This window comes from Streptomyces sp. NPDC045955 (genome assembly GCF_056430805.1).
The window spans coordinates 1-55,243 of the sequence record NZ_JBWKKY010000024.1; the positions used below are offsets into that span (position 1 = coordinate 1).

The following is a 55,243-nucleotide window of genomic DNA, read 5'->3' on the forward strand; positions in this document are numbered from 1 at the left end:
AAACGCCCGGTTACATTCCGAACCCGGAAGCTAAGCCTTACAGCGCCGATGGTACTGCAGGGGGGACCCTGTGGGAGAGTAGGACGCCGCCGAACTCCTTTTAGAGCTCTGGCTCTTGGGCACTCAGCCCGAGAGCCAGAGCTTTTTTGCGTTGAGGTAAGGTCAGGGGGCATCGTTGGCACGTTTCCCACAGGAGGCCCCCGGGTGGAGGTTCAGGAGACTCGCGTCCAGACGGACCGTGTGCTCACCATCCCGAACATCCTCAGCATGGCGCGCCTCGTCGGCGTGCCCCTCTTCCTGTGGCTGATTCTGCGGCCTGAGTTCGGTGGGCCCAAGAGTGACGGCTGGGCACTTCTGGTGCTGGCTCTGAGCGGCATCAGTGACTACCTGGACGGCAAGCTCGCGCGGCGCTGGAACCAGATCAGCAGCCTCGGCCGGCTCCTCGACCCCGCGGCCGACCGGCTCTACATTCTTTCGACATTGATCGGCCTCACCTGGCGCGAGATTCTGCCCCTCTGGTTGACCGCTGTACTTCTGGCGCGGGAGCTGGTTCTGCTGGTGATGGTGGGCATCCTCCGCCGGCACGGCTATCCGCCGCCCCAGGTGAACTTCCTGGGCAAGGCCGCCACCTTCAACTTGATGTATGCCTTCCCGCTGCTCCTGCTCAGCGACGGAAGTGGTTGGATCTCGTCACTGGCTGCTATTTTCGGATGGGCGTTCGCCGGATGGGGTACAACGCTGTACTGGTGGGCAGGAGTCCTCTACGTAGTACAAGTCCGCCGCCTGGTCCGTGCGGACGCCATGCCCGATTGAACTCGCGGATTGCTCCCACTGAAGCGGTGCGATGGCCCGTGGTGGAAAAGTGCGGGACAATCCTCGCGGGGGAAGTCGGCTAGACCGTCGTCTCTTTGAGGAGGACGCTTCCGACATGAAGGCCGTCGTGATGGCCGGAGGCGAAGGCACGCGCCTTCGCCCCATGACCTCGAGCATGCCCAAGCCGCTCCTACCCGTGGCCAACCGCCCGATCATGGAGCATGTGCTGCGGCTGCTCAAAAGGCATGGGCTCAACGAAACAGTCGTAACTGTCCAGTTCCTGGCCTCGCTCGTCAAGAACTACTTCGGTGACGGCGAAGAGCTCGGTATGGAGCTCACCTATGCCAATGAGGAGAAGCCACTCGGTACCGCCGGAAGCGTCAAGAACGCCGAAGAGGCGTTGAAGGACGATGCCTTCCTCGTCATCTCGGGCGATGCGCTGACGGATTTCGACCTCACCGAGCTCATCAATTTCCACAAGGAGAAGGGTGCGCTGGTCACGGTCTGTCTGACGCGGGTGCCCAATCCGCTGGAATTCGGTATCACCATTGTCGACGAGGAAGGCAAGGTGGAGCGCTTCCTCGAGAAGCCCACCTGGGGCCAGGTCTTCTCCGACACCGTGAACACAGGTATCTACGTGATGGAGCCCGAGGTCTTCGACTACGTCGAGGCCGACGTGCCCGTCGACTGGTCCGGCGATGTCTTCCCGCAGCTGATGAAGGAAGGCAAGCCCATCTACGGCTACGTCGCCGAGGGCTACTGGGAGGACGTCGGCACGCACGAGAGCTATGTGAAGGCCCAGGCCGACGTCCTGGAGGGCAAGGTCGACGTCGACATCGACGGGTTCGAGATCTCCGCCGGGGTGTGGGTCGCCGAAGGGGCCGAGGTCCATCCCGACGCCGTGCTCCGCGGGCCGCTGTACATCGGGGACTACGCCAAGGTCGAAGCCGGCGCCGAAATCCGTGAGCACACCGTCGTGGGCTCCAACGTGGTCGTCAAGAGCGGCGCTTTTCTGCACAAGGCCGTTGTTCACGACAACGTCTACGTGGGGCCCCACAGCAATCTGCGGGGCTGTGTGGTCGGGAAGAACACCGACATCATGCGCGCGGCGCGGATCGAGGACGGCGCGGTCATCGGTGATGAGTGCCTGATCGGTGAAGAATCGATCGTTCAGGGCAATGTGCGGGTCTATCCGTTCAAGACCATCGAGGCCGGTGCCTTCGTCAACACCTCCGTCATCTGGGAATCCAGGGGACAGGCACACCTCTTCGGCGCCCGGGGTGTGTCCGGAATCCTGAACGTGGAGATCACGCCGGAGCTGGCGGTGCGGCTTGCCGGGGCCTATGCGACCACCCTGAAAAAGGGCTCGACCGTCACCACGGCCCGCGACCACTCGCGTGGTGCCCGCGCGCTGAAGCGAGCTGTGATCTCCGCGCTGCAGGCCAGCGCCATCGACGTACGGGACCTGGAGAACGTGCCGCTGCCCGTGGCCCGGCAGCAGACGGCGCGCGGCAGTGCGGGCGGGATCATGATCCGTACGACCCCCGGGGTGCAGGATTCCGTCGACATCATGTTCTTCGACGGGCAGGGCGCCGATCTGTCGCAGGGCAGCCAGCGAAAGCTGGACCGGGTGTTCGCGCGGCAGGAGTACCGGCGTGCGTTCCCCGGGGAGATCGGTGACCTGCACTTCCCGGCGAGTGTCTTCGACTCGTACACAGGGTCGTTGCTGCGGAACGTCGACACCACCGGGATCGCGGACTCGGGCCTGAAGGTCGTCGTGGACGCGTCCAACGGTAGTGCGGGACTCGTCCTGCCGAGTCTGCTGGGGAAGCTCGGTGTCGACTCGCTGACGATCAATCCCGGTCTCGACGAGTCCAGGCCGACGGAGACGGCCGACATGCGGCGGTCGGGAATGGTGCGTCTTGGGGAGATCGTGGCGTCCTCGGGGGCCGCGTTCGGGGTGCGGTTCGATCCCGTCGGTGAGCGGCTGTCCCTCGTCGACGAGAAGGGTCGCATCATCGAGGACGACCGGGCGCTGCTCGTGATGCTCGACCTCATCGCGGCCGAGCGGCGCAGCGGCCGGGTCGCGCTGCCGGTGACCACGACCCGGATCGCCGAGCAGGTGGCGGCGTACCACGGGACCCAGGTCGAGTGGACGACCACGTCTCCCGACGACCTCACGCGCGTGGGCGGTGAGGAAGGGACGATCTTCGGTGGCGACGGCAAGGGCGGGTTCATCGTCCCTGAGTTCAGCAGCGTGTACGACGCCACCGCGGCCTTCGTACGGCTCATCGGGCTCGTGGCGCGGACGCAGCTCACGCTCAGCCAGATCGACGCGCGGATCCCGCGGGCGCACGTCCTGAAGCGGGATCTGGCGACACCGTGGGCCGTCAAGGGACTCGTGATGCGGCGGGTCGTCGAGGCGGCCGGAGACCGGTTCGTGGACACCACGGACGGCGTGCGGGTGGTGGAGACGGACGGCCGCTGGGTGATGGTGCTGCCCGACCCGGCCGAGGCCGTCACCCACCTGTGGGCCGAGGGGCCGGACGACGCCTCCGCGCAGGCCCTGCTGGACGAGTGGTCGGCGGTCGTGGACAGCGCCGGCCGGTAAACGGGCCGCACGCACGCGTGCCGGACAAGTGTCCCCAACGGGGCCTGTCCGGCACGCCGTGGGGCCGTTTCGGAGGTAGTGGCCGCGACGTGCGACGATGTGCGGCATGCCGCAGCAACCCCCCATTCGGAGCACACCGACGCGGCCCCGGCGCCCGGACGCGTCCATGTCGTTGATCACCAATGTCATGGACCACAGCCTCGACGACGGATACGCCGAGGCCGCCGCGCGCAAGAAGGCCGCGGGCGACGGTGGCATGCCGAGGACGCTCAGGGCGAAGCTGGGACTGGCTGCCGGCCTGGTGCTGGCGGCCCTCGTCGTGACCGTGGGAGCGGCCCAGGCGCGCGTCGCCGCTCCGGTCGTCGCCAAGGAGCGGGAGGAACTGGTCGACCGGATCGACCGGGAGACCGAGGCGGCGGACAAGCTGGAGGACTCCGTCGACCGGCTGCGCGAGGACGTGAGCGCGCGCCAGCGGGAGGCGCTGAAGCACAGCGGTGGGAGCGTCGAGTCCGACATCGTGGGCATCTTGTCGGGCGCCACAGCGGTGCACGGCCCCGGAGTGAAGCTCGTGGTGAACGACGCCAAGGAAGCCGGCTCGGGGGGTGACGGCGACCCGCGTGAGACCACCGGGTTCTCCGACACGGGCCGGGTGCGCGACCGGGACATGCAGCGCGTGGTCAACGGGCTGTGGGAGTCGGGCGCCGAGGCCGTCTCGATCAACGGGCAGCGGTTGACGGCCCTGTCCGCGATCAGGGCCGCGGGGGACGCGATACTGGTCGACAACAAGCCGCTGGTGCCGCCGTACACGGTACTCGCGGTGGGGGACGGGCAGCGGCTGAGCACTCGGTTCCAGGACAGCGCGGACGGGCTGTATCTGAACGCGCTCCAGGAGAGTTACGGCATCAGGACAGGCATCTCCGTGGAGGACGACCTGCGGCTGCCTGCCGCGCCGAGTGTGATCGTACGTACAGCACAGCCGAGCATTGAGAAGAGCGAGAAGGGCACATCGTGATCGCCGTACTGGGCCTCGTCGTGGGAGTCGTGGCCGGCCTGTTGGTCCGGCCTGAGGTTCCGGCGGTGGTCGAGCCTTATCTGCCGATCGCTGTCGTGGCGGCGCTCGACGCCGTCTTCGGTGGCCTGCGGGCCATGCTCGACGGCATCTTCGACGACAAGGTCTTCGTGGTGTCGTTCCTGTCGAACGTGGTGGTGGCCGCGTTGATCGTGTTCCTGGGGGACAAGCTGGGCGTGGGTGCCCAGCTGTCCACCGGTGTGGTGGTCGTCCTCGGTATCCGGATCTTCTCCAACGCCGCGGCGATCCGCCGGCACGTGTTCCGGGCGTGAGGCCGATGAGCGAGCACGACGACAAGCGCTCCGAGGAGAACGGCGGCACGCGCGCGGACCAGCGCGACGGGAACGGCGAGTCCGGGAACCGGCTGCGCAGGGAACTGCCCCAGGAGGTGTCCACGCCGGCGCCTGCCGCCCAGGACGCCCATGAACCAAAACCAGAACCAGCACCACAACGGGCATCAGAACCGGAACCGGCGCCCGAACCGCGGACGGCTCCCGGGTCCGGTGCCGGTCCCGAGTCCGAGCCGCGGCTGACCGGTCGGCAGCGGCTGGTGAAGGGGCTGTGGCCGCCACGGGTCTCACGGGCCCAACTCATCGTCGCGCTGCTGCTGTTCGGTCTCGGGTTCGGGCTGGCCGTGCAGGTGGCCTCGCACAGTGACAGTGACAGCGCGCTGCGCGGTGCGCGTCAGGAAGATCTCGTCCGCATCCTCGATGAACTGGACGACCGTACGCAGCGTCTTGAGGACGAGAAGCAGGGCCTCGAGAAGCAGCGCGACGAGCTGGAGAACAGCTCGGACCAGGCCGAGGAGGCCCGGAAGCAGACCGTCGAGAAGGAGAGGCAACTCGGCATCCTGGCCGGCACCGTGGCCGCGCAGGGGCCCGGCATCACCATGACCATCATGGACACCAAGGGCACGGTCGAGGCGGACATGCTGCTCGACGCGGTGCAGGAGCTGCGGGCGGCGGGTGCCGAGGCGATCCAGGTGAACGGCGTGCGGGTTGTCGCGGGCACGTACCTGGCGGACTCCGGTAAGGGCGTGAGCGTCGACGGGAACAAGATCAACGCGCCCTATCGTTTCAAGGTCATCGGCAAGCCGCAGGATCTCGAGCCGGCGCTCAACATCCCCGGAGGCGTGGTGCAGACTCTCGAGAAGGAACAGGCCACGGTCACCATCGAGCGGTCGACCAAGATCGTCGTGGACGCCTTGCGGCAGGTGAAGCGGCCTGACTACGCTCGGTCGTCCTCCCAGTGAACCGGGGGTGCATGGGCGAGGTCGGGCGAGGGCATGAGGTTGCGGGGGGTCGGCGCACCGAATGGGTGGTGCGTGGTGGAAACTGTCTGGTGCAGACGGACGTTGTCAGGATGTCCGGGTCGGCCAGAGTGTTCAGTCAGGGTTCGTCCTGCCCCACGGGCGGGTCTGTTTCGGTCAAGGGGAATCGCCCGTGAAGTTGTTTGCGAAGTTGTTCGGCAAGAGCGCGCGAGAAGGCAGCGACAATGCGACCGCTCGCCATCGCGCACAGCCTGACGCGGAGGGCCAGCGGCCGCTGTTCCGGGACCAGGTCGGTGGCCCGGGCGGTGACATTTCCGGAGGTCAGGGCGCGCCGTCGGTTGACCCCGCGCAGCCCGGCGGCATAGGTTTCGGGCAACCGTCAACCTCAAGTGCGGGTGGAGGGTTTTCCGACCCGTATGCGTCCAATGCCCCCGGTGGGCAGCCGCGGCAGGAGGATCCGATGTCGGCCCTGGTGTGTACGAGGTGCGGTAACCGCAACGCGGAGAACAGCCGCTTCTGCTCCAACTGCGGCGCGCCGCTGCGGGCGGGGGCGGCGGCGGAGCGTCCGTCCGAGACGACCTCCACGATCTCCATCTCCGGTCTTGAGGCCTACGACAGCGAGACCACCGGCCAGACGCCGATGCCGACGCTGTCGCCCGAGGCACAGGCGGCCGTCGACGCGCTGCCGCTGGGCTCCGCGCTCCTGGTCGTGCGCCGCGGGCCGAACTCGGGCAGCCGCTTCCTGCTGGACGGCGATCTGACCACGGCCGGGCGTCATCCGCAGAGCGACATCTTCCTGGACGACGTGACGGTCTCCCGGCGCCATGTGGAGTTCCGCCGAGGTCAGGACGGCTCGTTCACGGTGGCCGACGTGGGCAGCCTGAACGGCACGTACGTGAACCGCGAGCGGATCGACCAGGTCGCCCTGAACAACGGCGACGAGGTGCAGATCGGCAAGTACCGGCTGGTCTTCTACGCCAGCCAGCGGGGCTACTGACCGGATTTCGTCCGGGGAACCCCGCGAAGGTCCGTCCGTCAGGGAAGGTCCATGCTTCAAACACCGAGCGGCGGTGCCGGGCACGGCGCCGCCGCCACGGACAGGCTGATGAGCATCGGCACGGTGCTGAACGTGCTGCGCGACGAGTTCCCCGAGGTCACCATCTCCAAGATCCGTTTCCTGGAGGCGGAGGGGCTCATCGAGCCACAGCGGACCCCGTCGGGGTACCGCAAGTTCAGCGCCCATGACGTCGAGCGCCTCGGCCATGTCCTGAGGATGCAGCGGGACCACTATCTGCCCCTGAAGGTGATCCGTGAGCATCTGGACGCCATGGAGCGCGGTGAGGCCGTCCAGCTTCCGACGCTGGGCCGTCAGCGTGAGGGCGAGAGCGTCCCCGAGCCCCCGGAGGCGCCCACGGCGGCCAGGATCGGGCGTGAGGAGCTCCTCGCCGCCGCCGGCGTCGGCGAGGAGGAGCTCGGGGAGTGGGAGTCGTACGGGCTCGTCACCCCCCTGGAGGACGGGGTGTACGACGCGGAGGCGGTCACGGTGGCGTCGCTGATCGCCGAGCTGGGGCGGTTCGGGATCGAGCCGCGGCACCTGCGCGTGATGAAGGCCGCCGCCGACCGCGAGGCCGGGCTGGTGGACCAGGTGGTGGCCCCGCTGAAGCGGCACCGGAACCCGCAGACCAGGGCTCATGCGGAGGCCCGTGCCAAGGAGCTGGCGGGGCTCACGGTGAGGCTGCACGCCGCGTTGGTGCAGACGGCGCTGGGTGTGCGGCTGCCCTGAGACGGCCGGTCGTGGGCGACCGGAACAGGCGCCCGTTCCCGGCCCGACTACCCAAACATCCCGAGCACGGCCTAGGGTTGCTGTGTGAACGAGCTCGATGTCGTAGGTGTCCGGGTGGAAATGCCCTCCAACCAACCGATCGTGCTGCTGCGTGAAGTGGGAGGCGACCGTTACCTCCCCATCTGGATCGGACCGGGTGAGGCGACGGCGATCGCCTTCGCCCAGCAGGGCATGGCTCCTGCGCGGCCGCTGACCCACGATCTGTTCAAGGACGTGCTGGAGGCCGTCGGTCAGGAGCTCACGGAAGTGCGCATCACGGACCTGCGTGAGGGCGTCTTCTACGCGGAGCTGGTCTTCGCCAGCGGCGTCGAGGTGAGCGCCCGCCCGTCCGACGCCATAGCGTTGGCCCTGCGCACCGGAACGCCGATCTACGGCAGTGACACGGTGCTCGACGACGCCGGTATCGCGATCCCGGACGAGCAGGAGGACGAGGTGGAGAAGTTCCGCGAGTTCCTCGACCAGATCTCCCCGGAGGACTTCGGCAGCAGCAGCCAGTGAGCTCCGGATCCGGTGAGAGCCGGATGGCGGGGAATGCCAGAGGCCAGTGAGGCGTGTGGGCGGCCCGGCGGACGATGTGGTCCGCGGCAGGGTCGCCCGCCGTGTGTGTGACGGGTGAAATGCCCGCATGTGACGGAGGCGAGAGAGCGTCACGCGGCCCGCATCGGGGGCATTCGGCTAGCCTTTCCCCGCGGTGGGGCACGGGAAACCACTCTTAGGGTGATTATCACTCGGCGTGGCGAGTGTGGCGATCGTTGACGCACCCCCGGTGACTGCCTACCGTCGAGAGGGCAGGTCAAGGACGGAGGTCGGCGTGAGAAGCAGCGGCGACGGTACGGCTGGGGGTGGCCCCGAGCGCAGTCTCAGGGCGAGCGGTCCGTACCCTCCCCCGGGCTCACGGCTCCGCCCGAGCGGGGGGTGTCCCCAGCCCGGAGGGATGGCTGATCACGTTCCGCAGCGACCGACGGCTGTGCCGAGCAGCGGAGGGACGACGTCCATGGCGTCCGAGCAGATCGGCTATCGCGGCCCCACGGCCTGCGCGGCCGCCGGTATCACCTACCGGCAGCTGGACTACTGGGCCCGCACCGGCCTCGTCGAGCCGAGTGTGCGCCCCGCCTACGGGTCGGGGACGCAGCGGCTGTACAGCTTCCGGGACGTCGTCGTCCTGAAGATCGTCAAGCGGTTCCTCGACACCGGGGTCTCGCTCCAGAACATCCGCACGGCCGTCCAGCACCTCAGAGAACGCGGTTTCCGCGATCTGGAGCGGATGACGCTGATGAGTGACGGGGCGACGGTCTACGAGTGCACCTCGCCGGACGAGGTCCACGCGCTGCTCCAGGGAGGCCAGGGCGTCTTCGGGATCGCCGTGGGCGTGGTGTGGCGGGATGTCGAGAGCGCGCTGTCCCAGCTGCACGGGGAGCGGATCGACACCGGCGAGACCCTGGTCGGGCCCAACCCGGCGGACGAGCTGGCGCGGCGGCGGAACCGGGCCGTCTGAACCGTCCGGCAGTGCGGTGCCCCCCTGGCCGTTGCAGGCGGGACGTTTCCGCGCCGGGCTGCAAGCGGTTCCTCCCGGGGGTGTCAGGGCGGTTGCGGGGGCGTTGTCAGTGGCGTAGGGCAGCATCGGAGATGTGAGAACCGCGCCCACGATCCTGCACCTCGACATGGATGCCTTCTTCGCCTCGGTGGAGCAGGCGTCCAAGCCGAGCCTGCGCGGGAAGGCCGTCGTCGTGGGTGGGCTCGGGCCCCGGGGCGTGGTGGCCACGGCGTCGTACGAGGCGAGGGCCTTCGGTGTGCATTCGGCGATGCCGATGGGGCAGGCCCGGCGGCTGGCGCCCAACGCCGCCTATCTCGTGCCGCGCTTCGGGTTCTACAAGGCGATCAGCGAGCGGGTGATGGAGTTGCTGCGGGCGCTGTCACCGCTGGTGGAGCCGCTGAGCCTGGACGAGGCGTTCGTGGACCTGGAAGCCGGGGGAGCGGCCTGGGACGAGCAGTCCGCGCGGCTGGTCGGGGGGCAGCTGCGCGCGGACATACGGGCCGCCACCGGACTCACGGGATCGGTGGGGCTCGCCGCCTCCAAGATGCTCGCGAAGATTGCCTCGGAGCAGGCCAAGCCGGACGGGCTGGTGGTGATCGAGCCGGGCACCGAGCGGGCGATGCTCGGGCCGATGTCGGTGCGGACGCTGCCGGGGGTCGGGCCGGCGACGGGCGACCATCTGCGGCGGGCCGGGATCACCACGATCGAGGAGATCGTCGAGGCGGGCGAGGACGAGATGGTCCGGCTGCTGGGAAAGTCGCACGGGCACGGCCTGTACGCCATGGCGCTCGCGCGGGACGACCGGCCCGTGGTGGCGGAGCGGGAGACGAAGTCGGTGTCGGTCGAGGACACGTACGACGTGGACATCCACGACCGGGTGCGGGTCGGTCTCGAGGTGCAGCGACTGGCCGACCGGTGCGTGCGGCGGCTGCGTGGGGCCGGGCTGTCCGGGCGGACGATCGTGCTGAAGGTGCGGCGGTACGACTTCTCGACGCTCACCCGGTCCGAGACGCTGCGCGGGCCGACGGACGATCCCGGGGTGATCCGCGAGGCGGCGGCCCGGCTGCTCGACTCGGTCGACACGACGGGCGGTGTGCGGCTGCTCGGGGTGGGCGTCAGCGGGCTCGCCGACTACACACAGGAGGATCTCTTCGCGCAGGCGGCGGGGGAGCGGCCGGGGGCGGAGGCGCCCCTCGAGGAGGACGCCAAGGTGCCGGCCGAGGAGCAGCCGGCGCTCGCCGAGCGGCGGTGGCCCGCCGGGCACGACGTACGGCACGCCCTGTTCGGGCACGGATGGGTGCAGGGCAGCGGTCTGGGGCGGGTCACTGTGCGGTTCGAGACGCCCGGCTCTCAGCCCGGGCGGGTGCGGACGTTCCGGGTCGACGATCCGGACCTGGAGCCCGCGGATCCGTTGCCGCTGGTGTTAGCGACTCCCGGGGAGAGCGGCGGTGGGCCAGTGGGCGGGGCCGGGACCGTGGGGGTGCGGTCAGCTGTCCCCTAGACGGCCGGCCGGGGCTTCAGGCCGTCTCGTCCCTGCCCGCCAGCTTGCCGAAGTCGTGGTCGGGCAGCGGGGGAGGCGCGGCGACGTGGAGGCCGTAGTGGTGATAGAGCTGGAGTTCCTGTTCGGGGGAGAGATGGCGGCCCACGCCGAAGTCGGGGGCGTCCTTGATCAGGGCGCGGTCGAAGGGCACGTGGAGGGCGCCGTCGATCAGTTCACTGGGTTCGAGGGGGACGAAAGCGTCCCTGCTGAACAGGCCGGTCCGTATGGCCGCCCACTCCGGCTCGCCGGTGGCGTCGTCGAGGTAGACCTCGTCGATCGTGCCGATCCTGGTTCCCTTGCGGTCGAACGCCTTGCGGCCGATCAGATTGCGCGGATCGATATCGGTTCGCACGGGCCCTCCACATGGTCGCAACTCATCCGTAGGCACTACAAAACGGCACAATCGGAGAGGTGGCCACTCGAAGGTTCGTGCGTGGACCGCGCTGGTACGCTGGCAGCGGCTGCTGACCCCGTGCGGGAGAGTCCTCCAGACACCATCGGAGGCGCCGAAGGAGCAAATCCTCCCCGGAATCTCTCAGGCACACGTACCGCACGGACGAGGTCACTCTGGAAAGCAGGGCGGGTGTCGACGGCTTCCGCTCTCACCGACGGTGAAAACCGGAGGCCTTCGGGCGATCCGGTGAAGCTCTCAGGTTGAGATGACAGAGGGGGAGGCCGTTCGGGTACCCGTGCCGTGGTGCCCCCCGAAGGTCGTGTCAGACCAGGAGGCCTCCGCAAATGACCGCCCATCGCATCCCGCTCTCCGAACTCGAAGAGGCAGTTCCGTTCGAGCAGCGTCACATCGGCCCCGACCACGAGGCCCGCGCCAAGATGCTCGCGCAGGTCGGCTACGGCTCGCTGGACGAGCTCACGGCCGCCGCGGTCCCGGCCGTGATCAGGAGCGCCGAGGCGCTGGACCTGCCGGGCGCCCGCAGCGAGGCCGAGGTGATCGCCGAGCTGCGCTCCCTCGCCGACCGCAACCAGGTCCTCGGCTCCATGATCGGACTCGGGTACTACGGCACGTTCACGCCGCCGGTCATCATGCGCAACGTCATGGAGAACCCGGCCTGGTACACGGCCTATACGCCGTACCAGCCGGAGATCTCGCAGGGGCGGCTCGAGGCGCTGCTCAACTTCCAGACCATGGTCGCCGACCTCACCGGACTGCCCACCTCCGGTGCCTCGCTGCTGGACGAGGGCACCGCGGCCGCCGAGGCCATGGCGCTGTCGCGGCGTCTCGGCAAGAACAAGAAGGGTCTCTTCCTGGTCGACGCGGACGCGCTGCCGCAGACCGTCGCCGTGATCCGGACCCGGGCCGAGCCGACCGGCGTCGAGGTCGTCGTCGCCGACCTCGGGGAGGGCATCCCCGCCGAGATCGCCGAGCGCGAGATCAACGGCGTGCTGATCCAGTACCCGGGCGCCTCCGGAGCCGTACGCGACATCAAGCCGGTCATCGACCAGGCCCACGAACTCGGGGCGCTCGTCACCGTCGCCGCCGATCTGCTGGCGCTGACGCTGCTGAAGTCGCCCGGTGAACTCGGCGCGGACATCGCCGTCGGGACGACGCAGCGCTTCGGTGTGCCGATGGGCTTCGGCGGTCCGCACGCCGGTTACATGGCGGTCAAGGACAAGATGGCGCGCAGCCTGCCCGGACGGCTCGTCGGCGTGTCCGTGGACGCCGACGGGAACAAGGCCTACCGGCTGGCACTCCAGACCCGTGAGCAGCACATCCGCCGCGAGAAGGCCACCAGCAACATCTGCACCGCACAGGTCCTGCTCGCCGTCATGGCCGGCATGTACGCCGTCTACCACGGGCCGGAGGGCCTCAAGGGCATCGCGCGGCGCACCCACCGGTACGCCACGGTTCTCGCCGCCGGGCTCGCGAACGGCGGGGTCGAGGTCGTGCACGGCTCCTACTTCGACACCGTGACCGTACGCGTCGCCGGCCGGGCCGCCGAGGTCGTGGCCGCCGCGCGGGAGAACGGCGTCAACCTCCGTCTCGTCGACGCCGACCACGTCTCGATCGCCTGCGACGAGACCACGACCCGGGCCCAGCTGCGTGCCGTGTGGGCCGCCTTCGGGGTCGAGGGGGTCATCGAGGCGCTGGACGCGACCACGGAAGAGGGGCTTCCGGACGCTCTGCTGCGGACCGACGAGTACCTGACGCACCCCGTCTTCCACCAGCACCGCTCCGAGACGGCCATGCTGCGCTACCTGCGCCGGCTGGCCGACCGCGACTACGCGCTGGACCGGGGCATGATCCCGCTGGGCTCCTGCACCATGAAGCTCAACGCGACCACGGAGATGGAGCCGGTCACCTGGCCCGAGTTCGGGCAACTGCACCCCTTCGCGCCCGTCGAGCAGGCCGGGGGTTACCTCACGCTCATCCGTGAGCTGGAGGACCGTCTGGCGGAGGTCACCGGGTACGACAAGGTGTCCCTCCAGCCCAACGCCGGGTCGCAGGGAGAGCTGGCCGGTCTGCTCGCCGTACGCGGGTACCACCGGGCCAACGGGGACGAGCAGCGCACGGTGTGCCTGATCCCGTCGTCCGCGCACGGGACCAACGCCGCGAGCGCGGTGATGGCGGGCATGAAGGTCGTCGTCGTGAAGACCGCCGACGACGGCGAGATCGACGTCGAGGACCTGCGGGCCAAGATCGAGCAGTACCGCGACGAGCTGTCGGTGCTGATGATCACGTACCCGTCCACGCACGGTGTGTTCGAGGAGCACGTCTCCGAGATCTGCGCCCAGGTGCACGAGGCGGGCGGCCAGGTCTACGTCGACGGCGCCAACCTCAACGCGCTCGTGGGACTCGCCAAGCCGGGGCACTTCGGCGGTGACGTCTCGCACCTGAACCTGCACAAGACCTTCTGCATCCCGCACGGCGGCGGCGGCCCGGGCGTCGGTCCGGTGGCGGTGCGTGAGCACCTCGCGCCGTACCTGCCGAACCACCCGCTCCAGCCCGAGGCGGGCCCGGAGACGGGTGTCGGTCCCATCTCCGCGGCGCCGTGGGGTTCCGCCGGCATCCTGCCGATCTCCTGGGCGTACGTCCGGCTCATGGGCGGCGAGGGGCTGAAGCGGGCCACGCAGGTGGCCGTGCTCAGCGCCAACTACATCGCCAAGCGCCTGGAGCCGCACTACCCGGTGCTCTACACCGGCCCCGGCGGGCTCGTCGCGCACGAGTGCATCATCGACCTGCGGCCGCTGACCAAGGCGTCCGGGGTGAGTGTCGACGACGTCGCCAAGCGGCTGATCGACTACGGCTTCCACGCGCCGACGATGTCGTTCCCGGTGGCCGGGACGCTGATGATCGAGCCGACCGAGTCGGAGGACCTGGCCGAGCTGGACCGGTTCTGTGAGGCGATGGTCGCCATCCGCGCGGAGATCGAGAAGGTCGGCTCCGGCGAGTGGCCCGCGGACGACAACCCGCTCCGGGGCGCCCCGCACACGGCCGGGACGCTCGCCGGGGCGTGGGAGCACGCCTACAGCCGTGAGGATGCCGTCTTCCCGGCCGGGGTCTCGGTCGCCGACAAGTACTGGCCGCCGGTGCGCCGCATCGACCAGGCCTTCGGCGACCGGAACCTGGTCTGCTCCTGCCCGCCGCTGGACGCGTACGAGGACTGACCGACCCGGCAGGTCGTGTCGGAGGGGCTCCGCGGTGCGGGGCCCCTCCCGTCATTCGGCGGCCAGGGACACCTCGGTCGACTTGATCAGGGCAACGACGGGGGTTCCGGCCGACAGGGCGAGGTCGTCCGCGGCGTCCCTGGTGATCGCGGCGGTCAGTTCGCCGCCCTCGACCGTGACCCGCACGGACGCCATGGCGTCGCCGGTCGCGATGTCCGTGACCGTGCCGGGGAGGCGGTTGCGGATGGACAGGCCCTCGACGGGGGCGGTGGCCAGCGAGACCTCCGTCGACTTCACCAGGGCTCGCACGGCGGTGCCCGGCGCAAGACCGAGGTCGTCGGCCGCCTCGCGGGTGATCGCCGCGGTGAGGGCCTGACCGCCGGTGAGGCGGACCCTGACCGTCGCCATGGCCTCGCCCGGCGTGACGGCAGTGACGGTGCCGGGAAGCTGGTTGCGGATGCTCACGCTCATGGGGGCACGGTAGCCCGGCGAGTTCCCTATGCCGGGTATGCGTGTGTCTGCGTCGCTTTGACCGTCGCCCAGACCGGGGCGCCGGGGCGCAGGTCGAGTTCGGCCGCGGCGACCGTGGTGAGGTCGGCGGTCAGGGCGAGTTCGCCGGTGAGGTCCGCGCGGATCTGGTCGCCGTGCGTCTCCAGCCCGGCGACCTCGCAGCGCCACAGGTTGCGGGCGCTGGACCCCGTGGGGCGTTCGCGGTACAGGGTGACGGCGCCGGGCGGGAACGCCACGAAGGCCGGGCCGGAGAGCTCTTCCGTGGTCGTGATGGCCGGGCCGGTGCCGAGCCGGACGGTGTGGCCCTCGGCCCGCCCCCGGTAGAGGTTGAGGCCGACGAGCCTGGCGATGTAGTCCGTGCGGGGGTGGCGGGCGATGTGGGAGGGAGTGCCCTCCTGGACGACGTGGCCGTCCTCGACGACCACCAGACGGTCGGCCAGCACCATGGCGTCCAGCGGGTCGTGCGTGACGAGGACGGCCACGGCTTCGAACTCGGCGAGGTGGCGCCGGAGCTGGGCACGCACCTCCAGACGGGTGCGGGCGTCGAGCGCGGCGAGGGGCTCGTCCAGCAGCAGCAGCCGGGGCCGGGTGGCCAGGGCCCGGGCCACGGCCACGCGCTGGGCCTGGCCTCCCGACAGACGGCGGGGCTTGGCGCCGGCGTGGTCGGCCAGGCCCATCCGGTCCAGCCACTCGGCGGCCTGGGCGCGGGCCTCGGCCTTGCTCGCACCCCGGCAGCGCGGCCCGAAGGCGACGTTGTCCAGGGCGGTCAGATGCGGGAAGAGCAGGTAGTCCTGGAAGACGACACCGACCGGGCGGGACTCGGGCGGGGTGGCGTCCAGCGGGGTGCCGTCCAGCCACAGGTGACCCGATGTGAGAGGGGTGAGCCCTGCGAGTGCGCGCAGGGCCGTGGTCTTGCCGGCGCCGTTCGGGCCGAGCAGGGCGACGACGTCCCCGGGGGCGGCGGTGAGTGCGACGTCCAGGCGGAAGGGGCCGCGGTCAACGACGAGGTGGGCGTCGAGGCCTTCGGAGAGGAGGGCGGGTGCCGTGCCATCGCGGTCGGTCGTCTCGGTCATGAGAGCCACGTCCAGGGTGTCAGGGAGCCGGTCCGGGACATCACGGCGCCGTCATCCAGCGGTCGCGCAGGGCCGCCAGGACCGCGATGGACACCGCCAGCAGGACCAGGCTGAGGGCGATCGCCGCCGCCGGGTCGTTCTGCAGGGCCAGGTAGACCGCCAGCGGCATGGTCTGGGTGCGGCCCGGGAAGTTGCCCGCGAACGTGATCGTCGCGCCGAACTCGCCCAGAGCCCGGGCCCAGGCCAGTACGGCACCGGCCGCGATGCCCGGCGCGATCAGCGGCAGGGTGACCCGGCGGAACGCGGTGAAGCGGGAGGCGCCCAGGGTGGTGGCCGCCTCCTCGTAGCGCGGGTCGGCGGCCCGCAGGGTGCCCTCCACGCTGATGACGAGGAACGGCATCGCCACGAACGTCTCGGCGAGGACGACACCCGTCGTGGTGAAGGGCAGGGTGATCCCGAACCAGGAGTCGAGCCACTGCCCGATGACGCCGTTGCGCCCGAAGGCGAGCAGCAGGGCCACACCGCCCACCACCGGCGGCAGCACCAACGGCAGCGTCACCAGGGCCCGTACGAGACCCCGGCCAGGGAACCGGGTGCGGGCCAGCAGCCAGGCCAGGGGCACGCCGACGACCAGACTCAAGGCCGTCGCCGCCGTGGCGCAGACGAGCGACAGCCGCAGTGCCTCCCACACCTCGGGGCTCGTCAGCTGCTCGGGGAGGCTGCGCCAGGGCGCCCGTACCAGCAGGGCGATCAGGGGCAGGAGCAGGAACGCCAGGCCGATCAGGGCGGGCACCAGCAGGGGCACCGGCACCGACCGGTTCCGGCCACGGTGGCGATCGCGGCGGGGTCGGCTTTCCAGCGTGTCGGTCACGGCTTGAGGAACCCGGCCTCGGACAGCACCTTCTCGCCCTCGGGGGACCGCACCAGGGCGACGAACGCCTTCGCCGCCTTTGGGTTGGGTGCGTTCTTGAGCAGGGCGATCGGATAGTCGTTGACGGCCCGCGCCGACTCGGGGAAGCTCACGCCGTCCACCTTGTCACCCGCCGCCCGCACGTCGGTCCGGTAGACGACGGCTGCGTCGGCCTCCTTCAGCTCGACCTTGGTCAGGGCGCTCTTGACGTCCTGTTCGTACGAGACGGGGGTCAGCTTCAGGCCGCCGGTGTCCAGTGCCTTCTGGGCGGCGGCACCGCACGGCACGGTCCTGTCGCACAGGACGACCTTGAGGCCGGGCTCGGTGAGGTCCTTCAGGGAGGAGATCCGGTCGGGATTGCCGGGCGGCGTGGCGATCTCCAGCCGGTTGCGGACGAAGGTGACCGGCGTGCCCACCGCGTCCCGCTTGTCGGTCACGGTCGCCATGGTCTTGGTGCTGGCGGCGGCGAAGACATCGGCCGGGGCGCCGCTGGTGATGCTGGCGGCGAGGGTGTCGCTGCCGCCGAAGTTGAAGGTGACCTTCGTGCCCGGGTGCTGCTTCTCGAACGTCTTGCCCAGGGCCTTGAAGCTCTCCTCCAGGGAGGCGGCGGCGAAGACGGTCACCGTGCCGGAGGGTTTCGCGGAGGAGGTGCCCTGGTCCGAGCCCGTGGCCAAGGAGCAGGCGCTCAGAGTCAGCAGCGCGGCCGCGGACGCACCGGCGACCTGGAGGTTCCGGCGTGTCCGGTGCGCGGAACGGGTCATCTGGGCCACTCCCTCGGTATGCGGCGGAAGAGCCCGCAAGCTCCTCGATACGCCGATCATACTGACGCATCTGCGAGGGGAAAGTCAGCTGTGGCTTCGCATGAGCGAGGGAGAGTGGCCCGCAGGGTGGGTATGTGCGTTTCTACGGGCCTCAGGCCCGGTCGATATGGACGTTCGTCGACTTCACCCGGGCCGTCGCCTCCATGCCGACCTCCAGGCCCAGTTCCTCGACGGCCTCGCGGGTGAGCAGGGAGACGAGGCGGTGCGGGCCGGCCTGGATCTCCACCTGGGCGGCGACGTCACCGAGCTTGATCGCGGTGACGATGCCGGGGAAGGCGTTGCGGGCCGACGTGTACGGGGCGTCCTCCTCGGCGGCGCCGGACCTGGCGAGTTCGACGGAGAACGCGGCCAGGTCCCGTCCCTCGACGAGCCGCCGCCCGGCCTCGTCGCGGTGGGTGGTGATGCGGCCCGCGTCCGCCCAGCGCCGGGCGGTGTCGGGGCTCACGCCGAGCAGTCGTGCTGCCTGGCCGATCGTGTAGGACTGCATGCCGGTCACGATAGGGGCGCCCGGCGGGAACGGCGGATGCGGGGTTGGCCGTTGGGTATAACGCGATATAGCGTTAGTCGTCGAGTGGGCGGGCCCGGTGCCGTGCCCGGGGAGATCGGGGTGATGTGATGGCGGGGGACCTCTCGCGTGCCGGTGGACCACCCGAGGTGAGGGCCTCGCATGCGGACCGGGACCGGGTGGTGGATGTGCTGCGCGTCGCCGCGGGGGACGGCCGGTTGACCTTGGAGGAGCTCGAAGAGCGGCTGGAGGCCGCGCTGTCCGCCCGTACGGTGGGCGAGCTCGCCGTGCTGACCGTGGATCTGCCCGAAGAGACGGGCGGGAGGGGGGCGGAGGCGGAGGAGGTCGACCGGATCGAGCAGGAGGGGTCCTCGACCCGGCGTGGTGACGGCTGGGTGGTGCCGCGGCGGCTGGAGATCCGGTCGGCGTGGGGCGAGGTGACGCTGGACTTCACCGACGCGGTGATCACCCGGGACACGCTGGACATCGAGCTGGACATGCGGGCCGGCGCCCTGAGGCTGCTGACCCGTCCGGGGGTCGTGGTGGACACCGGCGGGCTGGTGACGAACTACTCCCAGATCAAGGCGCGCGCCGCGGCCGACGGGCCGGTCGTGCTGCGTGTGCGGATCACCGGCGAGATCGACTACGGGCAGATCGTGGTGCGTCCGCCCCGCAGGGGCTTCGGTCGGCGCAGACCCAAGGGCTGACTCGCCCTGACTCAGCCCACGTGCACCTTCGGCCGTCGCTTGCGGTCCGGTTCCGCCTCGCGCAGGACCTCGCGGGTCACCGGGGCGACCTCGCCCTGGCCGAACAGGAAGAAACGCAGAAGGTTGGCGAAGGGGCCCCCTTCGGTCCACTCGAAGTAGATGTGCGGGGTGCGGCCGGTCATGTCGCGGACGTACAGCAGGAGCGCGGCCAGGGCATTGGGGACTGAGGAGGACTCCAGGGTCAGAACGCGGTAGCGGCCGTGGAGCACCTCGCCGCGTACGGTCAGGCCCGCCTCGAACTCGGACGGGTCGGTGACCGTCACCTCGACGAAGACGAAGTCGTCCTGTCCCGGTACGTCGTTGTCGTGCCGGATCTGCTCGATCTTGTCGCGGTACTCCGCGATGTCACGCCGGTCCGGCTCGTTGGCGATGAACCGCATCCGCCGGCTGGCCATGTCCCGGACGAAGCGTTCCGCCATGTCGTCCAGCGTCACGCCGGTCACGCGGAGCTCGAACGACCGGGCCAGCCGGGACAGCAGGGAGACCAGGAGGATGCCGGCGATGAAGCAGGCGCCGATCTTCACACCGTCCGGGCGCTCGATGACGTTGGCGACGGTCGTGTAGAGGAACACCGCGGAGATGACCGCGAAGGCGATGGTCCAGTAACGCTGCCGGGCCTTGCGTGCGGCGATGGTCACCGCGATAGCGGCGGAGCTGATCAGGACCAGCACACCGGTGGCGTAGGCGCCGCCCTGCGCGTTGACGTCCGCGTCGAAGATCCAGGTGACCAGGAAGGCGATCAGAGTGAAGACGATGACCATGGGGCGGACCGCCCTGGCCCAGTGCGGGGCCATCCCGTAGCGGGGCAGGTAGCGCGGCATCAGATTGAGCAGGCCGGCCATCGCGGAGGCGCCGGCGAACCACAGGATGGCGATCGTCGAGGCGTCGTAGACGGTACCGAAGGTGTTGCCCAGGTAGTCGTGCGCCAGATAAGCCAGCGCGCGGCCGTTGGCCTGGCCGCCCGGCTCGAACTCCTTCTCGGGGATGAGGAGGGTGGTGATGAAACTGGTGGTGATCAGGAAGCCGCTCATGACGAGGGCGGCCGTGGTGAGCAGCTTCTTCGTGTCGCGGATGCGGCCGGCCGGCCGTGCCTCCGTGTCGTCCGGATCGCCCTTGACGTGCGGCATCACGGCCACGCCGGTCTCGAACCCGGAGAGGCCGAGCGCCAGCTTCGGGAAGACGAGCAGGGCCACGCCGATCATGGCGAACACATTGCCGTGCTGGGTGGTGAGGGCGCCGGCCCAGTCGGTGACCACGTGGCCGGCGGTGACCACGTGGTAGAGGCCGACGGCCACCACGACCAGGTTGAGCGCGAGGTAGGCGCCCACCAGCGCGACCGCGACCCCGATCGCCTCCAGGAAGCCCTTGAGGAACACCGCGCCGAGCAGCGCCACGAGGGCGAGCGTGATCAGTATCTGCTTGTCGTGCAGGACACCGGTCAGATGCGGGTTCTCCACGAGGTGGGTGGAGGCGTCGGCGGCCGACAGGGTGATGGTGATCAGGAAGTCGGTGGCGGCGAAGCCCAGCAGGGTCAGCACGAACAGCTTGCCCTGCCAGAAGGAGAGAAGCCGCTCCAGCATCGCGATCGAGCCCTCGCCGTGCGGGCTCTCCTCGGCCACCCGGCGGTAGACCGGCAGGGCGCCCGCCAGGGTGACGATCACCAGCACGATCGTCGCGACCGGCGACAGCAGTCCGGCGGCGAGCGCCGCGATGCCCGGCTGGTAGCCGAGGGTGGAGAAGTAGTCGACGCCGGTCAGGCACATCACCCGCCACCAGCGCTGGCCCTTGTGCGGGGGCTCCGGCGCGGCGTGGGGCCCGGTGTGGCCGCCGCCCTTGCCCATGTCGGACAGGCCCTCCAGCATCCAGGCGCGCAGGCGACTGGAGGGAGCGGGGTCCGTACGGCTGAGTGGCGTGTGCTCAGTGGTGGCCATCGACGTGCTCCCGATGTGCGGTTCAGCGTGGTTCCGGCCATCACTGGATGGCCCGATCAGCGTAAGCGGAGCGTGATGCCGTGGCCTGTGGATGAGGTCACTGAGAGCGTCAAGCTTCCGTTAAGACTGGCGGCGGGGGCGGTCGCGGCAGGCGTGGGGCGTCAAAACGCGTGTTGAGGGCTCATGGGGACGCCGATCGAGCCGCGCAGCCTCGCCTGCGGGTGAGGGGCGAGCGCCCGCCGGGGCTTGAACACCCTCCGTGATCGCGGCCGCGTCGTTCACAGGGCACCGGCCTTCTTGTCGCCGGAGGCGGTGACACCTACAGTGCACCTTCGTAACGTTCGCCGAACCAGCCGAAACATTCGCATCCTTCGTCGACTCTCGTCGAAGGGACTGGCGATACTGGGGAGGCTGTTGCCGGTCAAGGTTCGTGCGTCGGCGGGAGATTGACCGTGCACAAGGGGTTGCCAGTGTTTGGCGCCTGTCTCTAGGGTGCGGCATCAACGAAGCTTTCTGGATCTCTTCCGAAACTTTCGATCCAGTGGACGGACGCGGGAGCGCCGTCCCGTACCCAAGGAGCGCATGATGGGCGACCCGGCACTGTCCCGCCGCGGCTTCCTGGCGGCCTCCGCCGCGGCCGGTCTCGGAATGACGACACTGAGCGCATGCGGCGGGGACTCGGACGGACGGTCGTCGGGGACGACCACGATCGAGTGGTGGAACATCTCCACCACCGAGCCGGCCAAGACCGTCTGGGCCGCCCTCGCCCGGAAGTTCGAGGCGCAGAACCCCAAGGTCAAGGTAAAGATCGTCCAGCTGGAGAACGACGCCTACAAGTCGAAGATGACGGCCCTGACCTCCTCCGGGAAGCTGCCCGACATCTTCCACACCTGGGGCGGCGGCGTGCTCAAGCAGCAGGTCGACGCCGGACTCGTCGAGGACCTCACAGACCGGACCAAGCCCTGGGGCGACGCCCTGCTCCCGGTCGCCAAGGAGCCGTACCTGATCGACGACAAGGTCTACGGCATCCCGTTCGACATCGGCATGATCGGCTTCTGGTACAACAAGGCGCTCTTCGACCAGGCCGGCATCTCCGAGCCGCCGACCACCTGGAGCGGTTTCCTCGACGCCGTGCGCAAGCTGAAGGCCGAGACCATCACCCCCCTCGCCCTGGCCGGCAAGGAGAAGTGGCCCGGCATGTACTACTGGGCCTACCTGGCCATGCGCACCGCCGGCGCCGAGGCGTTGCAGAAGGCCTACGAAGCCAAGGACTTCACCGGCGCCCCCTTCGTCGAGGCGGGGCGGCACCTCGAGGAGCTCGTCGCGCTCCAGCCGTTCCAGAAGGGCTTCCTCGGCGCCGCCTACTCCAGCCCCACCGGCCAGGCCGCCGCCGTCGGCAACGGCAAGGCGGCCATGGAACTCATGGGCCAGTGGGCGCCGGTGGTCCAGGCCGACGCGGGCAAGGGCCTCGGCAAGGACCTCGGGTTCTTCCCGTTCCCCGCGGTCGAGGGCGGCAAGGGCGCCATCACCGAGGTCTTCGGCGGAGGCGGCGGGCACGCCCTGCGCCGGGGCGCCCCGCAGGCGGCCGTCGACTTCCTGAAGTTCTTCGCGTCCGAGGCCACCGACCTGGAACTGGTCAAGAAGACCGGCACCCTGCCCGTGGTCCCGGCGGCCGAGAGCGCCATCACCGACCCCAACATCAAGGCCGTGCAGGAGCAGTTGAAGAAGGCCACCGGCTTCCAGCTCTACCTCGACCAGGCGTACGCGCCCGCCGTCGGCCAGGAGGTCAACGACAGCGTCGCCGCGCTCATCGCCGGTTCCCGGTCGCCCGAGCAGGTCGGCCAGTCGATCACGAAGACCGCGAAGGAAGAGCAGTAACCGGCGATGACCTCCACGTTCCTGCCGGACAAACGGACCGGCCGCGACGCCGGCCTCCCGCCCCCGGCCACGGACCGGTCCCGGAGCCGGGCCCGGCGGCGGGCACTGAACTGGCTGACCGCGGCCGGCTTCCAACTGCCCGCCCTGGTGCTGTTCATGGGGCTCGTCCTGCTGCCGATGCTGTTCGCGCTGTACGCCGCGTTCTTCCGCTGGGGCGGCTTCGGTATGCCCACCGACTACATCGGCGGCGAGAACTTCACACGGCTCTTCCAGGACGACGTCTTCCTGGGCGACCTGTGGCGCTGCCTGGTGCTGGTGGTGCTGTCGCTCGTCGTCCAGCTGCCGTTCGCGCTCGCCATGGCCGTCCTGCTCAACCAGCGGATGCGCGGCCGGGCGGTGTACCGGATGCTGTTCTTCGCCCCGTACGTCCTGTCCGAGGCGATCACCGGAATCCTCTTCGGCATGATCTTCGCCCCGGACGACGGCTTCGCCGACCAGGTCCTCGGCAAGGTCGGGCTGGACGGGCTGGGCGGGGAGTGGTTCGCCGATCCGTCCACCGTCATGGCGACCCTGTTCCTGGTCATGACCTGGAAGTACTTCGGCTTCCACATGATGCTGTACCTGGCGGGGCTCCAGGCCGTCCCCAGGGAGCTGACCGAGGCGGCGCTGATCGACGGAGCCGGCCCCTGGCAGCGCTTCCGCAACGTGACGCTGCCGCTGCTCGCGCCCACCCTGCGCATCAGCGTCTTCCTGTCGGTCATCGGGGCCATCCAGCTCTTCGATCTGGTGTGGGTGACCACCGCGGGCGGACCGGACCACCACTCCGAGACCATGGCCGTGACCATGTTCCAGTACGGGTTCAAGCGCTACCAGGTCGGCTACGCCAGCGCGATCAGCGTGGTCATGTTCGGCATCAGTCTCGTCTTCGCCCTCGCCTACCAGCGGTTCGTGCTCCGGCGCGACCTGGAAGGGGCCACGACCACCATGCGGGGAGACGGAAAGTGACGCACAGTCGGACATCCCGCAGGGGCAGGAACCTCCCTCTGCATCTCGTCCTGGTCCTCGTCGGCGCGGTCATGGCCGTCCCGCTGCTCTACGCCGCGCTCTCCGGCTTCAAGACCACCGACGAGCTCTCCCGCAACCCGGTCGGTCTGCCCGAGTCGTGGGTGACCTCCAACTACACCCAGATCCTCGGCTCGGGGGACTTCTGGCGGCTGATCGGCAACAGCACGCTCATCGCGGTGGGCACGACCGTCCTGGTCGTCGCGGTCTCCGCGCTGTCGGCCTTCTCCTTCGCGCGGTTCGCCTTCCGCGGCCGGGAGGTGCTGTTCACGCTGTTCACGATGGGGCTGATGTTCCCCTTCGCGGTGGCGGCCCTGCCGCTGTTCCTGCTGCTGCGCTCCCTGGACCTGCTGGACAACCCGCTCGGCGTGATCCTCCCGCAGGCGGCCTTCGGGCTGCCGATGACCATCATCATCCTGCGGGGCTTCTTCCGGCAGATCCCGGGCGAGTTGGAGGAGGCGGCGACGCTCGACGGATGCAGCTCGTTCGGCTTCTTCTGGCGGGTGCTGCTGCCCATGGCGCGGCCCGCGCTCGGCACCGTCTCCGTGCTGGCCGTCGTCACCAGCTGGAACAACTTCTTCCTGCCGCTGCTGGTGTTCACCGACGCGCAGTGGTGGACCCTGCCGATCGGCGTGCAGCAGTTCCAGGGGCAGTACTCCGCGGAGTACGCCAAGGTCTTCGCCTATCTGGTGCTGGCCATGGTCCCCGCGCTCGCCTTCTACTCGGTCGCCGAGCGTCAGCTCGTCGGCGGCCTCACCGCGGGCGCGACGAAGGGCTGACACGCGCCGCGGACGTACGGCTCACCCACCCATCGATCGTGAGGAGTCGCACCATGCGCAAGACCGCTCCACGGCTCAGACTCGCCGGGGCCCTCGCCGCCGCCCTGATGCTCGGCGGCATCGCCACCGGGCCGACGGCACAGGCGGACGAGCGGCACGGCAAGGAACCGACCCTCGCCGACCTCGCCCAGCGGCACGGCCGTTACTTCGGCAGCGCGACGGACAATCCCGAGCTCGGCGACGCGCCCTACACGGCCCTGCTCGGCAGCGAGTTCGACCAGATCACCCCCGGCAACGGCATGAAGTGGTACGCGACCGAGCCCCAGCAGGGCGTCTTCGACTTCTCCCAGGGCGACGAGATCGTGAACCTCGCCCGCGCCAACCGGCAGAAGGTGCGCGGGCACACCCTGGTCTGGCACAGCCAGCTGCCCGAGTGGCTCACGGGACGGGAGTGGACGGCCCCGGAGCTCAGGGCCGTGCTGAAGAAGCACATCCAGACCGAGGTGCGGCACTACCGGGGCAAGGTGTTCGCCTGGGACGTCGTCAACGAGGCGTTCAACGAGGACGGTACGTACCGCGAGTCGGTCTTCTACAAGACGCTCGGGCCCGGTTACATCGCCGACGCGCTGCGTTGGGCGCACCAGGCCGACCCGCGGGTCAGGCTGTACCTCAACGACTACAACATCGAGGGGATCGGCCCGAAGAGCGACGCGTACTACAAGCTGGCCAAGGAACTTAAGGCCAGGGGCGTCCCGCTGCACGGCATCGGCCTCCAGGCCCACCTCGCTCTCCAGTACGGCTATCCCACCACTCTGGAGGACAACCTCCGCCGCTTCTCCCGGCTCGGCCTCGACACCGCGCTGACCGAGGTCGACATACGGATGCAGCTGCCCGCGACCGAGGAGAAGCTGACCCGGCAGGCTGAGTGGTACCGGGACCTGACCGAGGCCTGCCTGGAGGTGCGCCGCTGCGTCGGTGTCACCCTCTGGGACTACACGGACAAGTACTCGTGGATCCCGGCGTTCTTCCCGGGCGAGGGCGCGGCCCTGCCGTGGGACGACCAACTGGCCCCGAAGCCTGCGTACTTCGCAGTGCGTGAGGCGCTCGGGGGGAGGTAGGGGGGTGGGTGGCGCCCCGTCGTGGGGGCGGGGCGCCGTCCTGACCGTGCCGGGGAGCCGACTTGCCTGCGGCCGGGGCCACAGTGCGTTGCTTCGGCGGCCATGGATTGACATGCGGAGAGTCGGCAGGTGCCAGGTGCCAGGTGCCAGGTGCCAGGTGCCAGGTGCCAGGTGCCAGGTGCCAGGTGCCAGGTGGCAGGCGGCGTGTGGCGGGAGGCGGCGTGGCGGCAGGGGCGTGGTCGCCTCGGGGCACGCCTGGGGGAAAGCCGCGGTACGCCTCGCGTTACGCCTGGCGGGCCGCGGCTGCGCTCGCGCCGGCCACTGGTCGAGGCAACGCGCCGTGCCGAGGGAGGGGGCGCCGTGGGGGGCGGACCGGCAGAGCCGGCCGCAGTCACACCCGCGGCCGGGGGGCCACGCCCTGCCGCCTTGCGGCAGCGCCCCTGAGGTCGGCAGCGCTTCTTCGGCTGGTCCCGCCGTGCCTCGTCGGCCTCCGCCCGGTCGGGCGGGTTTGCCAGGTGCGGCCCGCCGTCAGGCCCGCGCAGCCGGAGGCGCCGTGCTCGACCGCACCACCAGGTGGGTTCCCAGCTCGACCCGGGGGGAGGCCGGTTGTTCGTCGCGGGTCAGGCGGAGCACCGTGCGCACGGCCAGTTTGCCCATCTCGGCCAGGGGCTGGCGGACGGTGGTCAGGGGCGGAGCCGACCAGCGGACTTCCGGAAGGTCGTCGAAACCGACCACGCTCTTGTCCTGCGGCACCCGCAACCCGCGTCGGCGCAGTGCCTCGATGGCGCCGAGTGCCATCTGGTCGCTGGCCGCGAACACGGCGGTCGGTGGCTCGGGCAGGCCGAGCAGGGCCTCGCAGGCGGTGAAGCCGGACTCGGGGCGGAAGTCGCCGGGCACGACGAGTGACTCGTCCATCGCGATGCCGGCGCCTTCCAGAGCCGCGCGGTAGCCGTCCAGCCGGGCCCGGGAGCACAGCAGCCGCGGCGGTCCCGCGATCAGGCCGATCCGGCGGTGGCCCAGGGAGAGCAGGTGCTGCGTGGCCGCCATGCCGCCCGACCAGTTGGCGGCACCGATGGTGGGAGCCTCCAGCGCGGGCGAGCCCACCGGGTCGACGACGACCAGCGGGACGCCGAGGATGCGCAGTTCCTCGTGGAGCGTCGGTTCCAGGGCCGAGGTGACGAGGATGACGCCGTCCGAGGCCCGGGCCCGGAGGTTGCGCATCCACTCGCGGGCGTCGCCCGAACGTCCGTGGATGGCCGACACCACAGTGCCGACCCCGGCCGCGTGCGCGACTTCCTCGACCCCGCGGATGATCTCCACGGCCCAGGGGCTGTCGAGGTTGTTGAAGACCAGGTCGAGCAGGCCGGCCCGGGTGCCCGGGGCCGAGGGGCGCTTGCGGTAGCCGTGCCGAAGCAGCAGGTCCTCGACGCGGGCCCGGGTCTGCGGCGCCACGTCGGACCGGCCGTTGACGACGCGGGACACGGTCGGTACGGACACGCCGGCCTGCCGGGCGATCTCCGTGATCGTGACCTTGCCCCCGGCGTCGGCCCCATGTGCTGCCACTTGCCCCACCTCCGTCGACGGGTGACCCCGAAACTTCCAGGAGTCTTCCGGAAAACGGGCATCCGTGGGAAGGCGTACCGTCCCGTTCCTGGCTGTGACGGTGAGTGACGGCACCCGGACACGCGTCGGGGCCGGTTCGCAGGGTCTCCTGCGGCCGGCCCCTCATGTCTGCGGGCGGGAGGTCACGCCGCCCGGCGGCCTCAGGCGGCCGTCATGATCTGGCTGGAGGCCAGCGGACGGTGCGGGGCGATGACCCGGCCGTCCGGCAGGAGCTCGCCGGTGTCCTCGAAGAGCAGCACGCCGTTGCACAGCAGGCTCCAACCCTGCTCCGGGTGGTGCGCCACGAGACGGGCGGATTCCCGGTCGGCGGATTCGGCTGACGGGCACGGAGTCTGGTGCTGGCACATGGGTGGGATCTCTCGCTGTGTCGTGGTGGATGGGATCGCTGAGTCGGATGTCGTGTCTGTTCCGCGGCTGGAAGTGTCGTTCATGGCCGCCCCCGTTGTGATAAGTCGTCGGAACCCAGTGTTGCCCCACGGGCGTCGATCCGCAGGGATTTCGCGGCACCGCTTCTCACAGGTTCATGACGCATCACCCGCGCGGACGGTTCATCCCAACTGGACTGTCACTTCGGATGGTTCGTGGGGGCCGAATAGGGCTAGTCCGGTCGGGCAGGTGATCCATTCCGGCTCGTACGAGCTATTGAGCGCTCATGCGAGCGAATAAGAGTGGCGGAACGAAAAGCGCGACCCCGACGCCGGAATTCGACGACGGGGCGCGGAGAGCTTCGGTGTGCTGACGGCTTCGGCTTGTTGAGGGCTTAGGGCGCGGTGCTTCAGGCGGGTGAGCCGAGCAGTCGCGTGGGAGTCACCCGGTGGGTCAGGACCGGGAGCAGTTCGGCGACGCGGTGCGGGCGGTGGGCCGCGATGCCGGGGGGTGCGGGGGCCAGTGGGACGAGCAGGTCGGTGGCGGCGGGGTGGCCGGCGGCACCGTCGGCGGTGCAGTCCTCGTGCAGCCAGAGCGTCAGCATGTACAGGCCGGGCACGGACAGCAGGCGGGGCTGGTACGGCTGCGGCATCGTCTCGGCCTGGCGCAGGGCGCGCTCGGTGGAGGCGATGTACGGGCCCTCGAAGAAGCGGGAGAAGGCCCAGCCGTCGGGAGTGAGCATGGTCTCCGCCGCTGCCACCGCACGATCGCCGCAGCGGATCAGGAAGCGCCACCCGGCCAGCCGCGTGGCCGACACCCCCTCGGCCGTCACGCGGTCGAGCACGTGGACGGGCAGAGGGAGCTCGGGAGTGGCGGGTCCCTGTGCGCGGAGCAGGGAGGGAGTTCGGGCCTCGCGGACCACGGTGGGAGAGGAGAGCGCAGTCAGGACGGAACGGAGTGCGGGCGCGGGAGCCGGGGGGACATGCAGCGGCATGGTGGGTCGCCTCTCAGTTCAAAGGCACGGTGGCACGAGGGCGGGGGCGGACGGCGCTGTCAGCTCACGGGGGTCAGACAGGCAGGGGCCGGGGTCTCAAGAACGAGAGGGGGGTGGGTCCGCCGAACATCGCCTCGACGGCATGACCCATCGACCGTGGGCGCCAACCTTCTGCCTTGTTCGCGGAGTTTATACGACACGGGTTGAGACTATGTTTCGTCTAGCCGTTTCCGGTGAGTAGAACAAGGGTACATTCGGTCGGCGATACGCGAGAATTATCCCGATTCCACGCGGGGGTGCACGGCGGTGACCTCGGTGATTGCTCCCGCGGCGGTCGGCCTATTCTCGTCGGCATTTTTCACGAGTTCGCGCGACCCCGAAACCCGGGCCGCTGCGTCATGCCGAGTGAATGTGCCACCGGTCATGCATGACCAGCGTAGCGGGCGACGGGCCCGTCCGGGACGTTATCGATCGCTTTCGCTGGGCATCCTCCTCCTGACCGGGACCCCGGCGGCCGGATCTTCGGTCCGCATCATTCCGAGGAGGGACGCTTCGATGGGGGAGAAGGTCGTGGCAGGCGGGTTCGACCTGTCCGATCGCCAGCGCTACCGCGACAAGCTCCGTCGGTGCCTGACGGGCTTGGAGCGACTCCTGGCGGAGAAGCGGTTCGATCGCCCCAAGAACCTCATGGGGCTGGAGATCGAGTTGAATCTCGCGGGCACCGACGGCATGCCGAAGATGTTGAACGCGCAAGTCCTGGAGCGTATCGCGAGCCGCGATTTCCAAACAGAACTCGCCATGTTCAACCTGGAAGTCAACATTCCCCCACACCGTCTGGGCGGTCGGGTATTCGATCGTCTCGCAGAGGAACTTCGTACGTCACTGGCATATGCCGACCGGAAAGCCGGCGAAGTCGACGCCGGAATCGTGATGATCGGTATTCTGCCGACCCTCGACCGGGACGACCTGGTGTCGTCGAACCTCTCCGACGTCGACCGCTACACCCTCCTCAACGACCAGATCGTGGCCGCCCGCGGCGAGGAGTTCACCCTCGACATCGCCGGCGTGGAGCACCTCAGCTGCACCTCCAAGTCCATCGCGCCGGAGGCCGCCTGCACCTCCGTGCAACTGCATCTCCAGGTCACCCCGGCCCGCTTCGCCGACGTGTGGAACGCGGCTCAGGCGGTCGCCGCCGCGCAGATCGCCGTCGGCGCCAACTCGCCGTTCCTGTTCGGCCGTGAGCTGTGGCGCGAGTCGCGGCCCCCGCTGTTCCAGCAGTCCACCGACACCCGCCCGCCCGAACTCCAGGCCCAGGGCGTCCGGCCGCGCACCTGGTTCGGGGAGCGCTGGATCACCTCGGCGTACGACCTGTTCGAGGAGAACCTGCGCTACTACCCGGCGCTGCTGCCGATCTGCGACGACGAGGACCCGCTGGAGGTGCTCGACCAGGGCGGCGCACCGTCCCTCGCCGAGCTCGTCCTGCACAACGGCACCATCTACCGCTGGAACCGCCCGGTCTACGGCATCGCCGACGGCGTCCCCCACCTGCGCGTGGAGAACCGCGTCCTGCCCGCCGGGCCCACTGTCATCGATGTCGTCGCCAACGCCGCGTTCTACTACGGCCTCATCCGGGCCCTCGCCGAAGAGACCCGGCCGGTGTGGACCCGGCTGCCGTTCGAGGCCGCCGCCGCCAACTTCGACGCCGCGTGCAAGGACGGCATCGACGCCCGTTTCACCTGGCCCCGGCGCGGCCGTTACGGCGGCACCCAGCAGGTCGACGCGGTGAGCCTGGTCCGCGACGAACTGCTGCCGCTCGCCGAGGCCGGTCTGGACGCGTGGGGCGTGGAGCCGGCCGACCGCGATCTGTACCTGGGTGTGATCGAGGAGCGGTGCCGACGCAGGACGAACGGGGCGAGCTGGCAGGCCGCGACCTTCCACAAGGCACTGGACGCGGGACACCCGAGGGGCGCCGCGCTGGCGGCCACGACCCGGCGCTATCGCGAGCTGATGCACAAGGGGGAGCCGGTACACACCTGGCCCGTGGGGTCGCCGGAGCCGGTGCCGCTGGGCTGATGCGCCGCCGGGCCGATCTCCTGCTGCCCTCATACTGATCCGACAGGTCGGTGAAATGGAGGCAGGTGTGCAGGCGGAGGCGAGCCCGGTGGCCGACGATTCCATTCCCCAGCAGCGGCTCTCGCGGCGGATGCTCCGCAACGAGACGCTGCTCGTGCTGGCGCTCTCGCTGGGGGCGAGCGGAGTCTCCGCCCTGATCAGCTTCATCGGCTCGGTCACCAAGCCCGGCGGGCTGAAGGACCAGGCGGCCACGATGAACGCCTCGGCCGCGCCCGGCCGCCCGTGGCTCGACCTGGCCTGGCAGCTCTTCGGGATCACGACGGCCCTCGTGCCCGTCGTGCTCGTCGCGCACTTCCTGCTGCGCGAGGGCGCGGGCCTGCGCACCATCGGATTCGACCGCACCCGCCCCTGGCCCGACCTCGGCCGTGGGGCGACGATCGCGGCGGTCATCGGCAGCACCGGGATCGCCTTCTACCTGGCCGCCCGCGGCCTCGGCTTCAACCTCACCGTGGTGCCCGAGGCGCTGCCCGGCGTGTGGTGGAAGTACCCGGTGCTGATTCTCTCGGCGATCCAGAACGCGGTGCTGGAGGAAGTGATCGTCGTCGGCTACCTGCTGCGCCGCCTCGGCCAGCTGGGCTGGACACCGATGGCCGCGCTGGTGGGCAGCTCGGTCCTGCGCGGCTCGTACCACCTCTACCAGGGCATCGGCGGCTTCATCGGCAACATGGTCATGGGCGTGGTGTTCGTCTACCTGTACCGACGCTGGGGCCGGGTGGGCCCGCTGGTGGTGGCCCACTCGCTGCTCGACATCGGTGCCTTCGTGGGTTACGCCCTGCTGGCGGGCAAGGTCGGCTGGCTGCCGACGGCGTAGGAGACGGGGGGCTTCGTCTCAGGCCAGCAACTCGCCCTCGATGACGGTGACCGCCCTGCCGGAGAGCAGGGTGCGGTCGCCGCGCAGCTCCGTGCGGACGCGGCCGGAGCGGGGCGAGGCCTGAAGACCGGTGAGGCGGGGGCTGCCGAGGCGTTCGGACCAGAACGGGGCGAGCGCGGTGTGGGCGCTGCCGGTCACCGGGTCCTCGTCGATGCCGACGTTCGGGAAGAAGCAGCGTGAGACGAAGTCGTAGCCCCGGCCGGGTTCGTCCGCGCACGCCGTGGCGATGACGCCGCGCTCGGACTGGGCGGCGAGGGCCTTGAGGTCGGGGACGAGGCCGTGCACCGTCTTCTCGTCGGCGACCTCGACCAGCAGGTCGCCGACGTCCGGGCCGGTGTCGAGGACCGTGAGCGGCTCGGTGCCCAGGGACTCGGCGAGGCCGTCCGGCGGGTCGATCCGGGTGAGCGGAGCGGTCGGGAAGTCGAGCGTGACGGAGCCGTCCTCGGCGGGAGCGGCGGCGAGGACGCCGCTGCGGGTGGCGAACCGTACCGATCCCTCGTGGGTGCCGGTGGTGTGCAGGACGTGGGCGGTGGCCAGGGTCGCGTGGCCGCACATCGCGACCTCGGTGGCCGGAGTGAACCAGCGCAGCGCCCAGTCCGCCTCGCCGCCCTCGGGCAGGGGATGGGCGAAGGCCGTCTCGGCGTGGTTGACCTCCAGCGCGACGTTCTGGAGCCAGGTGTCGTCCGGGAAGGCGTCCGCGTCGTTCAGAAGAACGACCCCGGCCGGGTTGCCGGAGAAGGGGCGATCGGTGAAGGCGTCGACGATTCGAATCCGCATGCTCCGACGCTAGAGGCTCGCCGCAGCAGCGGACCAAGGCCAATTCGCGAGCCCTGGACCGATTCACTCACGAGCCTGTCCTCTCGCCGGGCGCTCACCGAGGCCGACGCCGCGCAGTCGCCTGTCGGCGCGCCCGTACGGCCAGGGCGCAGACTGCGCACCCCGCCCCGAGGAGGCTGGAGCCGCCCAGCCGTAGGCGGCGAAGGCGGCGGTGGGTCGCTGCCGCGCCGAAGGACCCCTGGTCCTTGCCGTAACCCTGGAGAACCAGGGGTCGGGGTTGCTCAGCCCTCCCGGGGGCCGTCGAGTCGGAAGTGCCAGACGACCGCGATCGGGGACTCGTCCAGGGCCGCGGCCGACGCTTCCGGGCACCGGTGCAACAAGTCCCAGGACACCTGGGTCGGGAGCGGGTCCGGGGCGGTGCCGGGGTCGAGGGAGTGGCGCGGACGGCGGGGTTCCTCGCAGTGCCGGGCCTGGAAGCCCAGGGGGAGGGCTGCGGCGAGGTAGGTGCTGTGACGGCCGGTGCCGCAGGCCGCGTCCAGCGCCGTGCCGACGGGCAGGCCGTCCAGGATGCGCCGGACCACGGGCTGCTCGATGTCGATCACGTCGTAGTGCGGCGCCCAGGCTCGGTAGGGGTGCGGATCTCTGCGATCCGGGCCTCGACGAACGCCTGGCACTCCTGCACCTTGGCTGATTCGACGGTCGAGAGCCATGGGATTTCCAGTGCCAGGGCGGCATGGCTAGTGCCGCATCAGGCAACGTTCGCCCTGTCGTGTTGCGCGGGCTGACTCGCTCCGGTGCCAACGGCGTGTGTGGGGGTTTCGGATAGGCTCAGGCATGCGATCTCGAACAGGCGGCATGTGGTGGGGCACCACGATCGAAGCGCCGGACCCCAGCGGTTTGGCGAAGTTCTATGCCGAGCTCCTCGATTGGCAGATCGGGCACGAAGAGCCGGGAACAGCCATTGTGGCTGCCTCACCGCAAGGACCGTTCTTCGTTTTCCAACAGGCGGAGGGCTATCGGGCTCCGGTGTGGCCACCGGCCGACGGCGACCAGCGCCCCATGATGCACTTCGACTTCCAGGTCGGCGACCTGGACTCGGCGGTCGCCGAGGCGGTGGCCCTGGGCGCCACCATCGCGGAGTTCCAACCACGGGAGAACGTCCGGGTGCTCTTCGACCCGGCCGGCCATCCTTTCTGCCTGTGCCGCGACGACGAGTAGTCGGCGACGTTCGCCCGGTCGACGACGGCGCGTAGGCGCCGGTCGTCGGCATGGCGGTTTCGCCAGATGATGTAGCGGCGGATCATGCTGCCCTGCTCCTTGTGGCTGGCGTGGTCGGTTCCGTCGATCGTGAAGTAACGCAGGGCGGTGAACTGGGCCTCGATGCGGTTGAGCCAGGAGCTGTTGGTCGGGGTGTAGGCGATCTCGACGTTGTTCGCGGCAGCCCAGGTGCCGACCCTCCGGTACCTCTTCGTGGTCAGGTGCGGGGAGAAGTTTTCGCAGACGATCGCGATGCCTGCAAGGTTCGGAACACCAGCGAAAAGGGCGGTTGCGTTCGACGACGGTGCCGCAGTGGGCGCAGGGTGCTCTGTGGACGGTGTGCCGGCGGGCGCCTTGGGGCGAGAGTGGGACGCGCTTCCGGCGGGCGATCAGGCGGCAGCGGTCGGAGCACCATCGTGCGGGTCGCCCCTTGACCCTCCGGGAGTGCAGGGGTTGGAAACAGTTGCAGCATCGCGTGTCGATCAGTGCTCGTTGCAGGTCAGTAAGGGGGCGTCCCGTGACCGGGGCCTGGTCTGCCAGACGGCAATGATCCATTCGTCGAGGAGGTTCTGAAGTTCGGGCAGCGACCACAGCGTTCCTTCTTCCAAGCCCCGGCCGCGGCGGTCTGTCGTCGAGCCGGTGTAGCCCGCGACGAACTGGGCGAACAGGGTGGCAACAGAGCCCAGGGTCTCCTCGATCGTGCCCTTGTCGGTCGGCGTCGCCTTGGGCGCTGGCTGCAGGTTGATACCCAAAGAGCGGCAGGACGCGCGGAAGGCGTGCGAGATGAAGACGCTGCCGTGGTCGCAGACGATCGTCTCCGGCACGATCACCGGGCGAGCGGCCGCGTGCTCCAGGCGCTTGTCGATGCTCAGCAGCCGCCGGTGCGGCAAGGCTGACCGGGACATCCGCAAGGCTTCCGCCCAGCCAGGACGCATCGCCTCAGGGGTAACGCTGCGAGCCAGCAGCGCGGAGGCGTCCGCGGCCTTCGTGGAGGGCCGCAGCACCGCAGCGGTGATCGACCTGGTTGCGATGTCGACCATGCCCGTCAGTTCGACCTTCTCGGCGACACCGTCATCCAGTCTCACCAGCACGTCCATCGGTGTGGAATCGATCTGCATCAGCTCGCCGGGCGCACTCGCTGGCACTTCGCCGAATGGCCCAGATGGCCGTGCACCGATCGAGCGGCGGGTTCGGGCCGACCCGGTGGCGTGGGTGCCCGTGGCGAGCTTGTCGAACAGCCGATAGAGCGTGGCCCGAGACGGCAGTTCAATGCCGGTGGTCTCCTCCTGGTCGGACAGGATCTGCTTGGTCCGCCAGATGATGAAGCCGATCGTCCTCGACGATGCTTCGGCGGTCTCGGCAGTCGCCTGTCGCATGGCCTCCACCACGGCGGGCTCGACCTGGCCGAAGGCCTGCATCTGCTTGGCTGACCGGCGGTTCGCCAGCCCGACCAGCCCATCGCGCTGGTAGCGCTGGCGCCGCTGCTTGATTCCGCTGGCTGACACCTGGTGCCCGGCTGCCGTCAGCTCCGCAGCCTTGGCCCGCTCGCGCTGGGCCAGCGAGTGTTGTCCCGGATCGAACTCCGGCCGCGGCTTGGTCACTTCTGGAGCATCTGGCGGCAGGCCGTGCAAGACCTCCAGGATGTGCCTCTCCCACCAGCGGGCCTGTTCAGCTGCGGCCTCGGGAAACTCCGCGATGCGGGACGTCTGCGGCACTCGCCTCTTCCCGGTCACCGGCCAGCTCCGTTGGCTGAGTGGACGATCGTGCGCGGACCCAGCAACTCGACCGTCATCGCCTCGGAGGTCAGATCCTGGGTCCAGAGGAGGTGGAACAGCACAGGCAGCGTCAACAGCCGATCCCCGGCTGCGTCTGCCCCCACCATGAGAGGTCCCGGGGCTGCGAAGACCTCCCGGAGCCGGGCAGCCGCCAGGTGGTGCAGACACCGTGGGTGCCGGTAGCGCGACAGCCACCGGACATTCGCGAGCAGCGCCGCGTCCGGTGTCCCCAGCCGCTCGAACCTCCACCCGGCCTGGACGCAGACTCGGCGAGTCACCTCAAACGCTTCGGCGTCCTTCGGCTCCATCCGCTCGTCCGCACGCACATCGACGACCACCGCCGAGCCGTCCGCGCGGCGCACGAAGTCCGGGGCGTGCCGACGCTCCCGCTCACCGTCATGCCAGTGCAGCCAGGACGGCTGCGAGCCGATCCCCACCACGCTCGGATCGAAGTCCATCAGCAGCAGTCGGTCCCGTTCCAGCCACGACTCAAAGCCGACGTGCCGCCCGGGCGTCGCTGACCGGTACCAGCCCGGGAACTGACGCTCACCGCGCGACCAGCGAAACGTACGCACCGGTTCGACATCCTCGAACCGGCCCGTCACACAGTCCCGCAGCGGACGCCGACGACGCCCGTGCACCGCGTCCACCTACGACAACTCGATGCACGGCCCCGCCTGATCCACCCCAGCCGGTACAGCCATCCAGCACCCCTAGCGCACTCAGCCGCGCGACTAGCTTCGCTGACACAGAGGCCCGAACGACTCGGTTCGTTGAGAAAACGACTCGATTGAGTGAGACGGGTCAGGACGGTACGGACACGACCTTGCCAACCGAGCCGCTAGCGATATATCGTTGAGGCATCGCGACAGATCAACGATGGAATGGAGAGTGTTTGCGATGCATACTCACGGATTCGAGCACGGACATGGCCACGGCGGACCCCGTCACGGTGGCCGGGGCGGATTCGAGGCGCTGCGTGCCGCCTTCGGGCCCTTTGGGCCGGGCGGTCCGGGCTGGGGCGGGCCCGGTGGTCCGGGCTTCGGCCCCGGACCCTGGGGCGGACGAGGGCGCGGCGGGCCGAGGGGAAGGGCGCGGCGCGGTGACGTGCGGGCCTCGATCCTGGCCCTGCTCAAGGACCGGCCGATGCACGGCTACGAGATGATCCAGGAGATCGCCGAGCGCAGCGGCGGGGCGTGGAAGCCCAGTCCCGGCTCGGTGTACCCCACCCTTCAGCTGCTGGAGGACGAGGGGCTGATCACGAGTGAGTCCGAGGGCGGCAAGAAGCTGTTCGCGCTCACCGAGGCGGGTCGCGCCGCGGCCGAAGAAGGACCCGAGGCGCCCTGGGAGGAGGCCTCCCGCGGGGTCGACTGGGAGGCTCTCGGGGAGATCCGCCAGGCCGGCTTCGGTCTCATGGAGGCCTTCGGGCAGGTCTGGAAGACCGGCAGCAAGGAGCAGCGGGAGAAGGCGCTCGGCGTCATCAACGAAGCCCGCAAGAAGCTGTATCTGATCCTCGCCGACGAGGACTGACGATCGCGGCGCTGGGCAGGCGCCCCGTGGAGTGATCCACGGGGCGCCTCTGCTTGCGCCGGACCGCCTGGGGCGTCGTCAGGTCACCAGCCCGTCCAGTCCGCGCAGCGACTCGTTCAGGGCGGCCGTGGCCGAGTCCCTGAGCCTGCCCGCCATCAGCGACACCGTCGCGCCCGTGAACTCGCCGTCGATGCGGACCGTCGTCGCGTCGCCGTCGGGCGTGAGGGTGTAGCGCGTCGCCACGGTCACGCCCATCGGGCCCTTGCCGCGGATGGCGAGCACCCGGGCCGGTTCGAGTGCCTCGACAGTCCACTCCACCTCGGCCGGGAAGCTCATCAGCCGCATGTTCTCCCGGAACGTCGCGCCCACGTCGAGGGGGTCGGGGCCGCCCTCCGGAAAGCTCGTGTGGGTCGCGTTCCACTCGCTGTACGAGGGCCAGTCCGTGAGCCTGGCCCACACCTTCTCGGCCGGCGCCCCGATGCGTGCCTCCGCGCTGACTTCGGCCATGCGACCACCTCTTCACGTCGGGCTGGATGTCGCGGAACGTAGCGGCGACGGTCGCAATGTTCAATACTGACGAACTGTCAGGTGCGCTGCGATCGCAGCGCGGAAGAGCCTGATGTCCTCCGCAAGGAGGAGATTCCAGCCGGCGATGTCCACTTCCCGTGGGACGCGAAAATGCTCCCCTCCGGGGATGCCCCCGGCGTCCGGGACTGATGAGGTGGAGGATGTGCAACCCCGTATCCCCCGCCAGTCGGCCCATGAGCACGGCATCAACCGCGCGGAGCGCGATGCCAGGCTCAGTGACGAGCTGGCATCGGTGGTCACCGGTGCCCGCCGCAGAGCCGTCAGGGATGCGGACCGGCAGGTCGACACGGCCCATCTGCTCCACTCGCTGCTGGAGTCCGACCCGCAGGCGCGTGCCGTCTTCGGTGACGGGCCGCAGATCGCGCGGCTGCTCGGCTACCTCGTCCAGCGCAGCATCGGCTACGGCCTGCGCTGGCAGAACGGCGTCGAGGACTCCGGCGCGGTCCCCGTCGTGACGGAGACCGCGGGCCTCTCGCCGCTGGCCGCGGCCTCGATGGAGTACGCCTGCGAACGCGCCGCGCGGCACGGCGGTCCGGCCCGCGGCGTCGATCTGCTCGCGGCGATCGTCCTCGACCCCCAGGCGCGCGCGGTCGAGGTGCTCCGACGCGCCGGGATCGATCCGCACGCGGTGCTCGCCAGGATCGACGGCCGGAGCGACCGGCCTCAGGAGTGTGGGTCCGAGGAGTGCGTCCGAGGTGGCGAAGCCGCTCACTGACCGGGCCTTCGCGGAGCCGCTCGCCCCGTCCAGGCAGTGAGACAGGTGCCATAGGGGGTGACGCTCCTGTCATGGCCTGCCATCATGTGCCGGTGCGTACGTCTGACAGCAGCCACAGCAACCCCAGCGGGCACGGCAAGGGCGTAGGGCTCGGCCTCGCGCTCCTGTCCGCGGTCGCCTTCGGCGGATCCGGTGTCGCCGCCAAGCCGCTGATCGAGGCGGGCTTGGACCCCCTGCACGTGGTGTGGCTGCGCGTGACCGGGGCGGCCCTGGTGATGCTGCCGCTCGCCGTGCGCCACCGCGCGCTGGTGCGCCGCCGCCCCGGACTGCTCGCCGGGTTCGGGCTGCTGGCCGTCGCCGGCGTCCAGGCCTGCTACTTCGCCTCGCTCTCCCGTATTCCCGTCGGAGTGGCGCTGCTCATCGAGTACCTGGCGCCAGCCCTCGTGCTGGGCTGGGTGCGCTTCGTGCAGCAGCGGCCCGTGACGCGCGCCGCGGCGGTCGGTGTCGTCCTCGCGGTGGGCGGGCTGGCGTGTGTCGTCGAGGTGTGGTCGGGGCTCCGCTTCGACGCCCTGGGGCTGCTGCTCGCCCTGGGCGCGGCCTGCTGCCAGGTCGGCTACTTCGTCCTCTCCGACCAGGGCGGCGACGCCGGGGACGAGGCGCCCGACCCGCTCGGCGTCATCGCCTACGGCCTGCTCGTCGGCGCGGCCGTACTGACCGTCATCGCCCGGCCCTGGAGCCTGGACTGGTCCGCGCTCTCCGGCACCGCGCGCATGGACGGCTCGCCCGTCCCCGCGGTCGCCCTGCTGTCCTGGATCGTCCTCGTCGCCACGGTCGTCGCGTACGTGACCGGCGTGCTCGCCGTGCGCCGGCTCTCCCCGCAGGTCGCCGGTGTCGTGGCCTGTCTCGAAGCGGTCATCGCCACGGTCCTGGCCTGGATCCTCCTCGGCGAGCACCTGTCGGCGCCACAGCTCGCCGGCGGCGTGATCGTGCTGGTGGGCGCGTTCATCGCGCAGTCCTCGACGCCCGCCAAGGGTTCCGGAGGGCCGGTGGCGAGCGGCGGCCCGGAAAGGAAGTTGTCCCGGCCCGGAACGGCCGCATAAGGTGCCGATCATGCCTTCGAACGCACGCGTTCTTCCGCCTCCGGCCGCCTGAGGCGGGCCCTCCGGAAACCGCGCCCGGCATGTCACCGCCGGGCCGAACGGTGCTGCCCGCAGACGAAGTCCGCGGACCCCGCTGATCCGACGTGATCCGGGGCCCTTCCCGAACTTCCGCGCACCAGCCGCCGCCGATCACGCGCGGCGTGCCGTGCGCGTCTGCGGAGAGAACACGTGTCGAACACTGCCTCCGGCCTGCCCGTCGGGCGAGGCCTCCTCTATCTGATCGTCGCCGGTGCCGCCTGGGGCACCGCGGGCGCGGCCGCCTCACTGGTCTACCGGGCCAGCGACATGGGGCCCGTCGCCCTCTCCTTCTGGCGCTGCGCCGCCGGTCTCGTGCTGCTGCTCGCCGTCCGCCTCTTCCGGCCGCGCGCCCGGTCCGCCGCACGCGGACCGCTCGGCCGACGGGCGTTGCGGGCCGGGGTCACCGGACTCGGGCTCGCGGTGTTCCAGACCGCCTACTTCGCGGCCGTCTCCGCCACCGGCCTCGCCGTCGCCACGGTCGTCACCCTCGGCGCCGGGCCCGTGCTGATCGCGCTCGGCGCCCGGCTGACGCTCGCCGAGCGGCTCGGCCGGGGCGGAACCGCCGCCGTCGCGGGTGCCCTCGCCGGACTCGCGGTCCTCGTCCTCGGCGGCGGGGGCGCGACCGTGCGCCCGTGGGGTGTCCTGCTCGCGCTGGTGTCGGCGGCCGGGTACAGCCTGATGACGCTTCTCACCCGCCGGTGGGGTCGCGACGGCGAGGCCGACGCCTCCCGGACGACCGTCGGGGCGTTCGCCGTCACGAGCCTGTGCCTGTTGCCGTTCGCCCTGGCCGAGGGGCTGCTGCCGCACACCGAGGAGCCCGGCCGGCTCCTGGTCCTGATGGCGTACGTCGCCGCCGTCCCCACGGCCCTCGCCTACGGCCTCTACTTCGCGGGCGCGGCCGTCGTACGGTCGGCCACCGTGTCGGTGATCATGCTGCTGGAGCCGGTGAGCGCGGCGGTGCTCGCCGTCGTCCTGCTCGGCGAGCACCTCACGGGGGCGACACTGGCCGGCACCGTGCTGATGCTGGGCTCGGTCGTGGGGCTCGCCGTGGGCGAGGCGCGGGGTGCCAGGACCCGGGAGCCGGTGGTGCTGGTGTGACATCACCGACCCCTCACGTCCGGGCGTGACGTCACCGCGCCGTCAGGTAGTCGGGCAGTTCGGTGCCGGGGGCCAGGTCGTGGTTGGCGACCGGGGTGCCGTAGCCCATGCGCAGGGGGACGACACCGGCCCAGTGGGGGAGGGCGAGGTCCTCGGGTTCGTCGTTCGCGCCGCCGGTGCGGACCTTGGCCGAGACCTCGTCCAGGTCCAGGCGGATCACCGCGGTGGCGGCCAGCTCCTTCTTGTTGGCCGGCCGCGAGTCGGCGGAGCGGCCCTGGACGACCTGGTCGACCAGGGCGTCCAGGGCCTGCCGCTTCTCCTCGGGGTCCGTCACGTCATGGGCGACGCCGTGCACCACCACGGAGCGGTAGTTGATCGAGTGGTGGAAGGCCGAGCGGGCCAGGACGAGTCCGTCCACGTGCGTGACGGTCAGGCAGACCGGGAGACCCGAGTCGGCCTGGCCGGCCTCCCGCAGCGGGCGCGAGCCGGTCGAGCCGTGCACATAGAGCCGCTCGCCGGTCCGGGCGTACAGGGTGGGCAGCACGACCGGCGCGCCGTCGCGGACGAAGCCCAGATGGCAGACGTAGGCCTCGTCGAGGATCGAGTGCACCAAGTCCTTGTCGTACGAGGCCTTGTGCGCGGCGCGCGTGGGGACGGTGCGGTCGGTCGGGGTGTAGGCGTCGGGCTGCGACGGCGTCTGCGTGGTCCCCTGCATGGTGCTCTCCATTGTATTAGTGCATAATGAGCTTTGTGCTAGGAGAGTATCGGATCAGTGGGAGTCGTGCAGCGGAGATTTCCGCGAGCATTGAGCGGGCGGTGGGCAGCGGTGAGCTGTCGCCGGGTCAACTGCTGCCGCCCATGCGGGAGTTGGCGGAGCGGTTGGGGGTGAATCCCAACACGGTCGCGGCCGCGTACCGGACCCTGCGCGAGCGCGGGGTCATCGAGACCGCGGGCCGGCGCGGCAGTCGGGTGCGGGCCGCGCCGGCCACGACCGGGCGGGACCACATCAGGGTGGACGTACCCGACGGTGTGCGTGACGTGGCGAACGGCAATCCGGATCCGGCGCTGCTGCCGCCGCTCGCCGGGGCGTTCGCGGCGGCGGCAGCCGAGGGCGACCGCGCGCCCGTGCTGTACGGGGCCGATCCGCTGGAGCCGGAGCTGGCCCGGATGGCCCGCGCCGGTCTCGACGCCGACGGAGTGCCGGACGGGCCGCTCGCCGTGGTCTCCGGCGCACTCGACGGCGTCGAACGGGTGCTCGCCGCCCACCTCAAACCCGGAGACGCCGTCGCTGTGGAGGACCCCGGCTGGGGCCGCACCCTCGACCTCGTGCCGGCGCTCGGGCTCAGGACCGTCCCCGTCGGGGTCGACGACGAGGGACCCGTCGCCGACGACGTACGGCGGGTGCTGGAGTCCGGGGCGCGTGCGCTGATCGTCACGGACCGGGCGCAGAACCCGACCGGCGCCGCGGTGAGCGCCGGGCGCGCGTGTGCCCTGCGGTCCGTGCTCCGCGAGCACCCGGAGACCCTCCTCATCGAGGACGACCACGGGCACGGCATCGTCGACGTGCCCCTCCACTCCCTGGCCGGCGCCACCCGGCACTGGGCGTTCGTACGCTCGGCCGCCAAGGCCTATGGACCCGATCTGCGCCTCGCCCTGCTCACCGGGGACGCCGTCACCGTCGACCGGGTCCGCGGCCGGCAACGGCTCGCACCCGGCTGGGTGAGCCTGCTGATGCAGCGGGCGCTGGTGCGGCTGTGGGCCGACGGGGCGGTGGACACGGGCGCGGTGGCGGCGGCGTACGGGAGGCGCCGGGACGCGCTGATCGGCGCGCTCGGCCGGCGTGGTGTCGTCGCGCACGGGCGCAGCGGTATGAACGTGTGGGTGCCCGTGCCGGACGAGACGGGCGCCGTCGCCCGGCTGCTGCACGCCGGCTGGGCCGTCGCCCCCGGCGCCCGCTTCCGGCTGAGCGCACCGCCCGGCATCCGGGTCACCGTCTCGACGCTCACCGAGAACGAGACCGAGCCCCTGGCCGACGCGATCGCCTCGGCCCTGGGACCGGCTCCGGCGCGGAGTTATGTCTGAGGCTTCCCGGTCGGGTGGGCGGGGCTCCCTCACCCCCGAGGCTTCGGCCGTACCTGCGTAAGTGCCGCGCCGATCAGGACGATCACCGCGCCGACCGGGGTCGACCAGGTGAGCGACTCGCCGAGGAGGGCGACGCCCGCGGCGGTGGCGATGACCGGGATGAAGTACGTGACCATCTGGGCGGTCGTCGGTCCGACCTCGGCGACCAGGCCGTACTGGAGGAGGACGGCGAGGCCCGTGCCCAGTGCGCCCAGGGCGGCGATCGCCAGCAGCGGGCCGACGGACAGGCTGGTGGGCAGGGTGGTGAACAGCGGGGTGACGACGGCCAGTTGGACCGTCGCGAGGAGCAACTGCGCGCCCGTCATCGCCAGGTGCGAGTGGCTGGTGCCGGCCAGGGTGCGGCGGACGTAGATCCAGCCGATCGGGTAGCTGAGGGAGGCCAGCAGGGCCAGCGCCGTGCCGGTGGCGTCCAGGCCGTGGAAGCCCTGCCACGCGCCCAGCACCGTGAGTACTCCCAGGAAGCCGAGCCCGAGCCCGGCGACCCGCACCCGGGTCGGGCGGTCCTCCGACAGGGCCACCAGTGACAGCGCCATGCCCCACAGCGGCGAGGTCGCGTTGCAGATGCCCGCGAGCGTGGACGGGATGGTCAGCTCGGCGTACGCGAACAGCGAGAACGGCAGGGCGTTGAGCAGGAACGCGGCGACCGCCAGATGCCCCCACGTGCGCGCCCCGCGCGGCAGTCGCTCCCGGCGCACCGCCATCGCGGCGGCCAGCACCGCCGTACCGAACACCAGTCGGCCGAGCGTCACCTGGAACGGCGCGTATCCCTCGGTGCCCACCTTGATCAGGAGGAAGCTGAAGCCCCAGATCAAGGACAGGGCGGCGAAGCGCAGACGCCAGTCGAGGCGGCGACGGGGGCGGTCGCCCGAAGGGGTGGCGACCCGGCTGGGGGTGGTGACGATGCTCATGGAAAACACGATGCCGGGCCGGAACCTCGTAGCACAATCGAGATTTCACGCCCGGTATTGCGTAGCATTGCTTACATGTTGAACCTGGAGCGCCTGCGTACCCTCGACGCCCTCGCCCGGCACGGCTCGGTCAGCGGCGCGGCCGAGGGGCTGCACATCACGACCTCCGCGGTCTCCCAGCAGATGTCCAAGCTGGAGCGGGAGGTCGGCCAGCGGCTCCTCGCCAAGAACGGCCGGGGCGTGCGGCTCACCGACGCGGGCCGGCTGCTCGCCGAGCACGCCGCGCGCATCCTCTCCCAGGTCGAACTCGCCCAGTCCGACTTGGAGGCGCAGCGCGGGCAGGTCGTCGGCGAGCTGAGACTCTCGGCGTTCCCGACGGCCGCCCGCGGCCTGTTCCCGCTCGCGCTGCCCGAGCTGCGCGAGCGGCATCCGGCGCTCCGGCTGCGCTCCTGCGAGCTGGAGCCGGAGGCCGCCCTCGCCGGGGTGGTGCGCGGCGACCTCGACCTCGCGGTGGTGCTCGACTGGTACAACAAGCCGATGGCGCTGCCCGACGGCCTGGTCAAGGCGTCGATCATGGACGACCCCGCCGATGTCGCCCTGCCCGCGGACCACCGTCTCGCCGGGCGGGACGAGGTGGATCTCGCCGAGTTCGCCGACGACGAGTGGATCACCTGGGGCGAGGGGGAGTTCTGCCACGAGTGGCTGATGTTCACGCTCCGCTCGAAGGGCATCGAGCCGCTCATCGGCCACCGCGCCGCCGAGACCCACACCCAGCTCGCGCTGGTCGCCGCCGGCCTCGGCGTGTGTGTCGCCCCGCTGCTCGGCCGCCGTCCCGTGCCCGCCGGGGTCGTGACCGTCCCCGTCAGACAGCGGGTCCGGCGGCATGTGTACGTGGTCTGGCGCGCGGACGCCGACCGCCGCCCGTCGATCCGGGCCGCGGTGAAGGCCCTCCAGGCGGCGGGGGAGAGCCTCGGCTGAACCCGGGCCGCGGTGCTACCGGGCCGAAAGCTTGCGGAAGTCCCAGGAGACTATCTTCTGCGGCGTCAGACGTATCCAGGCGTGCCGGCCGTCGTGCGGCATCTCTTCCAGGCGGAAGTTCTTCCTGGCGAACAGCGTCTCGGGGACGTCGAGTTCGGCGCGCAGCTCGCCGGTGCGCGGGATCTCGCCCACGAACTCGACGATGCCCGACAGCTCGACGCCGCGCAGCTCGTCGTACTCCTCGCCGGTGTCGACCACGATCGCCACCCGCGGATCGCGCCGCAGGTCGGTCCAGCGTTTGCTGCGCACGACCGAGTACAGCCACATCGAGGTGCCGTCCCAGGCGAACCACAGGGTGCTCACATGTGGGGCGCCGTCGGCCGACACCGTGGCGACCCGGCAGGTGCGCTGCGTGGTGAGGAAATCGTCCAGCTCGCCAGGCGTCATCATGATCTTACGGCCCCGGCGCTGCTGAGTGACGGTCATGCTCCCCCTCTTTCCTTCTTCTCTCACGTCGTGTCAGAGGAGATCCTCTGACATCACGTCAGAAAAGAATGAGTTCTCTTCCGTCCGTGCGCAATGGTGGCTACGCTCGCGCGCCCAGCCGCCGGCGCCCAGGAGGGACCGTGCCCGCGTACGCAGAGCTCAGCGAACTCCTCGATCCGCCCACCACCGTGCTGCTCACCGTCGAGTGCCAGGAGGGCGTCGTCGGGGCGGACGGCGCCCTGCCCGAACTCGCCGAGCAGGCACGCGAGGGCGGAGTGCTCGCCAACGTCGCCCGACTGGTGGCCGCCGCCCACGCGGGCGGTGTCCAGGTCGTCCACGCCCTCGCCGAGCGCCGCCCCGACGGCCGCGGGGCCAGCCGCAACGCCCCTCTGTTCCGGGCCGCCGAACGCCTGCCCGTCCAGCAGGTGTCCGGCACCCCGGCGGTGCGGGTCGCGGCCCCGATCGAGGTCGCCGAGGAGGACCTCGTCCTACGGCGCCTGCACGGGCTGTCGCCCCTCCAGGGCACCGATGCCGACCCACTGCTGCGCAACCTCGGCTGCCGCACGCTGATCGTCACCGGGGTCTCGGCCAACGTGGCCGTTCCCAATGCCGTGTTCGACGCCGTGAACCGTGGCTACACCGCCGTCGTCCCGGCGGACGCCATCGCGGGAGTGCCGTCCGACTACACCCGTGGGGTGATCCGCCACACCCTCGCGTTGGTCGCCACGGTCGCGACCACGGACGAGGTGCTGGCGTGTCTGGAGCGCCCGCGGGGGCTCAGGCGAGCGTGATGGAGTCGCCGTTCACGCTGATCTGTTTGGCCGCCAGCGGTTCGACCGCAGGCCCCTTCTTCACGCTCCCGTCGAGCACGGAGAACTGACTGCCGTGGCAGGTGCAGGAGATGATGTCGTCCTTGAGGTCCACCATCGGACAGTCGCGGTGGGTGCAGAGCGTCGAGAAGGCCTTGTAGTCGCCCGCCGCCGGCTGGGAGACCACGACCTTCTCGTCCTTGAAGATCTTGCCGCTGCCCTCGGGGATCTCGGAGGTCTTGGCGAGCGCCGCACCACCGGCTCCCTCGTTCGTCGCGCCGCCGCCGGCGCCCTGTTCGGTGGATGCATCGGACGCCTTGTCCTCCGATCCGCACGCCGTCAGCGCCACGGTGAGCCCTGCCGCGCCCACCGCCGCCACGACGCCACGGCGGCTCGGTCCCGACTTCGGCTGAACTGATTCGCTGGTCATGCTGACGTTCCTTCCGGGGATTCGTGATCTGCCGAGAGGTACGGCCCCTGGGGACCGGCTGTTCAGACGGTGCCGAAATCCTGACCGGTGCGCGGAACGAGGTGGGTAAAGCGGCGCTGTCGATTCGCTGTCGGGTTCCGGGCCGCCCCCGCGAGGCCGGCGCCGGCGGGCTCGTGTGCGTCAGTAACCTGGGTCGATGCTCAAGGAAGTGATCGCGACCCGCTACATCACGCCCCTGCGTGAGGGCGGTTCGCTGCCGGGACTCGTCGAGGCCGACGACTTCGGGACGTATGTCCTGAAGTTCACCGGCGCGGGACAGGGGCGCAAGACGCTCGTCGCCGAGGTGGTCTGCGGGGAACTCGCCCGCCGGCTGGGGCTGCGCGTGCCGCGCCTGGTCACGGTCGAACTCGACGCGGAGCTGGGGCTCGGCGAACCCGACCAGGAGGTGCAGAGCCTGCTCCGGTCCAGCGGCGGCACCAACCTCGGCATGGACTTCCTCTCCGGCGCGCTCGGCTTCGACCCGCTCGCCTTCCCGGTCCGCCCCGGAGAGGCCGGGCGGATCGTCTGGTTCGACGCGCTGGTCAACAACGTCGACCGGTCCTGGCGCAACCCCAACCTGCTGATGTGGCGGGGCGAGCTGTGGCTCGTCGACCACGGGGCGACCATGATCTGGCACCACAACTGGCCCGGCGCGCAGGGCTCCGCGGCCCGCCCGTACGACGCCGCCGACCACGCCCTGGCGCCCTTCGCGCCCGATGTCGCCGCCGCCGCGGCCGAGTTGGCGCCCCGGGTCACCGAGGAGCTGCTCGCCGACGTCACCGCGCAGATCCCGGACGCCTGGCTGACGGGCGAGCCCGGCTTCGACACGCCGGACGACCTGAGGCAGGCCTACGCGCGGCCCCTGCTCGCACGGGCCGCCGTCATCCACGACCGCATCCAGGGGATCAAGTGAGCGACCGGCACATCATCAAGGGCGGACCGCGCGACCGCCAGATCTACGAGTACGCCGTCCTGCGCGTCGTCCCGCGCGTCGAGCGCGGCGAGTGCATCAACGCCGGAGTGCTCGTCTACTGCCGTGCCGAGTCCTACCTCGGCGCCCGCATCCACCTCGACGATGCCCGCCTGCTGGCCCTCGACCCCCGCGCCGACGTGGCCGGGGTCCGAGCCGCGCTGAGGGCCGTGGAGGGAGTGTGCGCGGGTGGGACAGCGGCCGGCCAGGCGTCTTCCGACGACCCGGGCCGCCGCTTCCGCTGGCTCGTCGCCCCCCGCTCCACGATCGTCCAGCCCGGCCCCGTCCACACCGGCCTGACCACGGACCCGGCGGCGGAGACCGACCGTTTGCTGGACCTGCTGGTGAGATGACCGACGCGCCGCGGCCGTCAGCGCCGGCGGCGCTTCACGGCGTAACCGGCGGCGACGGCGGCACCCGCCGCGAAGGCCAGACCGACGGCGACCTCCCAGTCGCTCGGCCCCGAAGCCACCGCACCCCCGATCCCGCCACGCACGCCTCGCCCCGGGGCGCCGGTGGGAGTGGCGGTGACGGGGGCGGAGGGGCTGACGGAGGGGCCGGTAGAGCCGCTGGGGGAGATGACACCGCGGCGGGCCAAGGCCTCGCATGCGATGCCGTCGTCCGGGCCCTGGTCCTCGTCGAGCCTGTTCGGATCACTCGGATCCGCGTCGAAGACGGCCTGCGCGTCCTCCTGGAAGGAGAAGTCGCGGCAGTCCAGGTCCTGCCGGGCGTGAGCGGGGCCGGCCAACGGCACGATCGCCGCGACCGCGAACAGCGTGCCTATGGCACCGGTACGACGGCGCATGGGGTGCCTCCCTCTCGGACCCCGAGTGACTCGTGCTCCGAAGCTAGCCGTGTCCGCAAAGTCCCGCCTGCCCCGCGACGCCTGGCACGTACTCTCGCCGCACCGGACGAAGCCCCAAGTACATCCAGTACGAGGGACTCCGCCCGGCGCACCGAGAGCACGCACCAGACGCCGCGGGGCCCGCCCTCCGGGCGGACAACGGGACTTTGCGGACACGACCTGGGCGCGCAGCGGCACCACGGCGCGCGGCCGTAGGCCGATCGGGTGTTCCGCAGGGCGCCGCCGGGCGGGGTGGGTCCGGGTAATGGATCACACCCCGAGCGTGCCCGTTGACACCGGGTGCCAGGGCTTCTAGCGTCACACCCACTGAAGGTACTAAGCGGTCGCTCACCTGAGGAGAAGCAGCCATGTCCACCACTGAGCAGCGGGTCGCCGTCGTCACCGGTGCCGCGCGCGGGATCGGCGCCGCCACCGCCGTACGGCTGGCCGCCGAGGGCCGCGCGGTCGCCGTGCTCGACCTCGACGAGGCGGCCTGCAAGGACACCGTCGAGAAGATCACCGCCGCCGGCGGCAAGGCCATCGCGGTCGGCTGCGACGTCTCGGACGAGGCGCAGGTCGAGGCGGCCGTCGCGCGGATCGCCGAGGAGCTCGGCGCGCCGACCATCCTGGTCAACAACGCGGGCGTGCTGCGCGACAACCTGCTGTTCAAGATGAGCGTCTCCGACTGGGACACCGTCATGAACGTGCACCTGCGCGGCGCCTTCCTGATGTCCAAGGCCTGCCAGAAGCACATGGTGGACGCGGGCTTCGGCCGGATCGTCAACCTGTCGTCGTCCTCGGCGCTGGGCAACCGCGGGCAGGTCAACTACTCGGCGGCCAAGGCCGGCCTCCAGGGTTTCACCAAGACCCTCGCCAAGGAACTCGGCAAGTTCGGCGTCACCGCCAACTCCGTCGCCCCCGGCTTCATCGCCACCGAGATGACCAAGGCCACCGCCGACCGCGTCGGCATGGGCTTCGAGGACTTCAAGGCCGCCGCCGCCACCCAGATCCCGGTGGCGCGCGTCGGGGAGCCGGAGGACATCGCCAACGCCATCGCCTTCTTCACGGGCGAGGCGGCCGGGTTCGTCTCCGGCCAGGTCTTGTACGTGGCCGGCGGACCGCTCGACTAGGGATCACAGGAGCTCACGGACATGACTGAACTCTCCGGCAAGGTCGCGCTCGTCACGGGCGCCAGCCGCGGCATCGGCTACGGCGTCGCCGAGGCCTTCGTCGCACGCGGCGACCGCGTGTGCATCACCGGCCGCACCGAGGACGCCCTGAAGGAGGCCGTCGAGAAGCTCGGCTCCGACCGCGTGGTCTACGCGGTGGGCAAGGCGCACGACGAGGCCCACCAGGCCGCCGCCGTCGAGCGCACGATGGAGGCCTTCGGCCGCGTCGACTACCTGGTCAACAACGCCGGCACGAACCCGGTGTTCGGCCCGATCGCCGATCTGGACCTGAACGTCGCCCGCAAGGTCTTCGAGACCAACGTCGTCTCGGCGCTGGGCTTCGCCCAGAGGACCTGGCACGCCTGGCAGAAGGACAACGGCGGCGCGATCGTCAACATCGCCTCCGTCGCCGGCCTCTCGCCCTCGCCGTTCATCGGCGCGTACGGCGTCAGCAAGGCGGCGATGATCAACCTGACCGTGCAGCTCGCGCACGAGTTCGCGCCCAAGGTCCGGGTCAACGCGATCGCCCCGGCCGTCGTGAAGACCAAGTTCGCCACGGCCCTGTACGAGGGCCGGGAGGAGGAGGCCGCGGCCGCCTACCCGCTCGGCCGGCTCGGCGTGCCCTCCGACATCGGCGGCGCGGCGGCGTTTCTCACCTCCGAGCAGTCCGACTGGGTCACCGGCCAGACGCTCGTCGTGGACGGCGGCATCTTCCTCAACGCCGGCACGGGCTGACGCCGGCGCGTACGGCACGGGCGCCCCTGCGCGGGGGGCGCCCGTCCGGGCACAAAGGCACGGCAAACGGTGATGACAACGTAGTCAAAGGTTTATCGATCAAGGAGTCATGCCCTGGGGTGGGTCAGGGGGCGCGGCACTGCGGTATGGTCTGCCGACCCTTGGTATGGCAGATCGAGGAGCGTGCGCGTGTTCAACCGGAACCGATGCCTGCGGCGGGTGGCGGCCATCGCGTCCATATCGTCCCTGGTCGCCGGATGCGGCGTCCTGTCGTCCGACACTCCGGAGGACGAAGGGCCGATCGTCGTGGGCACCACCAGCGCCCCCAGCACGCTGGACCCTGCCGCCTCCTGGGACAGCTCCTGGGAGCTGTTCCGCAACGTCTACCAGACGCTCCTGAGCTATCCGACCGGCGCGAGCGAGCCCCAGCCGGACGCCGCCGAGAGCTGCGGCTTCAGCGACACCTCGAACCAGGTGTACCGCTGCGAGCTGCGCGAAGACCTGAAGTTCTCCAACGGCGACGCGCTCGACGCGCGTGCCGTGAAGTACTCGTTCGACCGGATCCGCAAGATCAACGTCAACGGCGGCCCCGCCGGTCTGCTCGGCAGCCTGGAGCGGGTCCAGGCGCCGAACGAGCGCGAGGTGATCTTCCACCTCAACAAGCCCGACGCGACCTTCCCGTTCGTGCTGGCCACCCCCGCCATGTCGATCGTCTCCCCGGAGGCCTACCCGGAGGACTCCCTGCGCAAGGGCAGCGACATCGTCGGCTCCGGGCCGTACGCCCTCGACTCCTACGACGAGGGCAAGGAGGCCGTCCTCGTCCGCAACAACGCCTACAAGGGCTACGCGGAGCGCCGGAACGACGCGGTGACGATCCGCTACTTCCAGGACTCCGGCGCCATGGTCAAGGCCCTGAGGGACGAGCAGATCGACGTGACCTACCGCGGTCTGGCCGCCGGCGACGTCGTCGATCTCCAGAGCAAGACCTCCAACGAGGAGGAGATCCAGCTCGTCGAGGGCACCGGCACCGACATCAACTACCTGGTGTTCAACCCGAAGGACTCCTGGGCGAACCGCAAGGCCGTGCGCCAGGCCATCGCGCAGGTCGTCGACCGGGCGGCGATCGCCCACAAGGTCTACAAGGACACCGTAGACCCGCTGTACTCCATGGTCCCCAAGGGCCTCACCGGTCACACGACAGGCTTCTTCGACGACTACGGCGACCCGGACGTCGCCAAGGCCCGCAAGATCCTCACCGGCGCGGGCATCAACCGGCCGGTCCCGCTCACCCTCTGGTACACCAGCGACCGCTACGGCTCCGAGACCGCCGCGGAGTTCAAGGAGCTGGAGCGCCAGCTCGAGGACTCGGGCCTGTTCGAGATCACCCTGAAGAGCCGCCCCTGGAAGACGTACGTCGAGGGCTACCAGAAGGGCGAGTACCCGGTGTTCGGGCGTGGCTGGTTCCCCGACTTCCCGGACGCCGAGAACTTCATCGCGCCGTTCGTCGGAGAGCAGAACGCCCTCGGAACGCCCTACCCGGCGCCCGAGATCACCGGCGAGCTGCTGCCCCGGTCGCGCCGCGAGAGCGACCGCGCGAACGTGGAGAAGGAGTTCGAGGAGGCCCAGCGGATCCTCGTGGACGACGCGCGGCTGCTGCCGCTGTGGCAGGGCCGGCAGTACGTGGCGGCGAGCCGGGACGTCTCGGGCGCGGAGCGGGCCATGGACCCGTCGACGATCATGATGATGTGGGAGCTGCACCGCAAGACGGCCTGGTAGGCGGGGCAAGACCGCCTGGTGGGCGGGGCGGGCAGCGGGCTTTCCCGGCGCGTTGTCAGTGGTCGCCGGTAGGTTCTGTGGCCTGGAAGTGACCGCACATCGTGAGGACGTTGACGTGACCGACATCGCCATGCTGCCCGAGTCCTGGCGCGGGGTTCTGGGTGACGAGCTGCAGCAGCCCTACTTCAAGGAGCTGACGGAGTTCGTCGAGGAGGAGCGGGCGAAGGGTCCCGTCTATCCGCCGCGCGAGGAGGTCTTCGCCGCGCTGGACGCCACGCCGTACGAGCGGGTCAAGGTCCTGGTCCTCGGCCAGGACCCGTACCACGGTGAGGGGCAGGGGCACGGGCTGTGCTTCTCGGTCCGGCCCGGCGTGCGGATCCCGCCGTCCCTGCGGAACATCTACAAGGAGATGCACGAGGAGCTGGGCACGCCGGTCCCGGACAACGGCTACCTGATGCCGTGGGCAGAGCAGGGCGTCCTGCTGCTCAACGCGGTGCTCACGGTCCGCGGCGGCGAGGCCAACTCGCACAAGGGCCGGGGCTGGGAGAGGTTCACGGACGCGGTCATCCGCGCGGTGGCCGGCCGGCCCGACCCGGCGGTGTTCGTGCTGTGGGGGAACTACGCGCAGAAGAAGCTCCCGCTGATCGACGAGTCGCGCCATGTGGTGGTCAAGGGCGCGCATCCGTCGCCGCTGTCGGCGAAGAAGTTCTTCGGCTCGCGTCCGTTCACGCAGATCAACGCGGCGGTGGCGGCGCAGGGGCACGAGCCGATCGACTGGACGATTCCGAACCTGGGCTGACGGCTGACGCCCCGGCGACGTACGGAGCGGCCTCAGCCGGATCCTCCCGGCCTGCGGTTAGCGTCGGGAGGAACAGCGGGCGAGCGGTGCGGAGGGCGTGGTCGTGGAGCGACAGGGACAGGCGGCGCCGGATGCCGTGCCGACGCGGATCGGGCAGGTCGTGATGCTGCACCACGCCGGGGACCGGGAGGAGGCCCGGCAGCGGTTCCTGGACCTGTGGGCGGAGATCGGGGAGCACGGCGACCCGTTGCACCGCTGCACCCTCGCCCACTACCTGGCCGACACGCAGGACGATCCCGCCGACGAACTGGCCTGGGACCTGCGCGCGTTGACGGCGGCGGAGGAGCTCACCGACGCCGGGGCCCCCTCGGGGGAGGGGGCACTCGCGGTCCGCGCGTTCTACCCCTCCCTGCACCTCAACCTGGCCGCCGACTACGACAGACTCGGCCGCCGCGACGCCGCCCGCGCACACCTGCGGCGGGCCCGGGGAGCGGCCAGGGCCCTCAGCGACGACCCCTACGGCGAGGGCGTCCGAGCGGCCATCAGCCGACTGGAGTCCCGGCTGGGCGAGGACGGCGGGGGGACGTGGTCGCCGCCGAGGCAGCGGCCGTAGCGCCCGGAGCAGGCCTTCCGGGCACGGCCGTCGCGCCGGGAGGGGCGAGGGCCTCTCCGGACGTGATCGACCGATCGAGGTGGTCGTAGGCCCGGTCCCGGCGCGTTCAGCGCCAAGCCCGCCGTGGCGCCGGGAGAGGGCCCGGCGGCCACTTCGGACAGTGGCCGTGGCTCCGGCTGCGGTTCCGACGGCCGCTCGGGGCACCGCCTGGCGCCGGCAGCGAGTTCCGGCGCCGCTCGGGGGCGGCGGCCGTGGCGCCCGGAGCCGGGCGGGATCCCCGGGCAGGCCGTGGCGCGGGCGGGACAGGGCCCGCGCGGCAGGGCCCCGAGTGGCGACCGCCGTGTCGGCAGGCCGCGGCCGAGGCGGCGGGTTCCGGCTGCGCCGGGCCGCTCCCAGGGCCCGCCCCGGGCGTGGGTCAAGGCCCGTACGTGTCGCGGCAGATGGTCGCCTCCGGGCTGTCCGGCCGCCAGCCTCCATAGCGTCTGCCCAGTGCGCACACGTCCGTGTTGTCCGGGACACGCTCCCGGGCGTCCTGGCGTACCGACTCCAGCGCCTCGGGCAGGCCGGTGTGCGGGCGCCGTGGGCCGAGATGTGCCGGCTCGGGGCGTTCCGGGCGGGCGGGGCGCGGGCGGACGTCCGGGGGACCGGGCGGCTGCCGCCGCTGCGGCGCGGTGGCCGCCGGCGTGGTCAGCCGCGACGGGGACGCGGCCGGCTCCGGACGGCGGGACTCCTCGATGAGTTGCAGGGCCTCGCGAGCCGGTGCCTGCACGATCTGGGTCTCCGCCCGCCCCTCCGGCTGCGGCGCCGACGGCCGGGACGGAGCCGCCGGCGGCCCGGGAACGGGGGGATGCCGGACCGTCGTACAGCCGGTGAGGGCCGAGACAGCCACGGTCACCAGGAGCGTCGCTGTGGTCGTCGTTCGATGCACCCGCGCCACTTTGGTGCGTCCGGCCCGCGGCAGGGCAGCGTACGGGCGGAGGATGCCCCGCACGGGTGATCTCGCTCCCCGTACGGAGGCAGTCGGCCCGTCCGCGGTGACGTCGTCGGCCGGTCCCGGCCGGCGTCAGTCGCCGGTCGAGCCGTCGATGCGCTCGCGGATCAGGTCGGCGTGGCCGTTGTGCCGCGCGTACTCCTCGATCATGTGGGTGTAGAGCCACCGCAGGTTGAACCGCTCGCCGGTGCGGCGGTGCTTGCCCTCGGAGAGGTCGTCCAGCCCGAAGCGGGCGGCGTTGCTCCGGGCGGTCTCGATCTCGGCCTGCCAGGCGGCGTATGCCTCCTGGTAGGTGTCCGCCTCGGTCAGGCGGAATTCGGCGTCCGGGTCCTCGTCGCTCCAGTAGAGCGGCATCACGGCCTCGTCCGTGAGCACCCGGCGGAACCAGCTGCGCTCCACGTCCGCCATGTGCCGCACCAGCCCCAGCAGGGACAGGTCGGAGGGCTCCACGGCGGGGGACCTGAGCTGCTCGTCGGTGAGGCCCTCGCACTTCCACGCGAGAGTCTGCCGGTGGAACTCCAGCCAGCCCTCCAGCATGGTGCGTTCGTCGGCGGTCGTGGCAGGCATACGGCGTTCGGTCGTCATGCCCGCATCCTTTCCCAGCGCCCCCTGCCGCACCACGGCTTTTTCAGGCCCCGAGCATCCCGTCCAGCAGCTCCCGCAGCCCGGCCCGCACCTCCTCCAGGCTCGGCACCTCGGCACCGAACGACCCCGCCACGCAACTGAACATCAGCCCGTCCGCCCAGGAGATCAGGGACAGCGTGTGCCGGGCCGGGTCCGTCGAGCCCATCCCGGTGACGAGTGCGGCCAGCTGCTCACGGAAGCGGGCGCCCGTCGCGTCGAAGTAGGCCCGCAGCTCCGGGCGGCGCGTGGCCTCCAGGGCCAGTTCGTAGCGGGCGAGGGTGAGTTCGCGGTTGCGGGTCAGCGCGCGGTGGGTGGCCAGGGCCAGCGCGTCCGCCAGGGAGCCGGACCCGGCCCGGGGATCAGGCAT

56 protein-coding genes, 1 rRNA gene, 1 pseudogene and 1 riboswitch (1 of these 59 cut by a window edge) are annotated in these 55,243 nt (G+C 70.7%); of the genes and pseudogenes, 34 read left to right on the forward strand and 24 right to left on the reverse strand.

The window, feature by feature from the left end; translation table 11 throughout:
* The 11 genes from rrf to AC07F0_RS33990 all read left to right on the forward strand — a co-directional run.
* A 5S ribosomal RNA gene (rrf, locus tag AC07F0_RS33940) occupies positions 1 to 95 on the forward strand; the annotation flags it as partial.
* Positions 96 to 204: 109 nt separating this feature from the next.
* Entirely contained in the window at positions 205 to 813 is a 609-nt protein-coding gene (gene clsA, locus AC07F0_RS33945) for a cardiolipin synthase ClsA (protein WP_478983774.1), read from the forward strand.
* Positions 814 to 928: 115 nt separating this feature from the next.
* On the forward strand, positions 929 to 3,424 hold the full coding sequence (locus tag AC07F0_RS33950; protein ID WP_478983775.1) for a sugar phosphate nucleotidyltransferase: 2,496 nt from the start codon (positions 929 to 931) through the stop codon (positions 3,422 to 3,424).
* A gap of 97 nt (positions 3,425 to 3,521) precedes the next feature.
* Positions 3,522 to 4,436: a DUF881 domain-containing protein gene (locus AC07F0_RS33955; RefSeq protein WP_478983776.1), complete on the forward strand. Its 915-nt coding sequence runs from the start codon at positions 3,522 to 3,524 to the stop codon at positions 4,434 to 4,436.
* On the forward strand, positions 4,433 to 4,765 hold the full coding sequence (locus AC07F0_RS33960) for a small basic family protein (RefSeq protein WP_003988855.1): 333 nt from the start codon (positions 4,433 to 4,435) through the stop codon (positions 4,763 to 4,765). Before AC07F0_RS33955 ends, AC07F0_RS33960 begins: the two co-directional genes overlap by 4 nt.
* Positions 4,766 to 4,770: 5 nt before the next feature.
* On the forward strand, positions 4,771 to 5,745 hold the full coding sequence (locus AC07F0_RS33965) for a DUF881 domain-containing protein (protein WP_478983777.1): 975 nt from the start codon (positions 4,771 to 4,773) through the stop codon (positions 5,743 to 5,745).
* Between the two features lie 61 nt (positions 5,746 to 5,806).
* Positions 5,807 to 6,760 (forward strand): FHA domain-containing protein, encoded by a 954-nt coding sequence (locus AC07F0_RS33970; protein ID WP_478983778.1) that lies wholly within the window; start codon positions 5,807 to 5,809, stop codon positions 6,758 to 6,760.
* Positions 6,761 to 6,811: 51 nt separating this feature from the next.
* Positions 6,812 to 7,546 (forward strand): transcriptional regulator FtsR, encoded by a 735-nt coding sequence (gene ftsR / locus AC07F0_RS33975; RefSeq protein WP_478983779.1) that lies wholly within the window; start codon positions 6,812 to 6,814, stop codon positions 7,544 to 7,546.
* Positions 7,547 to 7,630: 84 nt separating this feature from the next.
* Positions 7,631 to 8,104 (forward strand): bifunctional nuclease family protein, encoded by a 474-nt coding sequence (locus AC07F0_RS33980; protein WP_003988851.1) that lies wholly within the window; start codon positions 7,631 to 7,633, stop codon positions 8,102 to 8,104.
* Between the two features lie 313 nt (positions 8,105 to 8,417).
* Positions 8,418 to 9,101: a MerR family transcriptional regulator gene (locus AC07F0_RS33985; RefSeq protein WP_436730557.1), complete on the forward strand. Its 684-nt coding sequence runs from the start codon at positions 8,418 to 8,420 to the stop codon at positions 9,099 to 9,101.
* Positions 9,102 to 9,234: 133 nt separating this feature from the next.
* Positions 9,235 to 10,641, forward strand: a complete 1,407-nt coding sequence (locus AC07F0_RS33990; RefSeq protein ID WP_478983780.1) for a DNA polymerase IV — start codon at positions 9,235 to 9,237, stop codon at positions 10,639 to 10,641.
* 16 nt (positions 10,642 to 10,657) lie between these two features.
* Here AC07F0_RS33990 and AC07F0_RS33995 read toward each other — a convergent pair whose 3' ends face one another.
* Positions 10,658 to 11,032: a PRC-barrel domain-containing protein gene (locus AC07F0_RS33995; RefSeq protein WP_478983781.1), complete on the reverse strand. Its 375-nt coding sequence runs from the start codon at positions 11,030 to 11,032 to the stop codon at positions 10,658 to 10,660.
* 113 nt (positions 11,033 to 11,145) lie between these two features.
* Positions 11,146 to 11,241: riboswitch (glycine riboswitch) on the forward strand.
* 177 nt (positions 11,242 to 11,418) lie between these two features.
* Here AC07F0_RS33995 and gcvP point away from each other — a divergent pair.
* The gene (gene gcvP / locus AC07F0_RS34000) at positions 11,419 to 14,304 is read left to right on the forward strand and encodes an aminomethyl-transferring glycine dehydrogenase (protein ID WP_478983782.1); all 2,886 of its coding nucleotides are present in this window, start codon (positions 11,419 to 11,421) and stop codon (positions 14,302 to 14,304) included.
* Between the two features lie 51 nt (positions 14,305 to 14,355).
* On the opposite strand, the gene AC07F0_RS34005 is transcribed toward gcvP, so the two are convergent.
* The 5 genes from AC07F0_RS34005 to AC07F0_RS34025 all read right to left on the reverse strand — a co-directional run bounded on the left by AC07F0_RS34005 (position 14,356) and on the right by AC07F0_RS34025 (position 18,105).
* Entirely contained in the window at positions 14,356 to 14,775 is a 420-nt protein-coding gene (locus AC07F0_RS34005) for a TOBE domain-containing protein (RefSeq protein WP_478983783.1), read from the reverse strand.
* A gap of 26 nt (positions 14,776 to 14,801) precedes the next feature.
* Positions 14,802 to 15,887, reverse strand: a complete 1,086-nt coding sequence (locus tag AC07F0_RS34010) for an ABC transporter ATP-binding protein (RefSeq protein ID WP_478983784.1) — start codon at positions 15,885 to 15,887, stop codon at positions 14,802 to 14,804.
* 40 nt (positions 15,888 to 15,927) lie between these two features.
* Positions 15,928 to 16,758, reverse strand: coding sequence for an ABC transporter permease (locus AC07F0_RS34015; RefSeq protein WP_478983785.1), 831 nt, complete (start codon positions 16,756 to 16,758; stop codon positions 15,928 to 15,930).
* Positions 16,755 to 17,558 carry a molybdate ABC transporter substrate-binding protein gene (gene modA / locus AC07F0_RS34020; RefSeq protein ID WP_478983786.1) on the reverse strand — a complete coding sequence of 268 codons (804 nt, stop codon included), beginning with the start codon at positions 17,556 to 17,558 and terminating at the stop codon, positions 16,755 to 16,757. The genes AC07F0_RS34015 and modA overlap by 4 nt, the downstream gene beginning before the upstream one ends.
* 151 nt (positions 17,559 to 17,709) lie before the next feature.
* Positions 17,710 to 18,105 (reverse strand): TOBE domain-containing protein, encoded by a 396-nt coding sequence (locus AC07F0_RS34025; protein WP_478983787.1) that lies wholly within the window; start codon positions 18,103 to 18,105, stop codon positions 17,710 to 17,712.
* A gap of 128 nt (positions 18,106 to 18,233) precedes the next feature.
* On the opposite strand from AC07F0_RS34025, the gene AC07F0_RS34030 reads away from it, so the two are divergent.
* Positions 18,234 to 18,830: a DUF1707 SHOCT-like domain-containing protein gene (locus tag AC07F0_RS34030; RefSeq protein WP_478983788.1), complete on the forward strand. Its 597-nt coding sequence runs from the start codon at positions 18,234 to 18,236 to the stop codon at positions 18,828 to 18,830.
* An 11-nt stretch (positions 18,831 to 18,841) separates the two neighbouring features.
* On the opposite strand, the gene AC07F0_RS34035 is transcribed toward AC07F0_RS34030, so the two are convergent.
* Positions 18,842 to 20,821 (reverse strand): APC family permease, encoded by a 1,980-nt coding sequence (locus tag AC07F0_RS34035; protein WP_478983789.1) that lies wholly within the window; start codon positions 20,819 to 20,821, stop codon positions 18,842 to 18,844.
* Positions 20,822 to 21,406: 585 nt separating this feature from the next.
* On the opposite strand from AC07F0_RS34035, the gene AC07F0_RS34040 reads away from it, so the two are divergent.
* The 4 genes from AC07F0_RS34040 to AC07F0_RS34055 all read left to right on the forward strand — a co-directional run bounded on the left by AC07F0_RS34040 (position 21,407) and on the right by AC07F0_RS34055 (position 25,658).
* Complete coding sequence (locus AC07F0_RS34040; RefSeq protein ID WP_478983790.1) at positions 21,407 to 22,699, forward strand: extracellular solute-binding protein; 1,293 nt, start codon at positions 21,407 to 21,409, stop codon at positions 22,697 to 22,699.
* A gap of 6 nt (positions 22,700 to 22,705) precedes the next feature.
* Complete coding sequence (locus AC07F0_RS34045) at positions 22,706 to 23,704, forward strand: carbohydrate ABC transporter permease (RefSeq protein ID WP_354739556.1); 999 nt, start codon at positions 22,706 to 22,708, stop codon at positions 23,702 to 23,704.
* Between the two features lie 71 nt (positions 23,705 to 23,775).
* Positions 23,776 to 24,540, forward strand: a complete 765-nt coding sequence (locus tag AC07F0_RS34050; RefSeq protein ID WP_466097558.1) for a carbohydrate ABC transporter permease — start codon at positions 23,776 to 23,778, stop codon at positions 24,538 to 24,540.
* A gap of 53 nt (positions 24,541 to 24,593) precedes the next feature.
* Positions 24,594 to 25,658, forward strand: coding sequence for an endo-1,4-beta-xylanase (locus AC07F0_RS34055; RefSeq protein WP_478983791.1), 1,065 nt, complete (start codon positions 24,594 to 24,596; stop codon positions 25,656 to 25,658).
* A 528-nt stretch (positions 25,659 to 26,186) separates the two neighbouring features.
* Here the strand turns inward: AC07F0_RS34055 and AC07F0_RS34060 are convergent.
* The 3 genes from AC07F0_RS34060 to AC07F0_RS34070 form a co-directional block, all read right to left on the reverse strand.
* Complete coding sequence (locus tag AC07F0_RS34060; RefSeq protein ID WP_478983792.1) at positions 26,187 to 27,221, reverse strand: LacI family DNA-binding transcriptional regulator; 1,035 nt, start codon at positions 27,219 to 27,221, stop codon at positions 26,187 to 26,189.
* Positions 27,222 to 27,421: 200 nt separating this feature from the next.
* The gene (locus tag AC07F0_RS34065) at positions 27,422 to 27,628 is read right to left on the reverse strand and encodes a DUF5999 family protein (RefSeq protein WP_397625541.1); all 207 of its coding nucleotides are present in this window, start codon (positions 27,626 to 27,628) and stop codon (positions 27,422 to 27,424) included.
* 428 nt (positions 27,629 to 28,056) lie between these two features.
* On the reverse strand, positions 28,057 to 28,641 hold the full coding sequence (locus AC07F0_RS34070; protein WP_478983793.1) for a hypothetical protein: 585 nt from the start codon (positions 28,639 to 28,641) through the stop codon (positions 28,057 to 28,059).
* Between the two features lie 555 nt (positions 28,642 to 29,196).
* Between AC07F0_RS34070 and AC07F0_RS34075 the strand changes: the two genes are divergently transcribed.
* Entirely contained in the window at positions 29,197 to 30,714 is a 1,518-nt protein-coding gene (locus AC07F0_RS34075; protein WP_478983794.1) for a glutamate-cysteine ligase family protein, read from the forward strand.
* Between the two features lie 67 nt (positions 30,715 to 30,781).
* On the forward strand, positions 30,782 to 31,585 hold the full coding sequence (locus AC07F0_RS34080) for a CPBP family intramembrane glutamic endopeptidase (RefSeq protein ID WP_478983856.1): 804 nt from the start codon (positions 30,782 to 30,784) through the stop codon (positions 31,583 to 31,585).
* An 18-nt stretch (positions 31,586 to 31,603) separates the two neighbouring features.
* Here the strand turns inward: AC07F0_RS34080 and AC07F0_RS34085 are convergent, their stop codons facing one another.
* Complete coding sequence (locus AC07F0_RS34085; protein WP_478983795.1) at positions 31,604 to 32,422, reverse strand: PhzF family phenazine biosynthesis protein; 819 nt, start codon at positions 32,420 to 32,422, stop codon at positions 31,604 to 31,606.
* Positions 32,423 to 32,703: 281 nt separating this feature from the next.
* Entirely contained in the window at positions 32,704 to 33,096 is a 393-nt protein-coding gene (locus tag AC07F0_RS34090; protein ID WP_478983796.1) for a hypothetical protein, read from the reverse strand.
* A gap of 181 nt (positions 33,097 to 33,277) precedes the next feature.
* On the opposite strand from AC07F0_RS34090, the gene AC07F0_RS34095 reads away from it, so the two are divergent.
* On the forward strand, positions 33,278 to 33,640 hold the full coding sequence (locus tag AC07F0_RS34095) for a VOC family protein (RefSeq protein WP_478983797.1): 363 nt from the start codon (positions 33,278 to 33,280) through the stop codon (positions 33,638 to 33,640).
* Positions 33,641 to 33,642: 2 nt separating this feature from the next.
* Here the strand turns inward: AC07F0_RS34095 and AC07F0_RS34100 are convergent.
* The 3 genes and pseudogenes from AC07F0_RS34100 to AC07F0_RS34110 all read right to left on the reverse strand — a co-directional run.
* Positions 33,643 to 33,933: pseudogene (locus AC07F0_RS34100) on the reverse strand (IS630 family transposase); the annotation flags it as partial.
* 228 nt (positions 33,934 to 34,161) lie between these two features.
* Entirely contained in the window at positions 34,162 to 35,394 is a 1,233-nt protein-coding gene (locus tag AC07F0_RS34105; RefSeq protein WP_478983798.1) for a hypothetical protein, read from the reverse strand.
* Between the two features lie 14 nt (positions 35,395 to 35,408).
* Positions 35,409 to 36,104: a TnsA-like heteromeric transposase endonuclease subunit gene (locus AC07F0_RS34110; RefSeq protein ID WP_478983799.1), complete on the reverse strand. Its 696-nt coding sequence runs from the start codon at positions 36,102 to 36,104 to the stop codon at positions 35,409 to 35,411.
* A 250-nt stretch (positions 36,105 to 36,354) separates the two neighbouring features.
* Between AC07F0_RS34110 and AC07F0_RS34115 the strand changes: the two genes are divergently transcribed.
* The gene (locus AC07F0_RS34115) at positions 36,355 to 36,984 is read left to right on the forward strand and encodes a PadR family transcriptional regulator (RefSeq protein WP_436727713.1); all 630 of its coding nucleotides are present in this window, start codon (positions 36,355 to 36,357) and stop codon (positions 36,982 to 36,984) included.
* A 78-nt stretch (positions 36,985 to 37,062) separates the two neighbouring features.
* Here AC07F0_RS34115 and AC07F0_RS34120 read toward each other — a convergent pair whose 3' ends face one another.
* On the reverse strand, positions 37,063 to 37,491 hold the full coding sequence (locus AC07F0_RS34120) for a type II toxin-antitoxin system Rv0910 family toxin (RefSeq protein WP_478983800.1): 429 nt from the start codon (positions 37,489 to 37,491) through the stop codon (positions 37,063 to 37,065).
* Between the two features lie 223 nt (positions 37,492 to 37,714).
* On the opposite strand from AC07F0_RS34120, the gene AC07F0_RS34125 reads away from it, so the two are divergent.
* From AC07F0_RS34125 to AC07F0_RS34135, 3 genes are all read left to right on the forward strand, one after another.
* A complete protein-coding gene (locus AC07F0_RS34125; protein WP_436727711.1) occupies positions 37,715 to 38,287 on the forward strand; it encodes a Clp protease N-terminal domain-containing protein in 573 nt (190 codons plus the stop codon).
* 86 nt (positions 38,288 to 38,373) lie between these two features.
* Positions 38,374 to 39,387, forward strand: a complete 1,014-nt coding sequence (locus AC07F0_RS34130; RefSeq protein WP_478983857.1) for an EamA family transporter — start codon at positions 38,374 to 38,376, stop codon at positions 39,385 to 39,387.
* A 228-nt stretch (positions 39,388 to 39,615) separates the two neighbouring features.
* On the forward strand, positions 39,616 to 40,563 hold the full coding sequence (locus AC07F0_RS34135) for a DMT family transporter (RefSeq protein WP_478983801.1): 948 nt from the start codon (positions 39,616 to 39,618) through the stop codon (positions 40,561 to 40,563).
* A gap of 31 nt (positions 40,564 to 40,594) precedes the next feature.
* On the opposite strand, the gene AC07F0_RS34140 is transcribed toward AC07F0_RS34135, so the two are convergent.
* Positions 40,595 to 41,278, reverse strand: coding sequence for a pyridoxamine 5'-phosphate oxidase family protein (locus AC07F0_RS34140; RefSeq protein WP_478983802.1), 684 nt, complete (start codon positions 41,276 to 41,278; stop codon positions 40,595 to 40,597).
* A gap of 35 nt (positions 41,279 to 41,313) precedes the next feature.
* Between AC07F0_RS34140 and AC07F0_RS34145 the strand changes: the two genes are divergently transcribed.
* Positions 41,314 to 42,645, forward strand: a complete 1,332-nt coding sequence (locus AC07F0_RS34145; RefSeq protein ID WP_478983803.1) for an aminotransferase class I/II-fold pyridoxal phosphate-dependent enzyme — start codon at positions 41,314 to 41,316, stop codon at positions 42,643 to 42,645.
* A gap of 29 nt (positions 42,646 to 42,674) precedes the next feature.
* Here the strand turns inward: AC07F0_RS34145 and AC07F0_RS34150 are convergent, their stop codons facing one another.
* The gene (locus tag AC07F0_RS34150; protein ID WP_478983804.1) at positions 42,675 to 43,613 is read right to left on the reverse strand and encodes a DMT family transporter; all 939 of its coding nucleotides are present in this window, start codon (positions 43,611 to 43,613) and stop codon (positions 42,675 to 42,677) included.
* Between the two features lie 75 nt (positions 43,614 to 43,688).
* Here AC07F0_RS34150 and AC07F0_RS34155 point away from each other — a divergent pair, with 75 nt between their 5' ends.
* Positions 43,689 to 44,591, forward strand: coding sequence for a LysR family transcriptional regulator (locus AC07F0_RS34155; protein ID WP_436727707.1), 903 nt, complete (start codon positions 43,689 to 43,691; stop codon positions 44,589 to 44,591).
* Between the two features lie 15 nt (positions 44,592 to 44,606).
* On the opposite strand, the gene AC07F0_RS34160 is transcribed toward AC07F0_RS34155, so the two are convergent.
* Positions 44,607 to 45,077, reverse strand: coding sequence for a pyridoxamine 5'-phosphate oxidase family protein (locus AC07F0_RS34160; RefSeq protein WP_436727706.1), 471 nt, complete (start codon positions 45,075 to 45,077; stop codon positions 44,607 to 44,609).
* 140 nt (positions 45,078 to 45,217) lie between these two features.
* On the opposite strand from AC07F0_RS34160, the gene AC07F0_RS34165 reads away from it, so the two are divergent.
* On the forward strand, positions 45,218 to 45,868 hold the full coding sequence (locus AC07F0_RS34165) for a cysteine hydrolase family protein (protein ID WP_478983805.1): 651 nt from the start codon (positions 45,218 to 45,220) through the stop codon (positions 45,866 to 45,868).
* On the opposite strand, the gene AC07F0_RS34170 is transcribed toward AC07F0_RS34165, so the two are convergent.
* Positions 45,855 to 46,316: a Rieske (2Fe-2S) protein gene (locus tag AC07F0_RS34170; protein ID WP_478983806.1), complete on the reverse strand. Its 462-nt coding sequence runs from the start codon at positions 46,314 to 46,316 to the stop codon at positions 45,855 to 45,857. The two genes, AC07F0_RS34165 and AC07F0_RS34170, sit on opposite strands and share 14 nt — an antisense overlap.
* Before the next feature lie 196 nt (positions 46,317 to 46,512).
* On the opposite strand from AC07F0_RS34170, the gene AC07F0_RS34175 reads away from it, so the two are divergent.
* Positions 46,513 to 47,268 (forward strand): HipA family kinase, encoded by a 756-nt coding sequence (locus AC07F0_RS34175; protein ID WP_478983807.1) that lies wholly within the window; start codon positions 46,513 to 46,515, stop codon positions 47,266 to 47,268.
* Complete coding sequence (locus AC07F0_RS34180) at positions 47,265 to 47,678, forward strand: DUF3037 domain-containing protein (RefSeq protein WP_478983808.1); 414 nt, start codon at positions 47,265 to 47,267, stop codon at positions 47,676 to 47,678. The genes AC07F0_RS34175 and AC07F0_RS34180 overlap by 4 nt, the downstream gene beginning before the upstream one ends.
* A 17-nt stretch (positions 47,679 to 47,695) precedes the next feature.
* Here the strand turns inward: AC07F0_RS34180 and AC07F0_RS34185 are convergent, their stop codons facing one another.
* A complete protein-coding gene (locus AC07F0_RS34185; RefSeq protein WP_478983809.1) occupies positions 47,696 to 48,130 on the reverse strand; it encodes an excalibur calcium-binding protein in 435 nt (144 codons plus the stop codon).
* A 407-nt stretch (positions 48,131 to 48,537) separates the two neighbouring features.
* Here AC07F0_RS34185 and fabG point away from each other — a divergent pair, with 407 nt between their 5' ends.
* From fabG to AC07F0_RS34210, 5 genes are all read left to right on the forward strand, one after another.
* On the forward strand, positions 48,538 to 49,299 hold the full coding sequence (fabG, locus tag AC07F0_RS34190; protein WP_020270157.1) for a 3-oxoacyl-ACP reductase FabG: 762 nt from the start codon (positions 48,538 to 48,540) through the stop codon (positions 49,297 to 49,299).
* Between the two features lie 21 nt (positions 49,300 to 49,320).
* Positions 49,321 to 50,073 (forward strand): SDR family oxidoreductase, encoded by a 753-nt coding sequence (locus tag AC07F0_RS34195; RefSeq protein WP_356923866.1) that lies wholly within the window; start codon positions 49,321 to 49,323, stop codon positions 50,071 to 50,073.
* A 189-nt stretch (positions 50,074 to 50,262) separates the two neighbouring features.
* The gene (locus AC07F0_RS34200) at positions 50,263 to 51,849 is read left to right on the forward strand and encodes an ABC transporter substrate-binding protein (RefSeq protein ID WP_478983810.1); all 1,587 of its coding nucleotides are present in this window, start codon (positions 50,263 to 50,265) and stop codon (positions 51,847 to 51,849) included.
* A gap of 115 nt (positions 51,850 to 51,964) precedes the next feature.
* Complete coding sequence (ung, locus tag AC07F0_RS34205; RefSeq protein ID WP_436727699.1) at positions 51,965 to 52,648, forward strand: uracil-DNA glycosylase; 684 nt, start codon at positions 51,965 to 51,967, stop codon at positions 52,646 to 52,648.
* A gap of 97 nt (positions 52,649 to 52,745) precedes the next feature.
* The gene (locus AC07F0_RS34210; RefSeq protein ID WP_478983811.1) at positions 52,746 to 53,261 is read left to right on the forward strand and encodes a hypothetical protein; all 516 of its coding nucleotides are present in this window, start codon (positions 52,746 to 52,748) and stop codon (positions 53,259 to 53,261) included.
* A 415-nt stretch (positions 53,262 to 53,676) separates the two neighbouring features.
* Here AC07F0_RS34210 and AC07F0_RS34215 read toward each other — a convergent pair whose 3' ends face one another.
* The 3 genes from AC07F0_RS34215 to AC07F0_RS34225 form a co-directional block, all read right to left on the reverse strand.
* Positions 53,677 to 54,198 carry a hypothetical protein gene (locus tag AC07F0_RS34215; RefSeq protein ID WP_478983858.1) on the reverse strand — a complete coding sequence of 174 codons (522 nt, stop codon included), beginning with the start codon at positions 54,196 to 54,198 and terminating at the stop codon, positions 53,677 to 53,679.
* A gap of 126 nt (positions 54,199 to 54,324) precedes the next feature.
* Positions 54,325 to 54,837 (reverse strand): DinB family protein, encoded by a 513-nt coding sequence (locus tag AC07F0_RS34220; protein ID WP_478983812.1) that lies wholly within the window; start codon positions 54,835 to 54,837, stop codon positions 54,325 to 54,327.
* A 43-nt stretch (positions 54,838 to 54,880) separates the two neighbouring features.
* Positions 54,881 to 55,243: the 3' portion of a TetR/AcrR family transcriptional regulator gene (locus AC07F0_RS34225; protein ID WP_467370234.1), read on the reverse strand. The gene runs 228 nt beyond the window's last position; the window shows 363 of its 591 coding nt (coding positions 229-591); its start codon lies off the right edge, out of view; it ends in the stop codon at positions 54,881 to 54,883.

Coding starts and splice junctions, on each gene's coding strand:
- AC07F0_RS33950 (WP_478983775.1), top strand. CDS start 929: ATGAAGGCCGTCGTGATGGCCGGAGGCGAAGGCACGCGCCTTCGCCCC.
- AC07F0_RS33955 (WP_478983776.1), top strand. CDS start 3,522: ATGTGCGGCATGCCGCAGCAACCCCCCATTCGGAGCACACCGACGCGG.
- AC07F0_RS33965 (WP_478983777.1), top strand. CDS start 4,771: ATGAGCGAGCACGACGACAAGCGCTCCGAGGAGAACGGCGGCACGCGC.
- AC07F0_RS33970 (WP_478983778.1), top strand. CDS start 5,807: ATGGGTGGTGCGTGGTGGAAACTGTCTGGTGCAGACGGACGTTGTCAG.
- ftsR (WP_478983779.1), top strand. CDS start 6,812: ATGCTTCAAACACCGAGCGGCGGTGCCGGGCACGGCGCCGCCGCCACG.
- gcvP (WP_478983782.1), top strand. CDS start 11,419: ATGACCGCCCATCGCATCCCGCTCTCCGAACTCGAAGAGGCAGTTCCG.
- AC07F0_RS34005 (WP_478983783.1), bottom strand. CDS start 14,775: ATGAGCGTGAGCATCCGCAACCAGCTTCCCGGCACCGTCACTGCCGTC.
- AC07F0_RS34010 (WP_478983784.1), bottom strand. CDS start 15,887: ATGACCGAGACGACCGACCGCGATGGCACGGCACCCGCCCTCCTCTCC.
- modA (WP_478983786.1), bottom strand. CDS start 17,558: ATGACCCGTTCCGCGCACCGGACACGCCGGAACCTCCAGGTCGCCGGT.
- AC07F0_RS34025 (WP_478983787.1), bottom strand. CDS start 18,105: ATGCAGTCCTACACGATCGGCCAGGCAGCACGACTGCTCGGCGTGAGC.
- AC07F0_RS34030 (WP_478983788.1), top strand. CDS start 18,234: ATGGCGGGGGACCTCTCGCGTGCCGGTGGACCACCCGAGGTGAGGGCC.
- AC07F0_RS34035 (WP_478983789.1), bottom strand. CDS start 20,821: ATGGCCACCACTGAGCACACGCCACTCAGCCGTACGGACCCCGCTCCC.
- AC07F0_RS34040 (WP_478983790.1), top strand. CDS start 21,407: ATGGGCGACCCGGCACTGTCCCGCCGCGGCTTCCTGGCGGCCTCCGCC.
- AC07F0_RS34045 (WP_354739556.1), top strand. CDS start 22,706: ATGACCTCCACGTTCCTGCCGGACAAACGGACCGGCCGCGACGCCGGC.
- AC07F0_RS34050 (WP_466097558.1), top strand. CDS start 23,776: ATGGCCGTCCCGCTGCTCTACGCCGCGCTCTCCGGCTTCAAGACCACC.
- AC07F0_RS34055 (WP_478983791.1), top strand. CDS start 24,594: ATGCGCAAGACCGCTCCACGGCTCAGACTCGCCGGGGCCCTCGCCGCC.
- AC07F0_RS34065 (WP_397625541.1), bottom strand. CDS start 27,628: ATGTGCCAGCACCAGACTCCGTGCCCGTCAGCCGAATCCGCCGACCGG.
- AC07F0_RS34070 (WP_478983793.1), bottom strand. CDS start 28,641: ATGCCGCTGCATGTCCCCCCGGCTCCCGCGCCCGCACTCCGTTCCGTC.
- AC07F0_RS34075 (WP_478983794.1), top strand. CDS start 29,197: ATGGGGGAGAAGGTCGTGGCAGGCGGGTTCGACCTGTCCGATCGCCAG.
- AC07F0_RS34085 (WP_478983795.1), bottom strand. CDS start 32,422: ATGCGGATTCGAATCGTCGACGCCTTCACCGATCGCCCCTTCTCCGGC.
- AC07F0_RS34095 (WP_478983797.1), top strand. CDS start 33,278: ATGTGGTGGGGCACCACGATCGAAGCGCCGGACCCCAGCGGTTTGGCG.
- AC07F0_RS34115 (WP_436727713.1), top strand. CDS start 36,355: ATGCATACTCACGGATTCGAGCACGGACATGGCCACGGCGGACCCCGT.
- AC07F0_RS34120 (WP_478983800.1), bottom strand. CDS start 37,491: ATGGCCGAAGTCAGCGCGGAGGCACGCATCGGGGCGCCGGCCGAGAAG.
- AC07F0_RS34140 (WP_478983802.1), bottom strand. CDS start 41,278: ATGCAGGGGACCACGCAGACGCCGTCGCAGCCCGACGCCTACACCCCG.
- AC07F0_RS34150 (WP_478983804.1), bottom strand. CDS start 43,613: ATGAGCATCGTCACCACCCCCAGCCGGGTCGCCACCCCTTCGGGCGAC.
- AC07F0_RS34155 (WP_436727707.1), top strand. CDS start 43,689: ATGTTGAACCTGGAGCGCCTGCGTACCCTCGACGCCCTCGCCCGGCAC.
- AC07F0_RS34160 (WP_436727706.1), bottom strand. CDS start 45,077: ATGACCGTCACTCAGCAGCGCCGGGGCCGTAAGATCATGATGACGCCT.
- AC07F0_RS34170 (WP_478983806.1), bottom strand. CDS start 46,316: ATGACCAGCGAATCAGTTCAGCCGAAGTCGGGACCGAGCCGCCGTGGC.
- AC07F0_RS34175 (WP_478983807.1), top strand. CDS start 46,513: ATGCTCAAGGAAGTGATCGCGACCCGCTACATCACGCCCCTGCGTGAG.
- AC07F0_RS34185 (WP_478983809.1), bottom strand. CDS start 48,130: ATGCGCCGTCGTACCGGTGCCATAGGCACGCTGTTCGCGGTCGCGGCG.
- fabG (WP_020270157.1), top strand. CDS start 48,538: ATGTCCACCACTGAGCAGCGGGTCGCCGTCGTCACCGGTGCCGCGCGC.
- AC07F0_RS34195 (WP_356923866.1), top strand. CDS start 49,321: ATGACTGAACTCTCCGGCAAGGTCGCGCTCGTCACGGGCGCCAGCCGC.
- AC07F0_RS34220 (WP_478983812.1), bottom strand. CDS start 54,837: ATGACGACCGAACGCCGTATGCCTGCCACGACCGCCGACGAACGCACC.